General features: G+C 68.7%; 46 protein-coding genes, 2 tRNA genes and 2 pseudogenes (1 of these 50 running past the window's edge). 22 read left to right on the forward strand and 28 right to left on the reverse strand.

The annotated features are described in order from the left end of the window. Positions 1-372: 372 nt before the first annotated feature. On the forward strand, positions 373-714 hold the full coding sequence (locus C1A38_RS30875) for a hypothetical protein (protein ID WP_146017567.1): 342 nt from the start codon (positions 373-375) through the stop codon (positions 712-714). Positions 715-1,030: 316 nt separating this feature from the next. Here the strand turns inward: C1A38_RS30875 and C1A38_RS16585 are convergent, their stop codons facing one another. After that, positions 1,031-1,288 (reverse strand): hypothetical protein, encoded by a 258-nt coding sequence (locus C1A38_RS16585; protein WP_102658731.1) that lies wholly within the window; start codon positions 1,286-1,288, stop codon positions 1,031-1,033. Positions 1,289-1,591: 303 nt separating this feature from the next. On the opposite strand from C1A38_RS16585, the gene C1A38_RS16590 reads away from it, so the two are divergent. Continuing rightward, positions 1,592-2,098, forward strand: coding sequence for a hypothetical protein (locus C1A38_RS16590; RefSeq protein WP_233196867.1), 507 nt, complete (start codon positions 1,592-1,594; stop codon positions 2,096-2,098). Positions 2,099-3,012: 914 nt separating this feature from the next. Next, positions 3,013-3,375, forward strand: coding sequence for a hypothetical protein (locus C1A38_RS30880; protein ID WP_146017569.1), 363 nt, complete (start codon positions 3,013-3,015; stop codon positions 3,373-3,375). Between the two features lie 704 nt (positions 3,376-4,079). On the opposite strand, the gene C1A38_RS16595 is transcribed toward C1A38_RS30880, so the two are convergent. The 6 genes from C1A38_RS16595 to gyrB all read right to left on the reverse strand — a co-directional run bounded on the left by C1A38_RS16595 (position 4,080) and on the right by gyrB (position 11,428). Continuing rightward, positions 4,080-4,155 (reverse strand) — tRNA-Ala (locus tag C1A38_RS16595). A 38-nt stretch (positions 4,156-4,193) separates the two neighbouring features. After that, positions 4,194-4,322, reverse strand: a complete 129-nt coding sequence (locus tag C1A38_RS31865; protein WP_233196868.1) for a DLW-39 family protein — start codon at positions 4,320-4,322, stop codon at positions 4,194-4,196. 45 nt (positions 4,323-4,367) lie between these two features. Then, positions 4,368-4,441: transfer RNA gene (locus tag C1A38_RS16600), tRNA-Ile, on the reverse strand. A gap of 221 nt (positions 4,442-4,662) precedes the next feature. After that, on the reverse strand, positions 4,663-5,568 hold the full coding sequence (locus C1A38_RS16605; protein WP_102658733.1) for a DUF3566 domain-containing protein: 906 nt from the start codon (positions 5,566-5,568) through the stop codon (positions 4,663-4,665). A 4-nt stretch (positions 5,569-5,572) separates the two neighbouring features. After that, on the reverse strand, positions 5,573-9,247 hold the full coding sequence (gene gyrA, locus C1A38_RS16610; protein ID WP_502696941.1) for an intein-containing DNA gyrase subunit A: 3,675 nt from the start codon (positions 9,245-9,247) through the stop codon (positions 5,573-5,575). A gap of 234 nt (positions 9,248-9,481) precedes the next feature. Then, positions 9,482-11,428 carry a DNA topoisomerase (ATP-hydrolyzing) subunit B gene (gyrB, locus tag C1A38_RS16615; RefSeq protein WP_102658735.1) on the reverse strand — a complete coding sequence of 649 codons (1,947 nt, stop codon included), beginning with the start codon at positions 11,426-11,428 and terminating at the stop codon, positions 9,482-9,484. A gap of 541 nt (positions 11,429-11,969) precedes the next feature. Between gyrB and C1A38_RS16620 the strand changes: the two genes are divergently transcribed. Then, positions 11,970-12,551: a hypothetical protein gene (locus C1A38_RS16620; protein WP_102658736.1), complete on the forward strand. Its 582-nt coding sequence runs from the start codon at positions 11,970-11,972 to the stop codon at positions 12,549-12,551. A 14-nt stretch (positions 12,552-12,565) separates the two neighbouring features. Here the strand turns inward: C1A38_RS16620 and C1A38_RS16625 are convergent, their stop codons facing one another. The 6 genes and pseudogenes from C1A38_RS16625 to C1A38_RS32620 all read right to left on the reverse strand — a co-directional run. Continuing rightward, the gene (locus C1A38_RS16625; RefSeq protein WP_102658737.1) at positions 12,566-13,168 is read right to left on the reverse strand and encodes a DciA family protein; all 603 of its coding nucleotides are present in this window, start codon (positions 13,166-13,168) and stop codon (positions 12,566-12,568) included. Beyond that, positions 13,158-14,291: a DNA replication/repair protein RecF gene (recF, locus tag C1A38_RS16630; RefSeq protein ID WP_102658738.1), complete on the reverse strand. Its 1,134-nt coding sequence runs from the start codon at positions 14,289-14,291 to the stop codon at positions 13,158-13,160. Before recF ends, C1A38_RS16625 begins: the two co-directional genes overlap by 11 nt. A gap of 16 nt (positions 14,292-14,307) precedes the next feature. After that, positions 14,308-15,180, reverse strand: coding sequence for a phosphogluconate dehydrogenase (NAD(+)-dependent, decarboxylating) (gene gnd, locus C1A38_RS16635; RefSeq protein ID WP_013736609.1), 873 nt, complete (start codon positions 15,178-15,180; stop codon positions 14,308-14,310). 38 nt (positions 15,181-15,218) lie between these two features. Then, positions 15,219-16,352: a DNA polymerase III subunit beta gene (gene dnaN / locus C1A38_RS16640; RefSeq protein WP_102658739.1), complete on the reverse strand. Its 1,134-nt coding sequence runs from the start codon at positions 16,350-16,352 to the stop codon at positions 15,219-15,221. 775 nt (positions 16,353-17,127) lie between these two features. Then, positions 17,128-18,321, reverse strand: a pseudogene (gene dnaA, locus C1A38_RS32205) (chromosomal replication initiator protein DnaA); the annotation flags it as partial. A 333-nt stretch (positions 18,322-18,654) separates the two neighbouring features. Further along, positions 18,655-18,951: pseudogene (locus C1A38_RS32620) on the reverse strand (chromosomal replication initiator protein DnaA); the annotation flags it as partial. A gap of 644 nt (positions 18,952-19,595) precedes the next feature. On the opposite strand from C1A38_RS32620, the gene rpmH reads away from it, so the two are divergent. The 9 genes from rpmH to C1A38_RS32440 all read left to right on the forward strand — a co-directional run bounded on the left by rpmH (position 19,596) and on the right by C1A38_RS32440 (position 27,829). Further along, complete coding sequence (gene rpmH / locus C1A38_RS16650) at positions 19,596-19,733, forward strand: 50S ribosomal protein L34 (protein WP_007073824.1); 138 nt, start codon at positions 19,596-19,598, stop codon at positions 19,731-19,733. Between the two features lie 34 nt (positions 19,734-19,767). Further along, a complete protein-coding gene (rnpA, locus tag C1A38_RS16655) occupies positions 19,768-20,181 on the forward strand; it encodes a ribonuclease P protein component (protein WP_102658741.1) in 414 nt (137 codons plus the stop codon). A gap of 44 nt (positions 20,182-20,225) precedes the next feature. Beyond that, positions 20,226-20,465, forward strand: coding sequence for a membrane protein insertion efficiency factor YidD (yidD, locus tag C1A38_RS16660; protein WP_204292969.1), 240 nt, complete (start codon positions 20,226-20,228; stop codon positions 20,463-20,465). After that, positions 20,466-21,443, forward strand: coding sequence for a membrane protein insertase YidC (yidC, locus tag C1A38_RS16665; RefSeq protein ID WP_102658743.1), 978 nt, complete (start codon positions 20,466-20,468; stop codon positions 21,441-21,443). A 213-nt stretch (positions 21,444-21,656) separates the two neighbouring features. Then, complete coding sequence (locus C1A38_RS16670) at positions 21,657-22,229, forward strand: Jag family protein (protein ID WP_102658744.1); 573 nt, start codon at positions 21,657-21,659, stop codon at positions 22,227-22,229. A 100-nt stretch (positions 22,230-22,329) separates the two neighbouring features. Further along, the gene (rsmG, locus tag C1A38_RS16675; protein ID WP_102658745.1) at positions 22,330-23,040 is read left to right on the forward strand and encodes a 16S rRNA (guanine(527)-N(7))-methyltransferase RsmG; all 711 of its coding nucleotides are present in this window, start codon (positions 22,330-22,332) and stop codon (positions 23,038-23,040) included. 244 nt (positions 23,041-23,284) lie between these two features. After that, positions 23,285-24,562 (forward strand): ParA family protein, encoded by a 1,278-nt coding sequence (locus C1A38_RS31395; RefSeq protein ID WP_102658746.1) that lies wholly within the window; start codon positions 23,285-23,287, stop codon positions 24,560-24,562. Positions 24,563-24,589: 27 nt separating this feature from the next. After that, on the forward strand, positions 24,590-25,600 hold the full coding sequence (locus tag C1A38_RS16685) for a ParB/RepB/Spo0J family partition protein (protein WP_102658747.1): 1,011 nt from the start codon (positions 24,590-24,592) through the stop codon (positions 25,598-25,600). A 1,296-nt stretch (positions 25,601-26,896) separates the two neighbouring features. Next, on the forward strand, positions 26,897-27,829 hold the full coding sequence (locus tag C1A38_RS32440; RefSeq protein ID WP_102658748.1) for a hypothetical protein: 933 nt from the start codon (positions 26,897-26,899) through the stop codon (positions 27,827-27,829). On the opposite strand, the gene C1A38_RS16695 is transcribed toward C1A38_RS32440, so the two are convergent. Both C1A38_RS16695 and C1A38_RS16700 read right to left on the reverse strand, forming a co-directional pair. Then, positions 27,816-28,808, reverse strand: coding sequence for a D-alanine--D-alanine ligase family protein (locus C1A38_RS16695; RefSeq protein ID WP_102658775.1), 993 nt, complete (start codon positions 28,806-28,808; stop codon positions 27,816-27,818). The genes C1A38_RS32440 and C1A38_RS16695 overlap by 14 nt on opposite strands. Positions 28,809-28,816: 8 nt before the next feature. Then, entirely contained in the window at positions 28,817-30,130 is a 1,314-nt protein-coding gene (locus C1A38_RS16700; protein WP_102658749.1) for an aminotransferase-like domain-containing protein, read from the reverse strand. Between the two features lie 291 nt (positions 30,131-30,421). Here C1A38_RS16700 and C1A38_RS16705 point away from each other — a divergent pair, with 291 nt between their 5' ends. After that, on the forward strand, positions 30,422-31,087 hold the full coding sequence (locus C1A38_RS16705) for a GNAT family N-acetyltransferase (RefSeq protein ID WP_102658776.1): 666 nt from the start codon (positions 30,422-30,424) through the stop codon (positions 31,085-31,087). A gap of 46 nt (positions 31,088-31,133) precedes the next feature. On the opposite strand, the gene C1A38_RS16710 is transcribed toward C1A38_RS16705, so the two are convergent. From C1A38_RS16710 to murJ, 7 genes are all read right to left on the reverse strand, one after another. Beyond that, positions 31,134-32,300 (reverse strand): N-acetylmuramoyl-L-alanine amidase, encoded by a 1,167-nt coding sequence (locus tag C1A38_RS16710; protein ID WP_102658750.1) that lies wholly within the window; start codon positions 32,298-32,300, stop codon positions 31,134-31,136. Positions 32,301-32,478: 178 nt separating this feature from the next. Beyond that, complete coding sequence (trxA, locus tag C1A38_RS16715; RefSeq protein ID WP_013736593.1) at positions 32,479-32,802, reverse strand: thioredoxin; 324 nt, start codon at positions 32,800-32,802, stop codon at positions 32,479-32,481. A 32-nt stretch (positions 32,803-32,834) separates the two neighbouring features. Continuing rightward, on the reverse strand, positions 32,835-33,785 hold the full coding sequence (gene trxB / locus C1A38_RS16720) for a thioredoxin-disulfide reductase (RefSeq protein ID WP_102658751.1): 951 nt from the start codon (positions 33,783-33,785) through the stop codon (positions 32,835-32,837). A 174-nt stretch (positions 33,786-33,959) separates the two neighbouring features. Next, on the reverse strand, positions 33,960-35,033 hold the full coding sequence (locus tag C1A38_RS16725; RefSeq protein ID WP_102658752.1) for an RsmA family anti-sigma factor: 1,074 nt from the start codon (positions 35,031-35,033) through the stop codon (positions 33,960-33,962). After that, positions 35,030-35,767 (reverse strand): RNA polymerase sigma factor SigM, encoded by a 738-nt coding sequence (sigM, locus tag C1A38_RS16730; protein WP_373307053.1) that lies wholly within the window; start codon positions 35,765-35,767, stop codon positions 35,030-35,032. The genes C1A38_RS16725 and sigM overlap by 4 nt, the downstream gene beginning before the upstream one ends. Before the next feature lie 40 nt (positions 35,768-35,807). Continuing rightward, positions 35,808-37,409 (reverse strand): protein kinase family protein, encoded by a 1,602-nt coding sequence (locus C1A38_RS16735; RefSeq protein WP_102658754.1) that lies wholly within the window; start codon positions 37,407-37,409, stop codon positions 35,808-35,810. A gap of 428 nt (positions 37,410-37,837) precedes the next feature. After that, complete coding sequence (murJ, locus tag C1A38_RS16740; protein ID WP_102658755.1) at positions 37,838-39,583, reverse strand: murein biosynthesis integral membrane protein MurJ; 1,746 nt, start codon at positions 39,581-39,583, stop codon at positions 37,838-37,840. 126 nt (positions 39,584-39,709) lie between these two features. On the opposite strand from murJ, the gene C1A38_RS16745 reads away from it, so the two are divergent. The 3 genes from C1A38_RS16745 (at position 39,710) to C1A38_RS16755 (ending at position 44,369) form a co-directional block, all read left to right on the forward strand. After that, complete coding sequence (locus C1A38_RS16745; RefSeq protein WP_102658756.1) at positions 39,710-41,170, forward strand: CCA tRNA nucleotidyltransferase; 1,461 nt, start codon at positions 39,710-39,712, stop codon at positions 41,168-41,170. Between the two features lie 210 nt (positions 41,171-41,380). Then, positions 41,381-43,462 carry a S8 family serine peptidase gene (locus C1A38_RS16750; RefSeq protein ID WP_102658757.1) on the forward strand — a complete coding sequence of 694 codons (2,082 nt, stop codon included), beginning with the start codon at positions 41,381-41,383 and terminating at the stop codon, positions 43,460-43,462. 427 nt (positions 43,463-43,889) lie between these two features. Then, complete coding sequence (locus C1A38_RS16755; RefSeq protein ID WP_102658758.1) at positions 43,890-44,369, forward strand: methylated-DNA--[protein]-cysteine S-methyltransferase; 480 nt, start codon at positions 43,890-43,892, stop codon at positions 44,367-44,369. 495 nt (positions 44,370-44,864) lie between these two features. Here C1A38_RS16755 and C1A38_RS16760 read toward each other — a convergent pair whose 3' ends face one another. Then, a complete protein-coding gene (locus C1A38_RS16760) occupies positions 44,865-45,251 on the reverse strand; it encodes a hypothetical protein (RefSeq protein WP_102658759.1) in 387 nt (128 codons plus the stop codon). Between the two features lie 40 nt (positions 45,252-45,291). Between C1A38_RS16760 and C1A38_RS16765 the strand changes: the two genes are divergently transcribed. Next, positions 45,292-45,645 carry a hypothetical protein gene (locus C1A38_RS16765; protein ID WP_102658760.1) on the forward strand — a complete coding sequence of 118 codons (354 nt, stop codon included), beginning with the start codon at positions 45,292-45,294 and terminating at the stop codon, positions 45,643-45,645. A gap of 251 nt (positions 45,646-45,896) precedes the next feature. Here the strand turns inward: C1A38_RS16765 and C1A38_RS16770 are convergent, their stop codons facing one another. Both C1A38_RS16770 and C1A38_RS16775 read right to left on the reverse strand, forming a co-directional pair. Beyond that, on the reverse strand, positions 45,897-46,976 hold the full coding sequence (locus tag C1A38_RS16770; protein WP_102658761.1) for an inositol-3-phosphate synthase: 1,080 nt from the start codon (positions 46,974-46,976) through the stop codon (positions 45,897-45,899). A gap of 23 nt (positions 46,977-46,999) precedes the next feature. Further along, complete coding sequence (locus tag C1A38_RS16775; RefSeq protein WP_102658762.1) at positions 47,000-47,638, reverse strand: PadR family transcriptional regulator; 639 nt, start codon at positions 47,636-47,638, stop codon at positions 47,000-47,002. A gap of 190 nt (positions 47,639-47,828) precedes the next feature. Here C1A38_RS16775 and C1A38_RS16780 point away from each other — a divergent pair, with 190 nt between their 5' ends. From C1A38_RS16780 to C1A38_RS30885, 3 genes are all read left to right on the forward strand, one after another. After that, on the forward strand, positions 47,829-48,287 hold the full coding sequence (locus C1A38_RS16780; RefSeq protein WP_013736581.1) for a DUF5318 family protein: 459 nt from the start codon (positions 47,829-47,831) through the stop codon (positions 48,285-48,287). Between the two features lie 196 nt (positions 48,288-48,483). Further along, positions 48,484-51,384 (forward strand): transglycosylase domain-containing protein, encoded by a 2,901-nt coding sequence (locus C1A38_RS16790; RefSeq protein WP_502696940.1) that lies wholly within the window; start codon positions 48,484-48,486, stop codon positions 51,382-51,384. Positions 51,385-51,584: 200 nt separating this feature from the next. Next, positions 51,585-52,091, forward strand: a complete 507-nt coding sequence (locus C1A38_RS30885; RefSeq protein ID WP_158244907.1) for a DUF2690 domain-containing protein — start codon at positions 51,585-51,587, stop codon at positions 52,089-52,091. 86 nt (positions 52,092-52,177) lie between these two features. Here the strand turns inward: C1A38_RS30885 and C1A38_RS16800 are convergent, their stop codons facing one another. Then, positions 52,178-52,936: an AfsR/SARP family transcriptional regulator gene (locus tag C1A38_RS16800; protein ID WP_102658765.1), complete on the reverse strand. Its 759-nt coding sequence runs from the start codon at positions 52,934-52,936 to the stop codon at positions 52,178-52,180. A 413-nt stretch (positions 52,937-53,349) separates the two neighbouring features. On the opposite strand from C1A38_RS16800, the gene C1A38_RS16805 reads away from it, so the two are divergent. Continuing rightward, positions 53,350-54,873 (forward strand): glycosyltransferase family 87 protein, encoded by a 1,524-nt coding sequence (locus tag C1A38_RS16805; RefSeq protein WP_102658766.1) that lies wholly within the window; start codon positions 53,350-53,352, stop codon positions 54,871-54,873. A 28-nt stretch (positions 54,874-54,901) separates the two neighbouring features. Here C1A38_RS16805 and C1A38_RS16810 read toward each other — a convergent pair whose 3' ends face one another. Beyond that, positions 54,902-57,217, reverse strand: coding sequence for a putative glycosyltransferase family protein (locus C1A38_RS16810; protein ID WP_233196869.1), 2,316 nt, complete (start codon positions 57,215-57,217; stop codon positions 54,902-54,904). Next, positions 57,214-57,671, reverse strand: partial view of a deoxyribonuclease IV gene (locus C1A38_RS16815; protein WP_102658767.1) — the 3' portion only. 334 nt of this gene lie beyond the right edge of the window; the window shows 458 of its 792 coding nt (coding positions 335-792); its start codon lies off the right edge, out of view; it ends in the stop codon at positions 57,214-57,216. Before C1A38_RS16815 ends, C1A38_RS16810 begins: the two co-directional genes overlap by 4 nt.

The raw sequence follows: 57,671 nt of genomic DNA on the forward strand, positions 1-57,671 counted from the left end.
CTCGGACCGAGATCAACCAAGGAAAGTGCTGGTGGAGCCCAGGGGACTCGAACCCCTAAGCCGCGAGCCTGCGCTACGGCTGACCTGCTCGCCGTGTCGCCTACTGTCGGCCCCGGGCCGTATCCGTCGGCGGGCTTGGCTGTACGGGTGGTTGTACAGCCCACCTTCTGATCGGTAGGACCGTCCGGTATCCACGGACACCTGGCTCGCCTCGCCACCAGGTCGCGGCTGTCGTTCATCCGAGGTACGGCCGTGTCGGCGCGGCTGGGTCAGGCTGAGGTCAGGAGGCAGCCGCTTGCGGGTTGCCGCCGGAGGACGTCTGAACTGGCCACTCTGTCCCCCTGGCTTCTATCTCCAGTACGTTGGTCAACGATGGAATTCATCGCCGCGCTGAAGTCGATCCTTGTGGCCATCGTCATCGTCTCAGGGCTTGGGGTTCTCTTCTTGATGGGTTACCCGTCACGCTTCGGGGTGGCCGATCGAAGCGAAGCTGAGCGCGCGGCAATGATTGAGACCGACCGTCGACATCATCGTCTGGTTAACCGGGGAATGTCAGCAGTCATTTCGATCATCACCGGTGTGCTCGCTGTAGCCATCCTCGCCGGTCCGGCGGACAAGCGATCAAGCGGGCTTGTTCTGGCGGCAATGTCATTGGTCAGCGCTGCTGTGTTCGTGCTGCTCATTCGCCGGGATCGGAGGCGGCCTGGGGGTTAGAAGAAGATCACGGAGGGCTGCTCGGGTGATCCCTTCCATGGTCGGAGTGTCGGCGCTTGTCGGCCCTCACCAAACAAGATCACAGCTGATCTGTACTGACGTTGTACTAGTCGATCAACTCAAGAGAGGAACCGCAGGTAGCGGATGGTACTGGTGGAGCCCAGGGGACTCGAACCCCTAACCCCTGCCTTGCAAAGATCAAGACTTCTGTCGGCTGGCGTCGGTGACCGTGGCTGGCCTGCTCGCTGTGTCGCCTACCGTCGGCCCCTGACCGCGTCCGTCGGTCGTCTTGGCTGTACGGATGGCTGTACAGCCGTCAGGCCTCGCGGTCGCTCCTGGCGTGCTTGCGTCGCTCGTCAAGCCGCCGCAACTTACGGCGGTACTGCCCGGCGTAGGACCGCTGCGCATCGTCCACCGCCTGCGCGTCCGGGTCCGCGAACGCTTCGTAGTACGCGACCTCAGACGGGTCACGGTCGTACTCGATCAGCCGACCGAGCACCTGGGCGTCATGAGCCAGCGGCACTCTCTTCGCCACCTCTTCGCGCCAGATGTGCCCGCTGCTGTCGTCTTGCACATGGCAAATGGTAAGGCCAAGCAGCTCAGCAGTATCAGTTCGGCAGGACGAAGCCGGCCACTTCGTCCCGAACGCCAGCACGGCGCACCCTCGCCTGTCGGCCGCTGCTGCCTGGTGTCGTTGAGCATGTCCGTCATGCCAGCCAACGCCGGTCTTGGTCAGCGGTTGGTGACTGGTTCGCTGCGTCCATGCTGCCTCTACGCCGCAAAGATCAAGACTACTGGCGGCCAGCGTCGGTGACCGAGTTCGCACTTGACCTCTGTCGCCAAGCTCTCTAGGAGGTAGCAGTGAGGGGAGGTAGCGTTGGCCGAATCTACAATTCCAGTCATAGCGTCGAGCATCGTTGCGGTGGTCGGCGTTGTCGTACCGATGGTCACGCAATTCTTGACCAGACGATCGGATCACCGACACCAACTCAAGGTTGAGCAGGCTGCGGCACATGCTGCGCTACAAGACACCCTGTGGGCGCGGCGGGAAGAGCTTTACATCGATTTCTTCGCATTCGGTGTGCCCTTGCTCACTAACTTGACCCATGCGACGCACCCAACCTTCTCCAAGCTGAAACTCGCGCAAGCGAAGGCCGCTGCGCGCACGACCGGGGATCAGGAAGCACGGATGCTGGCCTTCGGGAGTAACGAAGCAGTGGCAGTGACCAGGGAGTTCGTGGAAGCGGTCTATCGGTGGGCTGAGCTGGCAGCGACGTTGGATCGGACTGAAGATTCACTGCGCACGCGAGCAAGCATCGCCCACGAAGCATTCGACCGGGCGTCGAAACAACTCCGCAAGGAGATCGTCGAACACTACCGGTAGCGCTTTCTGCCATCCCGTCTGCCGCCGACCCACACACCGTGGAGCGGGCCAGGGCCAGGGCGACAAGGTGGAGCGCCCCACTGGACGTACGACCTTGTCGCCCTGGCCCTGGTCTGCTCGGCTTGCCTGGGTTGGCGGTAGGCGGGATGGCATCCCTCAACCACTACCACCCACGGCCGCAACCGTTCGGCAACTCCATCCTGGAGTCGTCTGGCCCCCGCCGGAGGCACAAGCCCTAACCCCAACCCCTGTCCCACCCACCGCCCCCTTTTCACCCTCACCTCCTTCCCACCTCGGACCCGTGAGCGGTCGACGTGATTCGTTCGGCAACTCGCCCGGCCCGGCCGTCGACCGGTCCGCGGTTCCCGTCGTGAGGCTGATTGCGTGACGTGAGGTAGGACGTTGTCGTCCTGGTCCCGGTCGACCTCCGGGACTCGTCACCGGTTCCCTTCACGGAACCAGTGGGTGACGCGCGGGGCGGGCGTGGGTTTCGGGCCGGCTGACTTTCCGCCCCGCCGCCGTAGGCGGGCGGGGCGGCGGCTCCGTCAGGAGCCGGTTACCGCGCCCGGCCCGCGCCGCGCGGAGCGCGCTTGATCTAGTACAGGCCAATTCGGCAACAGATCACAGAAGGCTCCGAGTCGACCAAGGCCGCACACGACACCAACCCAACCGACAGGCGCTCTGTCTGGCATCCCGTGACCCACACCGCGTCCGTGCAGCACGGCTGCCCGCCGCGATCGCGGCCTGACTGGTCGCTCGATCGTCTTCCGCTGATCGCCGAGGTGCTCCGCCGGCTATCCGCCTACCCGCCCCACGGCTGTTCAGCATCCTGTCCCGTCTGGTCGAACCCATTCGGCAGCGCATCAGCCCGAGACGGCTTGTCCCGATCGGGACAACAGGCGTACCATCGGGACATGGGTAAGCGCCAGCGCCAGCGCGACCGACAGGTGGTCGCGGAGACGGCTGAGACGCCAACGTTCGCGGACAACCACTCGTTCACCGCCGGACGCTATCGGTTCGAAGTGATCTCGACCCCCGACCTACCTGAGCATGACCGAGCGGCAGCTGTGAGTGCGATTGCAGGTCTTGGAGCCGAACGCCTTCGCCTGCTCGATGAGTTGAACCATGTGGACGGGGCCCTGCGCCCCCGCGTTCAACATGCTGTGGCCGCAGGGGTGCCTTACCGGCGCATCGCCGAACTCACTGGCTACTCCCGATCTGCGATCAGCCGCTGGGGTCAGCCGGCCAATGACGGTCACGAGGTGACACCTAGATAGAGAAGTGGGGCTACGTCCGTTGCAGCGGACGTAGCCCCTGGACCGATTCGAAGGAGTCCAGCCATGCCGAACCGACCCGCAACAAGTCTTGCACCTCAAGACCAAGACGCCACCTGGTGCCGGAACCCGGACAACCCGCGTTGCCTCTGCCCTGCCTGCCGATCAGTCTTCGCTGAGGAGGACGCCCGGTGGATCGTCCAGTACCCCACGCCTGGAAGTCCGTACAGCGGCGCGATGCACCTGTGACGACCGCTCCGCGCCCCGCCAAGGCGTCATAGCGGTCTTGAGAGCCCTCGGTCAGGGTCGATACCTTCGGTATGTGACTACTGACCGAGGGCTACTCATTGAAGTGCACATCCAGCTCGCTCCCGCCGACGAGGAGCAGTGGGAAGCTCAGCGGAGACTGACGAAGAGCACGGGCGCCACGTTCGACGCTCGCTCAAGCGCATGGGGACTGCTCATCGGTGATCCAGACGAGGCGCTCCGAGTCCTAGGCAAGCTCGCGAATGCTCGTGAGACGTACGGCACCGCTGTCGCTCTCCGCCTAGTGGCCGCCCCACCCGCCTGGGCTGGCCCGGTGCTCACGCCAGAGGTCTTGGACGGTGCCCCTGCAACAGTCGTAGTCCAACCGAATCAGGGGACAACGTGACCGGCTTGGCTGTACGGATGGCTGTACTCGGACCGAGATCAACCAAGGAAAGTGCTGGTGGAGCCCAGGGGACTCGAACCCCTAACCCCTGCCTTGCAAAGGCAGTGCTCTGCCAGTTGAGCTAGGGCCCCGTGGCGGACGGTGCCGCCGGGTGGTCGGAGCTACGCGATCAGCGCAGATCCGGCGAGGTGGTCGCCTCGTGCCAGAGCGCGCGCTCGTCGTTGGCGTCCTTCATCTTCTTGGCCACCACAGCGGCCACGCCGACGACACCGACCAGGATCAACAGCTTCTTGAACATCGGGGCTACCCCTCGCGCTCGACGTGGCCGTCGGACCATGTGCGGTGGGGCTAGCTGGAATCGAACCAGCGACCTCAGAGTTATCAGCTCTGCGCTCTAACCGACTGAGCTATAGCCCCGCGTAGCGACGAGCAAGGTTAACCCATCCGCCCACGCCGCCCCAAATCGGGGGTCGGCCTGGACGCCTGCTCAACGCCGTCGCCCCTGAACCTACCGGAGAGCAGCCGGCGAGCCCACCCAGATACCGGCGGACCGCCGGCGCCGGTTCGCCACCCACGGGGCAGAAAGCAGCCGGGCCGACCTGCACGGTCGGCCCGGCGCACGAAACGGGTACGGGCTGTCAGTCGCGCTCGGCGAGAGTCAGCTCGATGCCACCCACCAGGTCGGCGCAGACGTTGTAGACGAACGCACCGAGGGTGGCGAGGGCGGTGAACAGCACGACGTTCACCGCACCGATCAGCATCGAGGTGAAGATCACGCCCGTCGCGGTGATCTGGAAGCCGCTGGTGCCCTGACCACCACCGGCGTTGACCAGGTCGCTCAGGCTGTCGTTCACGCTGGTGAAGACGCCCATCGCGTCCAACGCCAGGTACAGCACCGATGTCGCGACCACGATCACGATGAACAGCACCACGGACACGGCGAACGCGAACTTCATCACGGACCACGGGTCGATCCGCTTGAGGTTCAGCCGGGCCCGGCGCGGTCCGCGCGACGCGGCCGAGCTCACCGAGGTACGCGCAGCGCGTACCGCCTCGCCGACGCGCGCCGCGCCCACGGCGGCTGTGCCGACCCCCGGGGGAAGCCCGCCGCCGTTGGCCGGACGGCCGGTGTTCAGCGGCCGGGCCCCATCCGGCTTCGGAGCCGACCCGGTCACCCGCGGCTGGGTGCCGGTCGTGCCCGTACCGACTGTCGGCAGCACACCCGTGGTGCCCGACCCGGACTGGCCCGCCCGGGTGGCGATCGGCTGGGTGACCGACGGCTTGCCGGCAGCGGCGGCCGAACCAGCGGTCTCGCCGCCGGCCTTCTCCTCCGCAGCCTCCGCAGCCTGGTCTTCGCCGGGCTTTTCAGGCGGTGGAGCCATACCGGGAGCGCGGGTGAACTTCGGGGCAGGCGCGTCGGCGGGGACCGTGGCCCGGCCTACGGCCGCGCGGCCGGTCGTTGGCGTGCCGTTCTGCGCGGCTTCCTCGTCGACCGGTTTGGCCGAGGGTCCCGTGTTCCCCGACTTCGCCTGTGTCTCCGTCATTCAACTAGTCCTGTTCGTCAGGCTCGTCGGCATTGCGAGCAATCGCCACGATAGTCACGCCATCCGGAAGGTCCATCAGCTTGACCCCCATTGTGTTCCGGTCACGCGTACGGCGTACAGGCTTCACCGGAGTCCGGATGACGCCACCGTTGCTGGTGATGGCGAACAGTTCGTCGTCCGGGTCGATCACCACAGCGCCGACCAGACCACCGCGCCGCTCGGTGATCTTCGCAGTCAGCACACCCTTACCTCCCCGGCCCTGCACCGGGTATTCCTCGATCGGGGTACGTTTCGCGTATCCACCGTTCGTGGCCACCAGAACGTCCAGGCCCTCCCGGACGACCTCCATGGCCAGCAACTCGTCCTCATCGCTGAACCGCATGCCGATCACGCCCGAGGTGGCCCGACCCATCGGCCGCAACGCCTCGTCGGTCGCATTGAACCGGATCGCCTGAGCGTTCTTCGACACCAACAGCAGATCATCGGTGGGACCGGCCAGCGCAGCACCGACCAGCTCGTCCTCATCGCGCAGGTTGATCGCGATGATGCCGCCGGACCGGTTGGAGTCGAACTCCTCAAGCCGCGTCTTCTTCACCAGGCCGTTCTTCGTCGCCAGTACCAGATAGGGAGCTACCTGGTAGTTCGGAATCTCGATGATCTGCGCGATCTGCTCGTCCGGTTGGAAGGCGAGCAGATTCGCCACGTGCTGACCCTTGGCCACCCTACTGGCCTCAGGAAGCTCGTACGCCTTGGCCCGGTAGACGCGCCCCTTGTTGGTGAAGAACAGGATCCAGTCGTGCGTCGAGCAGACGAAGAAGTGGCTGACGATGTCGTCCTGCCGCAGCGTCGCACCGCTCACACCCTTGCCGCCACGCCGCTGCGAGCGGTACAGGTCGACCTTCGTCCGCTTGGCGTACCCGGTCCGGGTGATCGTGACCACCACGTCCTCCCGGGCGATGAGGTCCTCCATCGAGACCTCGCCGTCGAACGGAATGATCTTCGTACGCCGCTCGTCGCCCCACTTCGCGACGATCTCGCCCAACTCCTCCGAGACGATCCGCCGCTGCCGCTCCGGCTTGGCCAGGATGTCCTTCAGGTCGGCGATCTCCAGCTCCAGCTTGGCCAGGTCGTCGAGGATCCGCTGCCGCTCCAACGCCGCCAGCCGGCGTAGCTGCATGTCCAGGATCGCGGTCGCCTGGATCTCGTCGATCTCCAACAGCCGGATCAGGCCCTGCCGCGCGTCCTCCACCGTCGGCGAACGCCGGATCAGCGCGATCACCTCGTCCAGGGCGTCCAACGCCTTGGACAGACCGCGCAGGATGTGCGCCCGCTCCTCCGCCTTACGCAGCCGGAACGCCGTCCGCCGCCGGATCACCTCGATCTGGTGCTCGACGTAGTAGCGGATGAACTGCGCCAGGTTCAACGTGCGCGGCACCCCGTCGACAAGCGCCAGCATGTTCGCGCCGAAGGTCTCCTGAAGCTGGGTGTGCTTGTAGAGGTTGTTCAGCACCACCTTCGCGACCGCGTCGCGCTTGAGCACGAGCACGATCCGCATACCCGTACGCCCGGAGGACTCGTCCCGGATGTCGGCGATGCCGGCGAGCTTGCCCTCCTTGATCAGCTCGGCGATCCGCTCGGCCAGGTTGTCCGGGTTCACCTGGTACGGCAGCTCGCTGACCACCAGCGCCGGGCGCCCGCGCTTGTCCTCCTCGACCTCGACCACCGCGCGCATCCGGATCGAACCACGACCGGTCCGGTACGCGTCCTGGATGCCCGACTGGCCGACGATCAGACCGTGGGTGGGGAAGTCCGGGCCCTTGACGATCTCCAGCAGCGCTTCGAGCGTGGTGGCCTCGTCCGCCTCCGGGTTCTCCAGGCACCACTGCACCGCCGCGCCGATCTCCCGCAGGTTGTGCGGCGGGATCTTGGTGGCCATACCGACCGCGATGCCCTCGGAACCGTTGATCAGCAGGTTCGGGATCCGCGACGGCAGGATGGTGGGCTCCTTGGCCCGGCCGTCGTAGTTGTCCTGCAGGTCGACGGTGTCCTCGTCGATGTCCCGCAGCATCTCCATCGCCAGCGGGTCGAGCTTGCACTCTGTGTTGTGGCTGACGAACCCGTCGGAGACGAACGAGTGGTCGTCGGTGTCCACCCGGATGCTGTAGACCGGTTGCACGCCTGCGTCGGCGACCTCGGCGACCTCGGCGTAGTAGAAGCGCCCGTCGACCAACGGCTCGACCACGTCGAGCACCTCGGCGTTGGTGATCCGGGCAGCGATCTCGTCGCGGTCCCGCTCCCAGCGCTCGATCCGGTCCACGTTGTGCCGGCGCAGCCAGTCCCGCTCGGTCCAGCGGCTCGCGCCGTGCTCGCGGATGAAGTCACCGACCAGCGGTACGTGGTCGCTGGAAAGCGCCGTGCTGCTGGCCGGCACCGAGGCCAGCTCCGATTCCAGCTTGGCCTGCTTGCGACCGAGGAAGCCGACCTGGGCGGCGAAGATCCGCGCGTCGCGTCGGTTGGTCACCACGACCTTGATCTCGCCGTCGTCGTACCGGCACTGCCGGCTGACGACACCGAACTCCAGCAGCAACTGCTGCACCTCGCGGGCGAGCCGCTCACTGCGGGTGGAGTACGAGATCTGCATGGTGTTGCGCGGCAGCAGCGAGGACGAGCCGTCGCCCTCGAAGAGGGCTTGGAGGAAGGCCCGCTTGATCGCGGCCGGTCCCTGCCAGACGAACTCCGGCACGAACTTGCCCGCGCTACGCGCCCCGACCAACTCACCGAGGATGCTGGCCCGCAGCGCGGACAGATCCTGGATGTCGATTTCGTGCAGGACACTCCCGGACGCGATGACCCGCTCGGCGACGTATCGGGGGCCACCGACGGCGAGGTCGTAGGCCGCTAGGACGCGAACGAAGAACTCGCGGTCGACGTTGTTGAAGCCGGCTCGGGTCTCGGAGACCCACCCCTCGCTGACGAAGGCACCCGCGAGGACTGCGGCCTCGACGTGTTCGAGCATCGGGTAGCCGATCTCGTCGGGCACGCTGCGCTGGAGGACCACCCGGTCGCCCGGGGAGATCTCGGCGAGCAGCTTCCAGAGCAGGGTCGGCACGCCGGCCACGTCCACCAGGCAGAGCACCGGGTGGTTGTGGGTACCGGTCAGCTCGTACCCCTCGCGGGTGCGCAGCCGAAGCGTCGGGTGCTCGCCGGAGTGGAAGAACTTCGACGCCCGGACCAGGTCACCGTTGCGGTCGCGGACCTTGAGGTCGATGTCGGTCTCGCTGCTCACCGCTGCGCCCGGCACCACGTCCCCGACCCGCACGCTACCGTCAACAGTACGAATACGGACATCTCCGGCCAGACAATAACGCATGGCCGCAGCCGGATCGTTTCCGGGCGAACCGAAGTTGCCGTTGCCGTCGACCAACGGGTAGCGCAGTGACCACGGCTGGGCCATCCGGACCAGGGCGTCGTAGATGGCCGAGTCGCCGTGCGGGTGGAACTGACCCATCACGTCACCGACGACACGGGAGCACTTCACGTAGCCACGGTCGGGCCGGTAGCCCGAGTCGAACATGGCGTAGAGGATCTTGCGGTGGACCGGCTTGAGCCCGTCCCGGACGTCCGGCAGCGCCCGCCCGACGATCACGCTCATCGCGTAGTCGAGGTAGGAACGCTGCATTTCCACCTCGAGCCCGACCGGCTCGATCCGGTCGTGCGAGACGACGGCGGCCAGCGCCTCGGGGACCTCGGGCTCGTTGGGTGTGGACTCGGGGGAATCGGTCACTGTTTACCCTTATCAGACTCAGAGTCGTTTTTGTGCTGTGGATAACAGCTGTGGATAGCGGCCAAGCTGTGGATAACTCTGTGGACCGGCGGCCGGTTCGGATCAGCTCCGCACCGGCCGCCGGGCCCGTCAGATATCCAGGAAGCGGACGTCCTTGGCGTTGCGCTGGATGAACGAGCGACGAGCCTCGACATCCTCACCCATCAGCACGCTGAACAACTCGTCGGCGGTGGCGGCGTCGTCCAGAGTGACCTGGCGCAGGGTACGGGTGGCCGGGTTCATCGTGGTCTCCCACAACTCCGGGTAGTTCATCTCGCCGAGGCCCTTGAACCGCTGGATGTCGTCCGGCTTGGCGTTCGGCTTCTTCTGCTGGCGCAGCGCGATCAGCCCGTCGCGTTCCCGGTCGGAGTACGCGTACTGGGCGTCGTCGCCCTTCTTGTTCCACTTGATCTTGTAGAGCGGCGGGGCGGCGAGGTAGACGTGACCCAACTCGACGAGTGGGCGCATGAACCGGAACAGCAGGGTGAGCAGCAGCGTCTGGATGTGCTGACCGTCGACGTCGGCGTCGGCCATCAGCACCACCTTGTGGTAGCGCAGCTTCTCCATGTCGAAGTCGTCGTGGATGCCGGTGCCCAGCGCGGTGATCAGCGCCTGGACCTCGTTGTTCTTCAGCACCCGGTCGATGCGGGCCTTCTCCACGTTGAGGATCTTGCCGCGGATCGGCAGGATCGCCTGGGTACGCGGGTCGCGGCCCTGCTTGGCCGAGCCGCCGGCCGAGTCGCCCTCGACGATGAAGACCTCGGATTCGCGCGGGTCGGTGGACTGGCAGTCGGCCAGCTTGCCGGGCATCGAGCCGGATTCCAGCAGCGACTTGCGGCGGGCCAGCTTGCGGGCCTGCTGGGCGGCGATGCGGGCGCGGGCGGCCTGGGACGCCTTGGTGATGATGATCTTCGCCTCGGCCGGGTTGCGGTCCAGCCAGTCGACCAGCCGGTCGTTGCAGACCCGCTGGACGAAGCTCTTGACCGGGGTGTTGCCGAGCTTGGTCTTGGTCTGACCCTCGAACTGCGGGTTTGTCAGCTTGACCGAGATGATCGCCGCGAGACCTTCGCGGATGTCTTCACCGGAGAGCTTCTCGTCGCCCTTGAGCAGCTTCTTGTCGGCGCCGTACCGGTTGACGACGCTTGTCAGCGCGGCCCGGAAGCCCTCCTCGTGGGTGCCGCCCTCGTGGGTGTTGATGTTGTTGGCGAAGGTGTAGACCGATTCGCCGTACGACTCGTTCCACTGCATCGCGATCTCTAGCGACATGCCCTCTTCCTCGGCACCGAACTCGATCACCGTCTTGTGCATCGGGCTCTTGGAGGCGTTGAGGTGCCGGACGAAGTCGGCGATGCCGCCGTCGTACTTGAAGGTGACCTCGCGAACCTTGCCGTCCTCGCCCTCGGCGACCCGCTCGTCGAGCAGGTGGATGGTGAGGCCGCGGGTGAGGAAGGCCATCTCCTGCAGGCGCCGGTAGATGGTCTGGAAGTCGAATTCGGTGGTCTCGAAGACGTCCGGGTCGGGCCAGAAGGAGACCGCCGATCCGGTGCGGTCGGTCGGCTCACCCTTCTCCAGCGCGCTCGGCTTGGAGTGGTCGTACTGCTGCCGCCAGACGAAGCCGTCCTTGTGGATCTCGACGGCCATCCTGGTGGAGAGCGCGTTCACCACGGAGACGCCGACGCCGTGCAGGCCGCCGGAGACGGCGTACGCCTTGCCGTCGAACTTGCCGCCCGCGTGCAGCACGGTCAACGCGACCTCGACACCCGGCTTCTTCAGCTTGGGGTGCAGGTCGACGGGGAAGCCACGGCCGTTGTCGGTGACCCGGACTCCGCCGTCGGCGAGCAGCACCACGTCGATGGTGTCGCAGTGTCCGGCCAGGGCTTCGTCCACCGCGTTGTCGACGACCTCCCACACCAGGTGGTGCAGACCGCGCTCGCCGGTGGAGCCGATGTACATACCGGGCCGCTTGCGGACCGCCTCCAGCCCTTCGAGGACGGTGATCGACTCGGCCCCGTACTGCTGATTTTCCTGCGCTGCCACCCTCGGCCACTTTCTCGCACCCGAGCGTGCCGTCAGGCACGTCGAGCGCGGGTTCGGCGGACAGGGCGCGACGTCGGCACGCGGACCGGTACCTGGCACAATTCCGGGGTACGGGCCGAACGCGCCGGTCGCCGCGGTTGCCCGCGGATCGCGATCGGCTCGACCCGAGTCGGACAATGTTCGGGGGCCCGCACCGGGCCCACGAAGCGTCGCTCCGCACCGGGTCTTCGTCTCACACCAATCTTACTGTGCGCGGGCGATAGAACCACCACTCGGCACCCCTTCGCGGCGGCTCAGATTCACGTAGCGGGCCGAACCGCGCCGTCTGCGACTCCCCCTACACGCCAAGGCATGATCAGCCGATCTGCCGCGTGACGGCGATCCAGGCCGGGGGTCCGACGGTCGCCGAGAGTGAGCCGGTACCGTCCACGGCGGGCGTTTTCCGGCACACGGGTCAACGGTCGGCCTTGATCTTTTCCGGTCGGAACCGGACGATCGACCCGATCGACTCGACCTGTGCTTGTGGAGAGGTGGACACCAGATGGGGCTGGACAACGTCGCGGTCCAGTGGCCGCGGACCGGCCGCTTCTACGACCCGGTCGCACCGGCCGAGTTCGTCGACTTCGGCGAAATCGTCGATGTGCCGGGGATCTCGGCCCCGACCGCTGCGCTCGCGGAGCTGATCGCGAAGACCGGCACCGTGCGGGCCACCGCGTACACCGAGGTGGTGGATCTGATTCTCGGTCTGGACGGGGTGCTCTACGCCACCGAGGCGGCGGCGGAGGACGAGGACCCGGTCATCGACCCGGACGGGTGCGCCTGGATCGCCAGCGGCATCGAGCGGTTCGTCGCCGCGCACCGGCCGCACGGTGAGGCTGTCGGTTTCGAGTCGGTCGGTGTGGTGCTTCGTTCGCTGTTGTCCGACGGTCGCCTGGCCGAGCAGCAGCTGCGCTGGCTGGACAGCCGGCTGGAGGCGTTGCGCGACGACAGCGGGGCCGCGCCGCAGTGGACCTTCACCTGTGCGGAGCTGAGTGTGGTGGCGGCCTTCTACCGGCGCTGTGCCGACCGGGGCTTCGCGGTGTACGCCGAGTCGGCGGCACCGCGGCGGGCGGCCCAGTCGTAGTTCGGCGGGCCGGGTCAGCCGTAGGTGTCCCGGGGGCCTCGACCGCGTACCCGGCGGGGCCCCCGGGACCAGGACGGTGCGGCCGGGCCGTGGATGTGCAGTCTGCGGACGACGTTGTGGCCGATCTCACGGCCGATCTGTTGCAGCAGTGAGCCGGCGAGTAGGCGCAGCTGGGTCGCCCAGGCGGTGGATCGGGCTTCCACGGTCAGTTCGCCGTTCTCCAGTTTGACCGGGCGGCTGTGCTGGGCCACCTCCGGCCCGACGACCTTCTCCCAGGCACCGAAGACGGTCGCCTCGGCGGCGGGCTGTTGCCAGCCGCGCGCCTTGACCAGCCGGTTGAGCACCGCGCCGAGTGGTTGCGGGTCGCGGGGGTCGGGTCCGGGGCCGGAGTAGCCGCGGAGACGCCGCTCACCGCCGGTCCCGTCGGTCGCGCGGCGGGGTCGTGCCGTCGAGGCCCGTCTGGCCTTGGCGGCGTCGAGCACCGCGCGGGCCAGTTCCGGCCCGGTGACCCCGTCCGGTACGTCGGGGGTCTTCGCGTCGGCCGGGTTGCCGGACGCCGGACGCCGGGCTGCGGCCCGGTCGCCGTCGTTGCGGGGGTTCGTCGACTCATCCGGCACGTCGCACCGTTCCCTCCGACACCTCGTACCGGGCACCGCGGAGGGCGTCGGGTACATCGTCGGCGACCGCGCAGGTCACCAGGAGTTGGCTCGCCCCGCCGACCAGTTCGGCGAGTCGGTCACGGCGGCCGGCGTCCAACTCGGCGAAGACGTCGTCGAGGACGAGGACGGGTTCGATGCCGTCGTTGCGGAGCAGGTCGTAGCCGGCGAGCCGGAGGGCGAGCGCGTACGACCAGGATTCGCCGTGGCTGGCGTACCCCTTGGCGGGTAGTGGGCCGAGGTTGAGGGTGAGGTCGTCGCGGTGTGGGCCGACCAGTGTGGTGCCGCGTTCGATCTCGGCGGAGCGCTGCTCCTCCAGGGCGGTGGCGAGCACCTTGGCGAGGGTTTCCCGGTCGGTGGTCGGCTCGGTCAGTTCGACCGAGGGCCGGTAGGCGATCGTGGCCGCGCCGCGCCCGGCGGCCACCGCGTCGTACGCCCTGGCCACGTGCGGGGTGAGCGCGGCGACCAGTTCCAGCCGGCCGGCGAGCAGTTCGGCGCCGTGCCGGGCGAGGTGGGTGTCCCAGACGGCCAGCGTCGACAGGTCACCGCCGCGGGTGCCTCCGGTCTTGCGGGCCAGGTACGCGGTACGCAGCAGCGCGTTGCGCTGTTTGATCACCCGGTCGTAGTCGGCCCGTACGCCCGCGTAGCGGGGCTGGCGCAGCACCAGCAGGTCGTCGAGGTAGCGGCGGCGTTCGGCGGGGTCGCCCCGGACGAGTTCGAGGTCCTCCGGGGCGAAGAGCACCAGCCGCAGTGCGCCGAGCACGTCGCGGGCGCGGCGGGCCGGGGATCGGCCGAGTCGGGCCCGGTTGGCCTTGCCGGGCACGATCTCCAACTCGACGAGCAGTTCCCGGCCCTCGTGTACGACCGCGCAACGGATCACCGCTGCGGTGGCACCCATCCGCACCAGCGGGGCGTCGGTGGCGACCCGGTGCGAGTCCAGGGTCGCCACGTAGCCGAGCGCCTCGACCAGGTTGGTCTTGCCGACGCCGTTGGCGCCGATGAGGATGTTCGGCCCCGGTTCGAGGTCGACACCGACCCGCTCGTACGAGCGGAAGTCGACAAGTTCGAGCCGGCGGACGTACACGGGGGCCGGGTGCCGGTCAGCGCTTGCGGACGGCGTGGCCGCCGAACTGCTGGCGCAGCGCGGAGACGGCCTTCAGGGCCGGCGACTCGTCCTGGCGGGAGGCGAACCGGGCGTACAGCGAGGCGGTGATGACGTGCAGCGGTACGGCGAGGCGGACCGCCTCGTCGACCGTCCAGCGGCCTTCGCCGGTGTCCTCGGTGTAGTCGGTCAGCTGAGCCAGCTCCGGGTCCTCGTCGAGCGCGCGGTCGAGCAGGTCCAGCAGCCAGGACCGGACGACGGTGCCTTCCCGCCAGGACTTGATCACGCCGGGCACGTTGGTGACCAGCTCGGAGGCGGTCATCAGCTCGTAGCCCTCGGCGTAGGCGTGCATCAGGCCGTACTCGATGCCGTTGTGCACCATCTTGGCGTAGTGGCCGGCACCGACCGGCCCGGCGTGCACGAAGCCGAAGTCGCCCTCGGGCTTGAGCGCCTCGAAGATCGGCATGAGCCGGTCGACGTGCTCCTGGGAGCCGCCGACCATCAGGCCGTAGCCGTTCTGCCGGCCCCAGACGCCCCCGGAGACACCCACGTCGACGTAGCCGATGCCGCGCTCGTTGAGCCGTTCGGCGCGCGGAGCGTCGTCGCTGAAGCGCGAGTTGCCGCCGTCGATGATGATGTCGCCTTCGCCGAGTACCTCGGCCAGTTCGTCGATGGTGGCGTCGGTGACGGCGGCGGGCACCATCACCCAGACCGCGCGGGGAGCAGCCAGTTTCTCGGCCAGTTCCGACGCGTTCGCGACGTCACTCAGCTCCGCGTTGTGGTCAAGACCGACCACCTCGTGTCCGGCGGCGCGCAGTCGCTCGCGCATGTTGCCGCCCATCCGACCGAGGCCTACCAGGCCGAGCTGCATCTCGTTGTTACCTTTCGTGGGGTGCTGGTTCTCTGCGATCAGCGGGATACGCGGATCGGCATGATGAGGTACCGGTACCCACCGATGAGCTCGCCATCCTCGCCAGCTGGGGAAATGACCGCCGGCTTGAAGGCGTCGACGAACTGGAGTACGGCGAACTGCGCGCCGAGGTTTGCCAGCCCGTCGATGAGGTACTGCGGGTTGAAGCCGATGGTGAGTGGCTCGCCGGTGAAGGTGGCCTCCATCGCCTCGCTGGCCCGTGCCTCCTCGGTGCCGCCGGCCTCGACGACCAGCCCGTCGGCGCTGAAGCTGAGCAGCACGGGGGTGGTGCGCTCGGCGACCAGGGCGACTCGCTTGACGACCTCGATGAGGGTGCTGACCGGCACCCGGGCCTCGGCGTTGTGGCTGGCGGGGAAGAGTGAGCGCACCGGCGGGTAGTTGGCGCCGTCGAGCAGGCGGCTGGTGGTGCGCCGGGTGCCGCCGGAGAATCCGATCATGCCTTCACCGGCTGTGCCCTGGGACAGGGCCATGGTGACCTGGCCGCCGAGCGGGCCAAGCGCCTTGGCGGTGTCGTTGAGGGTGCGGGCCGGCACCAGCGCGTTGATGCTGATCTCCGGGTCGTCGGGGTTCCACTCCATCTCGCGCAGGGCGAGGCGGTAGCGGTCGGTGGCGAGCATCGACAGGGTGCCGCCGGACAGCTCGACGCGTACGCCGGTCATCATCGGCAGCGTCTCGTCCCGGCTGGCCGCGACGGCCACCTGGGAGACGGCGGCGGCGAAAGCGGCCGCGTCGATCGTGCCGGCGCTCTCCGGCATCTCCGGCAGGGCCGGATAGTCCTCCACCGGCATGGTGGGCAGGGTGAACCGGGCGCTGCCGCAGACCAGTTCGAGGTGCGCGCCGACTGCGGCGATGTCCACCGGCTTGCCGGGCAGTGCCTTGGTGATCTCGGCCAGTAGGCGACCGGAGACCAGCGCGGCGCCGTCGGCGTCGCCCTGTACCTCCACCGTCACCTGGCTGGACACCTCGTAGTCGAAGCCGGACACCTGCAGGGTGCCGTCGGTGACACGGAGCATCACGCCGGCCAGCACCGGTACGGACGGCCGGTTGGGCAGGCTTTTTGCGGTCCAGGCCACGGCCTCGGCGAGCGCGTCGCGCTCCACTCGGAACTTCATCAATGCCTCCGCGTCGACGTCGACGTCGTCAACTCTCTCATGCCGGCCGCTGCCCACCGACCCGCCTGGCGTGCGGTACCCCTCGCACCTTAGGGCGCGTGGGTATCGGCTGTGCGTCCGACCCCGTGGTTCGTGTCGGTGCTGACGACTGAGTTCGGCAGCAATCCAACGATCCACAGGAAGTCCAACGGTGATGATTGGTTTTCGTTCTTTTAGAAGAGATAACTCATCGTCTTCATCGCACCTGTGCAAACTGTGGAGAACCCTTATCTGCCCAGGTCAGCGCGTTATCCACCGGTGGTTTTGCTGTGGAGAACCCGGGGTACAACCGAGTCCTCGGTCCACAGGTGGGTCCGGTGTCCCCAGTTGTCCACCGCTGTCCACTGGTTATCCACCGGTTATCCACCGACTTTCTCCCCAGCCCTGTGGATCGGGGTGGCCGTCGCGACGCCGGTTTTCCCCAGAACCTTCAACAGCTTCCCCACAGGTGGGTCGTCCGCGGTGGACAGAGCGAACGGCTGTCCCCAGGCGTCCACAGGCGTCCACAGGCGTCCACAACGTTGTCCCCAGCTTTTCTCCACAGCCTGTGGGTAACCGGCCATATGCAGTGCGTGGTTGTCCACAGCCTGTGGGTGACGAGCTGTGGACAACGAGTGGGAACCTGTGTGGTCACGGCCTCGATGCTGTGGTCTACACCTCGTCGAGAGTCAACTCACCCGGCACCAGAAAGCCCGGCCGGGTGATCCCAGCCGGGCTCGTACGGGCGCTTACGCCCTCAGGTGTTCTGCTTGATCCGGTTGGTCAGCTCGGCGATCTGGTTGTAGAGCGAGCGCCGCTCGGCCATCTGCTGCCGGATCTTCCGGTCGGCGTGCATGACGGTGGTGTGGTCCCGGCCACCGAACGCCTGACCGATGCGGGGCAGCGACAGGTCGGTCAGCTCGCGACACAGGTACATGGCCACCTGACGGGCGTTGACGAGCACCCGGGAGCGGGAGTGGCCGCGCAGGTCCTCCAGGCTGACGCCGAAGTAGTCGGCGGTGGAGACCATGATCTGGTCGGCGGTGATCTCCGGGCCGGCGCCGTCCGGGATGAAGTCCCGCAGCACCTCCTCGGCCAGCGACAGCTCGACGCTGGAGCGGGTCAGGCTGGCGAAGGCGGTGACCCTGATCAGGGCCCCCTCCAACTCCCGGATCGAGTTCGACACCCGGGAGGCGATGAACTCCAACACGTCCGGCGGGGCGTACAGCCGCTCCTGCGCCGCCTTCTTCTGCAGGATCGCGATCCGGGTCTCCAGGTCCGGCGGCTGGATGTCGGCCAGCAGGCCCCACTCGAAGCGGGTCCGCAGCCGGTCCTCCAGCGTGGCGAGCTGCTTCGGCGAGCGGTCCGAGGTGATCACGATCTGCTTGTTGGCGTTGTGCAGCGTGTTGAAGGTGTGGAAGAACTCCTCCTGGGTCCGCTCGCGGTTCTCCAGGAACTGGATGTCGTCGATCAACAGGATGTCGACGTCGCGGTAGCGGCGCTGGAAGGCGCTGGTCTTGTCGTCGCGCAGCGAGTTGATGAAGTCGTTGGTGAACTCTTCGGTGGAGACGTACCGGACCGAGCGGGCGTTGCCCAGCGTGGTGGCGTAGTGCCCGATGGCGTGCAGCAGGTGGGTCTTGCCCAGCCCGGAACTGCCGTAGATGAACAGCGGGTTGTACGCCTTCGCCGGTGACTCGGCCACCGCGACGGAGGCGGCATGGGCGAACCGGTTGGACGAGCCGATGACGAACGTCTCGAACATGTACTTCGGGTTGAGACGGTTGCCGCCGCTGTCCGCGCCGGCGGGCAGCCGCCGGTCGTCCCGGGTGCGATGGTCCGTGCCGCTGCGGCCGGGGCCGCTGTCGGTGCCACCACCGTCGCCGGGCAGCGAGCGGATCACGTGCTGGTCGCGGGGAGAGACTCCGGGATCGTCGCCGTACCGGCCGGCGAACCCGCGCGGGCCGGGGGTCGGCGGATCCAGCTGGCCGGCCCGGTCGGCGAAGCCGAGTCGCTGGGGTTGCCGCCGCGCTTCCCCAGCCGAGCGGCCGGGCTCACCGAACGCCGCGCCGAAGAGGGTCTCCTGGCCGTCGGCCACGGGTGGGCCGGTACGCGGCCCGCCGTCGGCGACGTGGGGAGACTCCGGTACGGGTCGGTCGTACCGGTGGGGGTGGTGCTGTTCGGGAATGAGCGGAAGCTGCTGGCGGTCGTCGGTGGTCGCCCCCGACTCGGCCGGGCCGGAGAAGTCGACCGGGCCGCCGTCGTGAACGGCCGGCCCGGATTCTGCGGCGCTGTGGTAGACAGTGCCCTCGGTACGGCCGTCCTCGGGTAGCCGAACGGTGACAGCTACCTGGATCGGTCGGCCGAGCCGGCGGGTGAGCGCCTCGGTGATGGCCGGTCGCAGTCGCGACTCGATCACGTCTCGGGTGAAGGCGTCGGGCACGGAGAGCAGCGCGGTGTCCTCGACGATGGCCCGTAACCGGGTCAACCGCAGGTACGCCCGCTGCTGTGCAGAGATGATCTCGTCGGCGAGTTCATCCGTGGTCGCCGTCCACACCGCGGCAAGGTCGGTCGTACCGGCCACCGTCGTGCCACCCCCTCGCCTCTGCTCCCGGATGCCGCCGTCCCCCCGGCCATCCGGAGGTCCAGTGCCGGGTAGGTGTGACCGGTAGCCCACCCGTCGTCCCACCCGGTCGTTCTCCACAAGTTATCCACAGCCTGTGTGCCGACCGATTGTGGCCGCCTGCCGGGCATGGGTCGGACCTACCCCTGCCATGGCCGGGTGCTGAAGCGGGGTTCACCGTGCCGAACGATTCACCACCGTGTCCGGTCTTGCCCTGCCGGCGACATCCGGACCTGGAGACGCTGACCGCAATCGGGCACGGTAACAGCGTTGTCGCCGCATCATCAACCGTCGACGCGCCTGGTGCCTGTCGGCATCAGTGAAATCCACCGCTTCGGTCGTACTTCACCGCAGGTAAACCGTACGGGTCGGTCGGTTTGACGGTGATTGCACCCCGACCTACGCTGGAGGGGCTGCTCTCACGCCCTCTGCTAGGGTGATGGGTGCTCGCTGCCTGTGGGGGCTCCCGGTGTTCATGAGATGCCGCGGAGTGTGCGCTCGTCGCACCGTCCGGGCAGCACCGATCGAGGCCGCCAGCGCGGTGGCCTGGACCACCACGACCTCGGCGACTGATGCCGTGGCCGTCCGACAACGGAGAGCCTGACGTGAGCAAGCGCACCTACCAGCCGAACAACCGCCGGCGCGCGAAGACCCACGGCTTCCGGCTGCGTATGCGCACCCGGGCCGGCCGCGCCATCCTTTCGACCCGTCGCGCCAAGGGTCGCGCCCGCCTGTCGGCCTGAGGCCGACCGGGCCCGCTCCCGGGGACTGGCAGTCGTGCTGACAGCCGCGCAGCGACTGCGGCGCAGCAGCGACTTCGCCGCAGCGGTCCGCAGTGGCCGTCGGGCTGGTCGGGGCACGGTGGTCGTGCACCTGACACTGCCGGGCACAACCGGGGGCACCCCAGACGTAACGCCGGAACCGGTGCGGGGCGGCACGGAGGAGAACTCCGCGCCGGAGTCCCGTGCCGGTTTCGTGGTTTCCAAGGCCGTCGGGCCGGCAGTGGTCCGGAACAAGGTCCGCCGTCGGTTGCGGCATCTGGTCCGGGAGCGGCTGTCGGAGCTGCCGGCGGGAAGCACCCTCGTCGTACGGGCCCTGCCGGCCGCCGCCGAGGCCACGTACCAGCGGCTCGGCGCTGACCTGGACGACGCGCTGCGGGCCGCTCGGACCAGCCGGGGACGGCGACGGTGAACACCCAACCGAAAACGGGTCGTCCGGCTACCCTCGGTGCCCGGGTGCTGGCCCTTCCTATTATCGCGTACCGTCGGTGGATAAGTCCGGCGCTGCCGGCCCGCTGTCGGTTCTACCCGTCGTGCAGTGCGTACGCCTTGGAGGCGGTAACCCGACATGGCGCGCTTCGGGGAGCCGGTCTGACGGTCCGGCGGCTGTCGCGCTGCCATCCATTCAATCCTGGTGGATACGACCCGGTGCCGGTGCCGGGCGACCGCCGAGCTGCCGACGTGACTGGAGCCTGAGTGTTTAGTCTCGACTGGATCTACTACGCGATCTCGTGGATCCTGCTGGCCTGGCATTCGGCCTGGGACGCCATCGGGGTCCCGGAGACCGCGTTCCTCGGCACCAACTGGTCGTGGATCCTGGCCATCATCTTCCTGGTGGTCACCGTTCGGGTGATCCTCTTCCCGATCTTCGTCAAGCAGATCAAGTCGCAGCGCGCGATGCAGGCGCTTCAGCCGCAGGTCAAGGCTCTGCAGGAGAAGCACAAGGGTGACCGGGAGACGCTCCAGAAAGAGATGATGGAGCTCTATCGGAAGGAAAAGGCCAACCCGTTGATGGGCTGCCTTCCGATGTTCCTCCAGATCCCGGTGTTCCTCGGCCTGTTCCACGTGCTGCGTCGCCTCAACCCGGACCCGGCGAAGGCCAACAAGGACATCTACGGGTGGACGGTCGAGCAGTTCAACAGCGCCTCCGACGCGACGCTGTTCACCGCCCCGATCGCCAGCAAGTTCGGTTCGACCGCGGCGGAGCTGGCCCAGCTGGGCGCGAACGGCACCACCGTCAAGGTCATGGCCGGCGTCCTGGTGCTGGTGATGATGGGCACCACCTACCTCACCAGCCGCCAGATGATCCTCAAGACGGGCTGGGCCGAGGACCCGCAGCAGCGGATGATCCAGCGCCTGATGCTCTACGGCATCCCGCTGTCGCTGCTGATCTCCGGCGCGATCTTCCCGATCGGTGTGATCATCTACTGGGTCACCAACAACCTCTTCACTCTCGGCCAGCAGCAGTGGGTGCTGCGCAAGTTCCCCCCGCCGGTGACCGCCACCAGCAAGCCGGGCACCGGCGCTCAGCCGGCGAAGACCAGCGGCCTGTTCGGTCGTAGCAAGCCCGCGCCGGCACCGACCAAGCCGGCCGCGCCGAAGGTCGCCGGCCCGAAGCCGGGTGCCAAGCCGGCCAACCCGAAGAAGGGCCGCCCCGCCAAGCGGCAGGGCTGAACCGTCCGGGCCGTCGCCGGGAAGCCGGCGACGGCCCCTCGCATTGGCGTGCAGCCGCCGGAAGGTCGGCGCCGCAAGCGCGAAGCGCCGCGCAGGTCGCGGTGAACGGGCGAAACTGCCCTACAGACGTGCCCGTGGGCACCGGTGACGTCCCGCCGGCCCCGGGGAACCAGCGGACCGCAGGTCCGGCCGAGCGAGTACGGAGATGACACCGTGACCGACACCAGCATCCCCCGCGCCGACCAGTCCTTGGACGACGAGCCGACTGCGGCGGCTCCGGTCGACGGCGAGCCCGAGGAGACCGAGACTGCGCCGGCCAAGGGCGACGGCGACCTGTTCCGGCAGAGTGAGATCGCAGCCGACTACATCGAGGGCCTCCTCGACATCCTCGACTACGACGGCGACATCGACGAGTTGGTGTCGGGCGGTCGCCCGGTGGTCGAGGTGGTCGGTGGCCGCCTGCAGAACCTCGTCGGCCAGCGGGGTGCCACCCTCGAAGCCCTCCAGGAGCTGGCCCGACTGGCCGTGTTCCGGCAGACCGGCTCGCCGAGCCGGCTGCTGCTCGACGTGGGCGGCTACCGGGCCAACCGGCGCAAGGAACTCGCTGCGGTGGCACGTAACGCCGTCGAGAAGGTCAAGGAGCACGGCGAAGCGGTGCGGCTGGAGCCGATGTCCGCGTTCGAGCGCAAGTGCGTGCACGACGTGGTGAACGCGATCGACGGGGTGGAGAGCGAGTCCGAAGGTGTCGAGCCCAACCGGCGGATCGTCGTCCGCCCCGCGGACTGAGCGGGTGTACGGAGACGACCTCAGGGGTGGTGTCCCGACCGGCCCGGGTGGTACGCCGCCCGGGCCGCCGGCTGTCCGTCCCGAGAGCCCCGATCCGGCCGTGGCGCTGTTGCCGCCGGAGTTGGCCGAGGCGGCCGGGCGCATCTTCGGCGCCCGCCTCGACCTGGCTGCCGCGTACGCCGAACTGCTGGCCACCGACGGTGTGGTGCGTGGCCTGATCGGGCCGCGCGAGGCACCTCGGATCTGGGATCGGCATCTGCTGAACTGCGCGGTGGTGGGTGAGTTGATTCCGACCGACGCCACCGTCATCGACGTGGGGTCCGGCGCCGGACTGCCCGGACTGGTGCTCGCCATCGCCCGACCCGATCTGCAGGTGATGCTCCTCGAACCGCTGGCGCGCCGTACCGCTTTTCTGACCGAGGCGGTGGACGCACTGGGCCTGGAGGACTCGGTCCAGGTGCTGCGCGGGCGGGCCGAGGAGGCCGCGGTGGGACCCGACCCGGTACGGGGTGACGTGGTGACCGCCCGCGCGGTGGCGCCACTGGATCGGCTTGCCGCCTGGTGCCTGCCACTGGCGGCACCCGGCGGTCGGCTGCTGGCCCTCAAGGGCGCCTCGGCGGCCGACGAGATCGTCGAGCATGCTGCTGCGGTGCATCGCCTCGGCGGTGCGGAACCGGTGCTGCACCGCTGTGGGGAGGGCATCGTGGAACCGCCCGCCGTCGTGGTGGAGATCGTGCGGGATCGTCTGGTGGGCCCGACGCCTCGTGGATCGGCCAAGAAGTCCCGAGGGGGCAAGTCCCGCCGCCGGTGAGGGTGCGCCTCACGTCTCTGTCCAAACAGTCACGGATGTGGGTGTTGCACCGGCGGGTTACGAACCCAACATGGACCGGCCACGCCCATGGGCCGTAGGCTGACCGCGCGTCGATAGTGTGGAGCGGGCGGCGATGGATCTTCTCCGGGCCTGCCGCTCCTGCCGGGCGAGACCTCTGCGGGACAGCGCGAGTGGCCCGGTTGACGGGTGCGGGCCGACCATCCGAAGCGGGCAGGGATGACAGGTGCATGACGACGGTAGGTATGACGATCCGCGCGTGACAGGGTCGGCGGGCGACCCTGTTTCACGTGAAACCGAATTCCCGGGTTGGCGACCTTCCGAGGGCGGCGCCCAGAGTCCGCCGGTCGCTCGCGGAGAGGCCTCCGAGCCGGACGCCCCGTGGCCTCGCAGCGGTGAGGTGAACCCGGGTGCTCCGGATTCGGCGGCTCGACCGGGCAATGCCAGCCCCGAGGCGCGCGTGATCCCGATCCGTCGAAACAGTTCGGCGTCGGCCCGCTTCGAGGCGGCACCGCCGCACCAGCCGGTGCCGGATCCGCGGCCTGCGTCCGACACGCCCGCCGGGCCCTACGAGCCGGCAACCCCCGAGGCCGCGTACGTTTCACGTGAAACCCCGACGCGCGAAGAGGATGACCCACCGTTGGCTATGGAGGCGATGCGCGCCGTGCAGATCCTGAATCCCAGTGGCGAGGTGACCATGCCTCGGCCGGAGCGGACCCGGGTCATGTGTGTCGCCAATCAGAAAGGCGGCGTGGGGAAGACCACGACCACGGTGAACCTTGCGGTGGCGCTCGCCCTGCACGGCAACCGGGTACTTGTGGTGGACCTCGACCCGCAGGGCAATGCCTCCACCGGGCTCAACGTGCCGCACCACACAGGCGTCCCGGATGTGTACGACTGCCTCATCAACAGCGTGCCCCTGGAAGAGGTGGCCCAGGCGGTCGAGGGCATTCCCAATCTCTGGTGCGTACCGGCCACGATCGACCTGGCTGGTGCCGAGATCGAACTGGTCTCCGTGGTGGCCCGTGAGTCGCGGCTGGCCCGCGCCATTGCCGCCTATCCCGGGCACTTCGACTACGTCTTCATCGACTGCCCGCCGTCGCTGGGCCTGCTGACGGTGAACGCGTTGGTGGCCGCCCAGGAGGTCCTCATCCCCATCCAGTGCGAGTACTACGCGCTGGAAGGGCTGAACCAGCTGATCAACAACATCAACCTGGTCCGCCAGCACCTCAACCCGCGGCTTGAGGTCTCCACGATCCTGCTCACCATGTACGACAGGCGTACCCGGCTCGCCGACGCGGTCGAGCAGGACGTGCGGAACCACTTCGGCGACAAGGTGCTCCAGGCGGTGATTCCGCGTAACGTCCGGGTCTCCGAGGCACCCAGCTACGGCCAGTCGGTGATGACCTACGATCCCGGATCGCGGGGGGCGACGAGCTACTTCGAAGCTGCCCAGGAGATCGCCGAGCGGGGCGTCAAGGAGCCGGTGAGCCGGAATGCGTAGTGCGGATGAGGCGCTGGGAGGGGTGGCATGAAGAACCGTCCTCGGGGCGGTCTGGGACGGGGCCTGGGCGCGTTGATCCCGACCGGACCGGCACCGGATGTCGGTGCCGGCTCCGCCGCGATCCCGACCGCGCCGAGCGTGGCGCCGGCCGTCGACGCACCACCCACCGTGTCAGTGCCGGCGCCGGCGAGCACGCCTGATCCGATCCTGAGCCCGGTACCCGGCGCACGCTTCGCCGAGATTCCGGTCGACTCGATCGTGCCCAACCCGAAGCAGCCTCGGCAGGTCTTCGACGAGGAGGCGCTGGAGGAACTGAAGACATCGATCCGGGAGGTGGGCTTCCTCCAACCGATCGTGGTGCGCCAGCTCGACGACGAGAAGTTCGAACTCGTCATGGGCGAGCGACGCTGGCGAGCTGCCCAGGCGGTCGAACGGGAGACCATCCCGGCGATCGTCCGGGACACCCGCGACGACGCGATGCTCCGCGACGCGCTGCTGGAGAACATCCACCGGGCCAACCTGAACCCGCTGGAAGAGGCGGCGGCCTATCAGCAGTTGCTGGAGGAGTTCGGTGCGACCCACGAGGAGTTGGCTCGCCGGATCGGTCGCAGCCGGCCGCAGATCTCCAACACCATCAGACTGCTGAACCTGCCGGCCCAGGTGCAGCGGCGGGTCGCCGCCGGGGTGCTCTCGGCGGGACACGCCCGGGCGCTCCTGAGCCTGGAAGACCCGCAGGCCCAGGAGCAGCTTGCGCTGCGGATCGTGGCCGAAGGTCTGTCGGTACGAGCGACGGAAGAGATCGTCGCGCTCTCGCTGAGCGAGGGGGCGGGCAAGAAGGAAACGGCGAAGCGCCGCGCCAAGCCGCACGCACCTGGGCTCAACGATCTCGCCGATCGGCTCTCCGACCGCTTCGACACCCGAGTCAAGGTCGACATCGGGCGGAGCAAGGGCAAGATCACCATCGAGTTCGCCACGGTGGACGACCTGGAGCGGATCGTCGACATCATCGGAGTCAACCAGGAGCAGGCGGAGGGCTGACCGCCCGAATTCCAGCCTTCACTGCAACGGCCGCACTCTTCTTCGGAAGGTGCGGCCGTTGCGCTGGGCGCGGGCGTTTCACGTGAAACAGGGACGCGTCCTGACCCTTCACCACCGACACAGTTGATCAAGAGGTTTGCGTCTGGACTCGGCCGGATTCAGACGCAAACCTCTTGATCAACGCGTGGGGGCAACGCGGCGGGCAACGCGGCGGGCGACGCGTGGAGGGTGATCGGTGTCGCACCCGCGTCCGTTCCCGCTTTGCTGCGCACCGCCCCCCGGTGCCTCAGCGGGTATGCCGGGCAGCGGCCTCGGCTCCTGGTGCGGCCGGATGCATTCTTGTTGTTGGCCTACAAGCCCGGCCCTTCGTCTGATAGCGCGCCACCAGACGGGTCTGCCCCTCTGGGCGCCGCTGGGCCCTGGAGAGGCCCAAGGGCACCCTGAGGCTGGGCGGATGATTTTGACGCCGCCGTGTCGACTACAGAGGGCGGGAGGCTATGAAGGGGAGACGCCGGCGGCGCAGGGCGTTCGTGGCCGGCTGGCGTTCAGCGTCAAGGAGGAAACGGCCCGGCGGGCGCGGGCCGAGGCGATGGGACGGCCGCCTGACGACCGGACACCCAGCCTCGGCTGTAGCTCGGCTTCCAGGGCTGCCCAAGTGGAGGTTCAATCAGTCGCTCGTCCGGCTGTCGTCACCGGCCAGGATCCGACCGATGACGATCCCGGCGTCCGCCTCGGCTGGGACACGGAGACACCCACGACTGCCGAGTCGCCGGCCAGTCCCCCACGACAGCGACGGAGTTGGTGGCAGTGGGGAAAGCTGAGCTGACGACCCCACCCCCGACGGTTTTCGTCCTCCTGCTGACGCTTGTCCAATCCAGGCAACTCGGATCAGCGTTCACCGGTGGTCGAAGACTTCGAGCCACAGAGCGGTTCCGAGGTCGGCGGGGACAGCGATGCATCGCGGCCGACCTCGGAACCGAGCCGCGCTGAGCGTGGCTTCGAAGGAGGCACGGTTTCACGTGAAACGTGGCCGCCTCGCCGGCCGAGCCTACCGATGTCCACAGCCACTCGAAGGGCCAAATGTTATCCACACCAGTTATCCACAGCCCTTCGTTGTTTCACGTGGAACATGGACCGAAATCCCTTGTCGAAGCAGGGCTCGCAGGTGTGGCCGGAGCGTCGGAGAGCCTGTGGATATCCCTGGGGACAACCGCTGATTCGGCCTGATCTTCGCCCGCCGAGGCGAACCCGATTCGGGTAGGGACAGCGGTGCCGGACTCGGTTAGGGTCAGCCTCGTGCCCGACACCCCTCCCTCAGTCCCGGACTTCACCCAGTGGCCGTCCTTTCCCTTCGAGGGTGACCTGCGGGTCAAACACCTCGACGACCCGGTCCCGGTCGAGCCGCCCCGCAAGGGCGAAGCGCACCGCGAATGCACCGCCTGTCAGGCGCCGGATGACGCCTACATCTGGGTCGGTGAGCGGTGGCGCGTACGCGCGATGGACCGTCCCACCGGCCTGCCGATGGTTCTCATCCTGGAATCCCGGTCGCACCTGGATCTCGGCGACCTGCCCAATCTGCTCGCCGCCGAGCTGGGCGTGATGACCGTACGACTGGAACGCGCCATCCGGTCGTTGGACGGGGTGGCCCGGGTCCACGTCAACCGTTGGGGCGACGGGTCGGCGCACCTGCACATGTGGTTCCTCGCCCGCCCGTACGGGCGGCTTCAGTTGCGAGGAACCTTCCTCTCCCTGTGGGACTCGATCCTGCCGCCGATCTCCGAGGGGAAGTGGCGGGAGAATCTGGCCCTGGTGGCTGCCTGGCTGGCCGAGTTCGGTGGACGCCCGCTCGCCGAGCCGCCCCGCATCCAGTGGCAGGCCCCGTCCAGCCTTGCCGCGCAGTCAGCGTCGGCCGGGAACGAACCGACCGAGGGCGGGTCGCTGCTGGACGCGATCGGAGAGACGGCCGACCCACCCGACGCGCCGGGCGGCGTTCCCGTGGCCGCTGCCGACGACGAGGCCGAATCCGGGGCGCAGACGACCGCGGAGCCGGCCGAGTCGCCGACACCGCAGGGACGCAGCATTGCCGAGCAGGAGGGCGACCACGCCGACGACTCCCCGGCACCGCAGCAGGAAGAGTCGGGCGGCGAGGCCACTGCGGTGCCCCCGCAGGCGAGCGAGGTAGCTGAAAAGCCGGGAGAGGTGCCGCCTCAGGCGGTCACCGGCGGGTGACGGCGCGGGCGACCAGGGAACCGATCACCCGTCCGAAGTCCAGCCCGGCGGCCTGCACCGCCAGCGGCAGCAGCGAGGTCTCGGTCATGCCCGGGGAGACGTTGACCTCCAGGACATGCGGCTGCCCGGCCGAGTCGACGATGAGGTCGACCCGGCTGAGGTCACGGAGTCCGAGCGCCGTGTGAGCGGCGATCGCGACCTCGCCCACCTTCTCGGCGACCGCAGGTTCCAGGCGTGCCGGCGTATGCCAGGTGGTCCGACCGGCGGTGTAGCGCGCCGCGTAGTCGTAGACGCCGTTGCGGGGCACGATCTCGACCGGCGGCAGCGCCTGGGGGCCGTCGCCCAGGTCGATGACGGAGACCGCGACGTCCATGCCGGAGACGTACCGTTCCACAAGCGCAGTCGGGTCGTACGCGAAACAACCGACCATGGCGGCCGGCAGCGCCGCCGCGTCCCGGACCACGGCGGCGCCGAGGCCCGAACCACCCTGGGCAGGCTTGACCATCAGCGGCAGTCCCAGCCGGTCCACGATGCGATCCAGCACCGCAACCGCGCCCAGCTCGCTGAACCGGTCGTGCGGCAGCGCGACCCAGTCGGGAGTGGCGATGCCCGCTTCCCGAAGCACCGCCTTCGCCGACGGCTTGTCCCAGGCCAGCCGGGAGGCCCGCGCGTCACAGCCGACGTACGGCACACCGCAGAGGTCGAGTACGCCACGCAGCGAGCCGTCCTCCCCGGTGGCACCGTGCAGCGCGATCACCACGGCGTCCGGCGGGTCGGCGGCCAGCGCCGGCAGCAGAGCCACGTCGGCGTCGCGTAGCTCCGCCTCCACCCCGACCGACCGCAGCGCGTCGAGCACCCGGCGGCCCGAGCGCAGCGACACGTCCCGTTCGTACGACAGGCCACCAGCGAGCACGACCACGTGCAGGTCATCGGCGGTGGGACCGGACACAGGCGTTTCTTCGGCAGCGGCAGAACCCATGCCGGGCATCATGCCAAGTCAGGACCGGGGGTGTCCGAGCCGGCCTGGCCGCGCCGGTTGCCCGGCCCGCCGACCGCGCCGAACACCCGCCGCATGGCGATGTCCTGCTCCATCACGCCGGCCAGCCGGCGTACGCCCTCACGGATCCGTTCCGGCGGCGGGAAGGAGAAGTTGAGCCGCATGTTGCCGGCCCCGCCGCCGTCGGCGTAGAAGCCGGTGCCCGGCACGTAGGCGACCCGCGCGGCGATGGCCCGAGGCATCATCGCCTTCGAGTCGAGCCCTTCGGGCAGGGTCGCCCAGACGAAGAGACCGCCGCCCGGGTTGGTCCACCTGGTCCCCGCCGGCATCAGATCCGCCAGCGCGGCGAGCATCGCGTCCCGCCGCTCCCGGTAGACCTCCCGGTAGACCTTCAGCTGCTCACGCCAGGGCATCGTGGTCAGGTACGTGCTGACGGCCGCCTGCGCGTACGCGCTGGGGCAGAGGATCTGCGCCTCGCTGGCGATGACCAACTTGTCGCGTACGGCGTGCGGGGCGAGGATCCAGCCGACGCGCAGGCCGGGGGCGAACGTCTTGGAGAAGGTGCTGAGGTAGAAGACCCCGTGCCGGCGTCGGGCCCGCAGCGGAGCGGGCGCTTCCTTCTCGAAACCCAACTGGCCGTACGGGTCGTCCTCGACCACCAGCAGACCGGCGCGTTCGCAGATGTCCAGCACCCGTTCCCGGCGCTCCTCGGTCAGCGTCACGCCGGCCGGATTCTGGTACGTCGGGATGGTGTAGAGGAACTTCACCCGCCGCCCGGCCCGGGCCTGCTCCGCGATGGCTGTCTCCAGCGCCTCCGGGATCAGGCCGTCCTCGTCCATCGGCACGTGCACGACCTGCGCCTGGGCGGCCTGGAAGACCCCGAGGGCACCGACGTAGGTCGGGCCCTCGGCGAGTACCACGTCACCCGGGTCGAGGAAGAGTCGCGCCACCAGGTCGAGGGCCTGCTGCCCGCCGACGGTCACCACCACGTCGTCAGGTGACGCCCCGCAGGAGGCGTCGATCCCGGAGAGGGACATCACCTCGCAGATCCGCTCGCGTAGTTCCAGGGTGCCCTGGCCGATGCCGTACTGGAGGGTGGTGGTTCCGTGCTCGCTGCTGAGCCGACCGAGCATCTCGCCCACCGCGTCCAGCGGCAGCGCGGCGATGTACGGTGCGCCACCGGCCAGGGAGACGACCTCCGGTCGGCTGGCGACCGCGAACAAGGCCCGGATCTCCGAGGCGGTCATCCCCCGCACCCGGCGGGCGTACCGGTCGGTGTAGTCGTCGAGCGTTGTGCCGGTCATGACATCACCTCGATGCTGCGCGGACGGCTCCGTCCCGGATACCCGGGACACCGGCGACCATGGCGGCACGGCACGCCGAGTGCCGATCCTAGCCGCCGAACGACGCCGACGGCGTGTGCGATTCCGCGCCCGTCCACATACCGGACCGGTCGCTGACCGTCCTGACGTGGGCGTTTGCGCGTCCTCTCCCGCGCCGCCGATCAGCGGCGTACGATCGCTCGTCGGGGCAGGAATGCGGCGGGTGGCGTCCGAGCCGGTCCCACCGCCGAGCCTAGTGTGGAGAAGCACGCGATGTCGCGACGACTGGTCAGTCTGACCCTGGACACCCTGGAGGACCTGCCCCGTCCGTGCCGGCAATGCGTCTACTGGGAGCTTGATCCGGTTTCCGCCGACCGTGCCTGCGCGGCCGGTGACCCCGGTCTCGAGAAGGAGGCGTGGGTCTCGCAGACCCTGCTGGAGTGGGGTTCCTGCGGCAAGCTGATCTACGTCGACGGCATGCCGGCCGGGTTCGTCATGTACGCCCCACCGGCGTACGTGCCCCGCTCGATGGCGTTCCCCACCTCCCCGGTCTCCGCGGACGCCGCGCTGCTGATGACGGCGAACGTGGTACCAGCCTTCGCCGGCGGCGGGCTGGGCCGGATGCTGGTGCAGGGGGTCGCCCGTGACCTCACCAAGCGGGGGATCAAGGCGATCGAGGCGTTCGGTGACGCGAAGTTCGGTGACGCGGCCGACCCGGCGGGCGCCTGTGTCGCACCCGCCGACTTCTTCCTCTCGGTCGGCTTCAAGACCGTCCGCCCGCACCCCCGCTACCCCCGGCTTCGCCTGGAACTACGGACGGCGTTGAGCTGGAAATCGGACGTCGAGTACGCGTTGGAGAAGCTGCTCGGCTCGATGAGCCCGGAGTCGCTGCTGCGTCCGGTGCGTCCCACCCCGGCCACCCGGTCCACCATCGGCTGAGCGCGCAGCCGGTTCGGCGGCTGAGCGCGGACCGGTCCGGCGTCGTTCAGTCGACCACGTTTCCGGCGGCGACGGCGGCCCGCAACTCGCTGACGTCCAGCGAACCGGTCGGCACGTCACGTTCGTCCGGCAGGTACATCCGTTGCACCGCCGCCACGATGGCCTCGACGAGCTTGTCCCGAAACCGGGGCTCGACAAGCCTGCCGCGGTCCGTCGGCGAGGTGAGGTAGCCGACCTCGATGCGTACCGCCGGCATGCGGGTGAGTCTGAGCAGGTCCCACGCCTTGGCGTGGGTACGGCAGTCGCGCAGCCCGGTGCGCGCCACGATCTCCCGTTGGACCAGCCCGGCCAGTCGTTCCCCGGTTGCCGAGGTCACGCCGTTGTCGGTGCCGTAGTGGTACGTCGCGACCCCTTCGGCAGCCGGATTGGCGTGCCCGTCGGTGTGCAGGGAGATGAACACGTCCGCGCCGAGAGAGTTGGCCAGGTGCGCCCGGTCGATGTCGGGCAGGCACGTCTCCGGTGCCGGTCCCCGGGTGAGCTGCACCCGTACGCCCGACGCGGCGAGCCGACCCTCCAAGCGGCTGGCCAGGTCGTGCATCAGATCCGCCTCGGTCCACCGCAGCGGCCCGTCGGGTACGACCACACCGGGCTCGGTGCCACCATGGCCGGGGTCGATGACCACCGTCCGGCCGACCAGGGTGGGACCGGACTGCCGGATGGCGTCGGACTCGCGCAGCCACTGCGGCCTGCCGCCGACCACCTTGCGGCCGAGCCGGCGCAGCGCCCCCATGGTGTGCGGGCCGCAGGTGCCGTCCGGGGTCAGCCCCACCTCACGCTGGAACTGGGCCACCGCCCGAGACGTTCGGACGCCGTAGATCGCGTCGGCTCGACCGGTGTCGTACCCCATCTCCAGGAGCCGTTCCTGCAGCGACCGGACGTCTTCGCCGGTGAGCGGCACCGGCACCGCGTGGTAGAGGGTGCGGGCACCGAGTCGCCAACGGGCGGCGTCGAGCGCCCGCCACGTTTCGGCGCCGACACGGCCGTCGACGCTGAGGCCCCGGGACTGCTGGAAGGCCCGTACCGCCCGCTCGGTGGCGGTGTCGAACTCGTCGTCGTACGGGCCGGTGGCCTTCGAGAGGAGGTCCAGGCTGGTCAGTACCGCACGGATCTCGGCTACCGCAGGTCCGCGGTCACCGGAACGGATCGGACGCACGCACGACCCCCTCTGTACGGTCGATGGCTGGCCAGGCCCGTCGGCGAGGACCAGGTGGTCACCGGCGTCCGGCGGCCCTCGGTTCGAGGTTATGCGCTGGCGATCCGCAGGGATGGAAAACGCCTCGACCCCGTGCCGGCGAGCCGGTCACGGGGTCGAAATGGCGGTACTGCGGGGCTCAGAGAGCCGACTGGATCAGCTTGACCAGCTCACCCTTGGGCTTGGCACCCGCGATCGACTGCACCGGCTCACCGTTCTTGAACACGGTGAGGGTCGGTACGGACATCACCCGGTAGGCGCGGGCCGTCTCCGGGTTCTCGTCGATGTTGAGCTTGACGATGCTGACCTGGTCACCCATCTCGCGGGCGATCTCCTCCAGCAGCGGTGACACCTTGCGGCACGGTCCGCACCACTCAGCCCAGAAATCCACCAGAACCGGCTTGTCGGACTTGAGTACGTCGACGACGAAGCTAGCGTCGGTGACCGACTTGGTTGCTCCCACTGTTTGGTCCCTCCTGCATCGGTGTGTCTCGTTCAGTCCGTTGCCAGCGTGGCGATGAAGCGTTCCGCGTCGAGTGCGGCGGCACAGCCGGTGCCGGAGGCGGTGATGGCCTGCCGGTAGGTGTGGTCGACCAGGTCACCGGCGGCGAACACACCGGGGATGCTGGTCCGGGTGCTGGGGGCCTCGACCTTCACGTACCCCTCGTCGTCGAGCTCCACCTGCCCGCGGAACAGCTCGCTGCGCGGGTCGTGGCCGATCGCCACGAAGACGCCGGTGACGTCGAGCACCTTGGTCTCGCCGGTGTGCACGTTGCGGATCCGCGCCCCGGAGACCTTGCCGTCCGTGCCGAGGATCTCCTCCACCACGGAGTTCCACTCGACCTTGATCTTGTCGTTGCTCAGCGCCCGCTCGGCCATGATCTTGCTCGCCCGGAACGAGTCCCGACGATGGATGATGGTCACCGAGTCGGCGAAGCGGGTCAGGAAGCTGGCCTCCTCCATCGCCGAGTCACCGCCACCGACGACCACGATGTGCTGGTTGCGGAAGAAGAAGCCGTCGCAGGTGGCGCAGGAGGAGACGCCGTGGCCCAGGTACTCCTGCTCACCCGGTACGCCCAGCGGACGCCACGCGGAGCCGGTGGCGAGGATGACGGCCCTGGCCCGGTAGGCGGTCTCGCCGACCCAGACGGTGCTGTACGCGTCGGGGCGGGCGGTGTCGGTCAACTCGACCCGGGTGACGTCATCGGTCAGGAACTCCGCGCCGAACCGCTCGGCCTGCTTGCGCATGTTGTCCATCAGCTCGGGGCCGAGGATGCCGTCGGCGAAGCCGGGGAAGTTTTCTACCTCGGTGGTGGTCATCAGCGCGCCGCCGGACTGTACGCCTTCGATGATCAGGGGCTTGAGGTTGGCGCGGGCCGCGTAGACCGCCGCGGTGTAACCGGCCGGCCCAGAGCCGATGATGATCAGGTTGCGGACCTCGTCCACTGCCGTCTCCCAATCGTGTTGACTTGTCGGCATCGGTGAAGCGCCGATGCCGAACCGAGTGCCGACGCGGCGGCAACTGACTTCCAGAACATCATCGTAGGAACCGGAGATTCCCGAGCCGGTCATCCGGTGGGTCAGGTCACGTGGACGGCCAAACGTCCGGCGCCTGACGACTCACCCTACCCGCGTACGGTGGCGGCTGTCCGAGCCGGATCCGGGGATACCACATTCAGGGCCGCTGACCCACGCCCATCGGGTGCCGGCGGCGTCGGTGAAGCGCACCACCAGCGCCGGGTGTCCCTGGAAGCGGGCGTACTCGATGTCCTCGAAGACCAACGGCTGTGCGCCGTGTTCGGTGCCGATGTCCGCGAGGCAGGCGGTCAGCGCCACCTGGTCGTCGAGCCGGGCCAGGTCCGCGGGGCCGGCCATGCGATCGACGTCGCCACTGGCATCAGGTGTCTCGGTGCTGGAGTAGGCGTTGAACTTGGCTTCCGGCTCCGTCGCCAGTTCCTGCGGGGTGTAGTCCCTCCCGGTGTGGCGCTGCGGGGTGCCTTCGGTGACCGGGAGCCGCTGGGGCGAGGTGTTGACCGCGGCCCGCTCGGGACCGGCCTGGCCTTCCTGTGCGTGCGGCGTGGCGGCCGGATCGCTCAGCGCGGTGCCCGCTGTCGTGTCGCCGCCCTGATTCGGCCGGACCAGCTGCAGGGTCCCCAACCCGACGACAAGCGCGGCAGCGAGGGCGACCGGCCCTGCGACGCGGGCCCAGCGGCGGCTCCGCCGACCGGGCCGGGTGGCGTTGCGGTCGGGACCAGGCCGGGTGGCGTTGCGGTCGGGACCGGCCGGGGGTGCGGCTTGCGGACGGCGGCCACCGAGCGGCTGCGCCGGAACCCGAGACGGTCGCCCGGTGGAAGCCCGATCGTCGCTGTGGTCCGAAGCCGTTGCCGGGATGTCCGAATCCAGATCGGTGTCGTCGCTGTCGGGCAGGACGTCGGAGAGGTCAGCGGTGTCGAGTGCGGCGCGGATCCGGTCGGCGACCTCGGGCGGCATCTCCACCGCGGAGCCGCCCCAGCCGAGCAGATCGGTGCGCACCTCGGCGACGGCCGGGGCGAGCAGCGCGTGCGCCTGTGCCCAGGACGGATCCTGGGCGATCAACCGGGCGACCTCGGCCTGCTCCGGGGTGCCCTCCAGGGCACCGCCGAGGTAGTCGGCGAGCAGGTCGTGGTCGACCTCGCTGAACTCCCCGGCAGTCACGTTTCCTCCTGGTTGACGTCCGGCCTCCAGGACCGTCCCGACCCCGATCGGACGTCCCGCCGGGCACTGGGGTTCCCTGGGGTGACCGCCGGCACTTCCGAAAGTGCCTCGTCACTGCCGGTCCGCAGGTGACCGAGCAGTACGGCGAGCCGGGCTCGACCCCGGGCACACCGGCTCTTGACCGTTCCTTCGGCCACGCCGAGGATCCGGGCGACCTCGGCGACCGGGTAGCCCTGCACGTCGACAAGCACCAGCGCGGCCCGCTGCTCGATCGGCAGGGTGGCAAGCGCCTCCCGGACGACGAGCGCGGTGTCGTGGTCGCGTACCGGTGCGGCGGGCTCGACCCCGCCGGTGCCGTGACCGTCGCCCGGCTCCCGAACCCCGTCGGGCAGTGGCACGGTGGGATGGGCCTGGCGTCGGCGGATCCGGTCGAGGCAGGCGTTCACCACGATCCGGTGCAGCCAGGTGGTGACGGCCGCGTCGCCCCGGAACCGGGCGGCAGCCCGGTGCGCCGACAGCATGGCGTCCTGGAGGGCGTCCGCGGCCTCCTCGCGGTCGCCGAGCGTACGCAGGGCAACCGCCCAGAGCCGGTCCCGGTGCCGCTGGAACAGCTCACCGAAGGCGTGCCGGTCACCGGCAACGTGGGCGTGCAGCAGGTCGAGGTCACTGCCCGTCTCGCTCACCGTTGCTCCACCCGTCCGGCCGGAACCGGCGTCACCCGTCGCTGCCTCCATTGTCAGGCTCGGTCGGGGCACCGGTTCGGCCGGGCCCGGCTCATGACCCCTGGACCGTGATCTCGTTGACCCCGACCTTGTAGCCACTTCCGTTCGGCGGCAGGTCGGTGATCCAGAACAGCAGGTAACGGTACTTCTGGTCGGCGTCGAAGCCGTTGAAGGTCATCGTCGTGCCGTCGTGCGCCTCGAACGGCTGACCGATCGGGTTCTTCTTGTACGCCTTGAGAATCTCGTCGTCGCCCTTGTTGGTCGAGGGCTGGTCGATGGTGCCGGTGAGCAGCTCGGCGGAGGCACCCGTGTCGGAGAGGTTCACCTGCACCGACTTGATGGTGTGCTCGCCACCCAGGTCGATCCAGACGCCCATGCCCCGCTTGTAGTTGCCGAAGTTGCTGGCCCCCCGGTAGGTCTGCGTCGACCAGCCGTCGTCCTTGTCGCCGTCGAAAACCTTCTCGGCGTCGCGGACCTCGGCCCGGTCCCGGCTGTCGGGGTCGATGATCCGGGCGGCGCTGATCTTCAGGTTCCGGACCGCCGGTGCCGCCGGCTCCTCGCTCACCGGCGCGCTGGAGGTGGGCGCGGCGACCGGATTCTTCTGCGGCTCGTCCTCGTCGCCACCGAGGGTGCTGATGCCGATCAGCAGACCGACCAGGGCGAGCGCGAGCAGCCCCGCGATGCCCAGGGCGACCTTGCGGCCACCGGCGGCGGCCAGCGGCGAGGGCTCCTCACCGGTCTCGGCGGCGAAGCGCAGCGGACCGTTGGCGTCGAGGTAGTCGTCCTCGGGCACGTCGAGTCGGGCCAGTTCCGCCGCCAGGACGTCCGAGGAGGGCGGCGCGATGTCGGCGTCGAGCAGGTCCATCGTGAGGTCGTCCAGGTACGCCGGCACACCGGCCCGGACCTGACGGGGTGCCGCCGCCGCACCGTTGGCGTCGCGTACGGCGTCGGGGATGGCCGCCCGGCCGTGCCCTGCGGTGGCGCCGTGCAGTGGGGCCTCGGCGTGCGGCCAGTAGCCGGTCAGCGCGAAGTAGAGGAGGCCGCCGACGGCTCGGACGTCGTTCTCCTGGCTGTCGGCACCGTCGGTACGGGCATCGGCCAGCACCACCCGACCGTCGTCGCTGATCATCACCGTGCCCGGGTGCACGTTGCCGTGCACCATGCCGGTGGCGTGTACGGCCGCCAGAGCGCTGGCGACCGCGTTGCCGACGGCGGTGGCCCGGGCGGCGTCCAGGGGTCCTTCGGAAACCAGTTCCCGCAGCGAATGCCCGTCAACCCACTCGCGCACCACGTAGGCCCGCTCGGCCTCGTCGATGGCGTCGTAGACGCCCACCAGGTTGGGGTGGATGACCCGGCTGGCCGCGACCGCGGCCTGGAGCATCTCGGTGGCGGAGTCGCCACCCGGATAACGCATCACGACCGCTACCGGCCGGCGCAGCACGACATCGACCCCACGCCAGACCAGCCGGCCGGCGCTGTCGTTGTTGATGTGCTCGACCAGTTCGTAACGCTCGGCGAGGACCTCACCGGCCGTCGGAGCACCGAAGGTCATGACCGGCGGAGTGGTCTCGTCCGCGTCCTGACCCTCGCCGACCTGGGTCACCCGTCCTCCCTCGGTGATCTTGTCGATCGATGGACCCGCGCTGCTGGGCATGTGACTTCCCGCTCCGCATTCGTCTGGCACGGGGCGACCGGTTCCGACGCGAGCCGGTGCCTGCCGTACCCGTCGAGAGCGACCTTACCTGGGTTGGCCGTCTCCCCGACATGTCATCTTCCCGCCGTGACCAACAGGGGTGTTCGCACTCGGGCGCACTCGTCCGGTTACGACCGATGTCGGCCACGTTGCTGGTACATGTACCAGCCAATCTAGAGGCCGCCTACAACGAGCTGTCGCCGGGGCGGTGCAGGCTGTACGCGGTGGATCAGGTGTCAGCGGGGTTCCCGTCGATCGGCCGACCACACTCGGCCTTCCGGTTGGTTATCCACAGGCCGATCCGGTAGGTGAGCGGCGACGCGCTGAGTTATCCACAGGCACATCCCCAGCCTGGTGATCCTCGACCACGCTCGGTGAATGCGTGGAGATCAGCGGCCGAGCCGGCGACGGACCATGCCGACCACCTCGGTGATCTCGGAGATCCGGAGCAGCATCGCCAGGCCGAGGTACGTACCACCGATCACCGCCCCGCCGACGACCAGCTGCACGAGGGCCTGCAGCCGGGTGGGCGTGTCGTCGCCGGGTAGCAGGGCCACCACCAGCAGACCGACGAGTGCGGCGCCGAGCGCGGCCACCGCCACCCGGCCCAGCGTGCGCAGGATCGTGCCCAGCCCGATGCGGCCCACCCTCGGGCGCAGCAGCCAGGCGGAGGCGATCGCGGCGGCGAGGTACGAGATCGTGTTGCCGATCATCATTCCGGACGCGGCGAAGCTAGCCGAGAAGGCCGCGAACAGCCCGATCTGCACCAGCGCCCGTAGCGCCACCACCGGGATGTTGATCAGGGCCGGGGTGCGGGTGTCCGGCAGGGCGTAGAAGGCGAAGGTGAACAGTTGGCTGACCGCGAACGGCACCAACGCCACCGCCGCGAACAGCAGCACCGGGGCGGTCGCCTTCGCGCCTTCGTCGGTGAACGCCCCCCAGCGGAACAGCGTGAAGGCGATCGGGGTGGCCAGCACGGCGTAGCAGACGGCGATCGGTGCGAGCACCGCCGAGACGGTGCGGGTGCCTCGGGACAGGTCGGCCGCCAGGTCGGCGTACCGGCCGTCGGCGGCGGCGGCGCTCATCCGGGGCATCAGCGCGGTGATGATCGAGACGGCGATGATGCCGTGCGCCATCATCAGCAGCAGGAACACGTTGTTGTAGATCAACGCACCGGCGGCCTGCCCACTGGTGCGGCTGAGCAGGTTGAAGACCACGATCAGGCCGATCTGGCTGACCGCCACGTAACAGAACATCCAGGCGCCCAGCCGACCCAGCTCGCCAAGACCGAGCGCGCGGAAGTCGAACCGGAACCGCCACCGGAAGCCGACCTTGCGCAGCGCGGGCAGCAGCCCGGCGGCCTGGACGGCCACACCGAGCAGGGTGCCGCCGCCGATCAGCAGGATCCGGCCGGTGGTCATCTCGTCCGGGGCGAGGATGTCGGTGCTGAAGATCGCGATGTACAGGCCGGCGGTGGCGATCACCACGATGTTGTTCAGGATCGGCGCCCACATCGGGGCGGCGAAGTGCCCCCGGGTGTTGAGCACCGCGCTGATCAGCGCGCTCAGGCCGGTGAAGAAGATCATCGGCAGCATCAGCCGGGCCAGCGCGGTGACCAGGGACCGGTAGTCGGCAGGTGCCTCGTCGCTGGCGTACAGCCAGGTGAGCACCGGTGCCATGGCGACCGCGAGCAGCGCCGCCGCGCCGAGCGCGACCACCGCCAGGGTGAGCAACCGCTGGGTGTACGCCTGACCGCCGTCCGGGTCGAACTTGCGCCGCCGCACCAGCACCGGGATCAGCACGCTGGTGAGGATGCCGCCGAGCAGGAACTCGTACACCATTCCGGGCAGGATCTGGGCGGTGGTGTACGCGTCACCGATGGCCGAGCCGAGCGCGGCGGTGATCGCCAAGGTGCGCAGGAAACCCGTACCCCGGCTGACCAGGCTGCCGACGGCCATCACCGCGCTGTTGGTCGCGGCGCTGCCCTCCGCGACCTGCTCCTGCGGTGGGGCGACCGACTCGGCGGCGGGCTGGTTGAGCGGGTCGGCGGAGATGAACGTGGCACCGTCACCGGGCCGGCCGCCGGGCGCGCCGCCCTGCTGGGCGTTCGCGCTGCGGTAGAGCCCGCCGCTCATCTGCGCCTCCAAGGGGATAGGCCGGAACCGGCACCGGCCCGCACGCCACAGACCTTAGTCAACCCCGGCCCGTTACCCGCGCCCGGCGGAGGAGATGCCAGTCAGGACCGATAGGCTGCTGATCCGATGTCCGACGCCGCCGCATCCCACGCCACCGACCGCCGCGAACTGAGCGCCGCGCAGCGCAACGCCGTCGCCGAACTGCTCCGGGTCTCCCCGGTCGCCGACGAGTTGGGCCGCCGATTCGCCGCCGCCGGTCACGAACTGCATCTCGTGGGCGGTTCGGTACGCGATGCGCTGCTCGGTCGGCTCGGCGAGGATCTCGACTTCTGCACCGACGCGCATCCGGATCAGACGCTCGGCATCGTGCGGGGCTGGGCCGAGGCGATCTGGGAGACCGGACGCGAGTTCGGCACCATCGGCTGCCAGCGCGACGGTCTGCGACTGGAGATCACCACCTTCCGCGCCGAGTCGTACGACCAGGTGAGCCGGAACCCGGTGGTCGAGTACGGCACCAACCTGACCGAGGACCTGCGGCGGCGGGACTTCACCATCAACGCGATGGCGGTGAGCCTGCCGGATCATCGCTTCACCGACCCGTACAGCGGCCTGGCCGACCTGGCCGCGAAGGTGGTGCGTACCCCGGGCACCCCCGCCGAGTCGTTCGGCGACGACCCGCTGCGGATGCTGCGGGCCGCCCGCTTCGCCGCGCAACTGCGCTTCGCGGTCCACCCGGACGTGTACGCGGCGATGACCCGGATGGCGGCCGACCTGGACCGGATCACTGCCGAGCGGATCCGGGACGAGTTCACCAAGCTGCTCTGTGCCGCCGACCCGATCACCGGACTGCGGCTGCTGGTCGACACCGGGCTGGCCGAGCGCTTCCTGCCCGAGTTGACCGGCCTCAAGCTGGAGATCGACGAGCACGCCCAGCACAAGGACGTCTACGAGCACACCCTCACCGTGGTGCGCAACGCGATCTCGTACGAGCAGGACGGGCCGGACTTCATCCTGCGGATGGCCGCCCTGATGCACGACGTCGGCAAGCCGGCGACCAAGGCGGTCGGCTCCGACGGGCGGGTCAGCTTCCACCACCACGAGGTGGTCGGTGCCCGGTTGACCAAGGCGCGGATGAAGGCGCTGCGCTACCCGAAGGACATCACCACCAAGGTCACCGCCCTGGTCGCGCTGCACCTCCGCTTCTACGGGTACGGCCGGGGCGAGTGGACCGACTCGGCCGTCCGCCGGTACGTCACCGACGCCGGTGATCTGCTGTCCCGGCTGCACAAGCTGACCCGGTCGGACTGCACCACCCGCAACCGGCGTAAGGCGGCTCAACTGGCGGCGGACTACGACGCCCTGGAGGAGCGGATCGCCCGGATCGCCGCCGAGGAGGACCTGGCCCGGGTCCGTCCCGATCTGGACGGCAACGCGATCATGGAGTTGCTCGGCGTACCGCCCGGGCCCATCGTCGGGCAGGCCTGGAAGTACCTGAAGGACCTACGCCTGGAACGCGGGCCGCTGGACCGTGACACGGCCGAGGCCGAACTGCTGCGCTGGGCCCGCGAGCAGGGCATCGGTAGCTGAGCGTAGCCGGTCTTCACGTTATCCACGAGTGTCCTGCATCGACGGTCGCTACGACGAAACGCCCACGTTCCGACCAAACGGTTGACCCCTGCCTTGCACAGTTCATTCATGATGTTGGGGCGTCCTGCTCGTGTCATCTGCCGCAGTAGGACATTCCATTGCCCGTTCGGCCGCCGCTGGCTGCCGACGACAAAACGGGGAGATCGCCTAGTGAAACGACGTGGCGTACTGCGCCGCACGGCGGTAGCGGGGCTCGCCTTCGCCACCGCCTCGTCCATCCTCACCGTCGCCACCGGCGGCGTCGGGATGGCTGCTCCCGCCGACTCGGCCCGCGCCGAGGTCCGCGGCAGCGAGGGCACCGGCGTCGTGCCGGGCCGTTACATCGTCGTCCTCAAGGACAAGCAGGCCACTTACAGCAGCGTCCGGGCGCTCGCCTCGACCCTTGTCAAGCAGCATGGCGGCACCGTCCGTCAGGTGTTCGACACTGCTCTCGTCGGCTACTCGGCCGCGATGGACCAGCGGCAGGCCGACAAGCTCGCCGCGCATCCCGCCGTCGACTACGTCGAGCCGGTGCGTCGGCTGTCGGCCAACGGCACGCAGAGCAACCCGCCGTGGGGTCTGGACCGGCTCGACCAGTACACGGCGAAGCTGAACAAGACCTACAAGTACCCGAACACCGGTAGCAAGGTCACCGCGTACATCCTGGACACCGGCATCAACGTCAAACACCAGGACTTCGGCGGCCGGGCCACCATGGGGTACGACGCGATCGACCCGCCGCCGCCCACGCCGGACCCGGATCCCACCGATCCGCCGGTGGACGGCGTCAAGGCCAACGCGAACGGGGACTGCAACGGTCACGGCACGCACGTGGCGGGCACCGTCGGCGGCACCAAGTACGGTGTCGCCAAGGGCGTCAAGCTGGTCGGCGTACGGGTGCTCGACTGTGACGGTTACGGCACGACCGAGCAGGTCGTCGCCGGTGTCGACTGGGTGACCGCGAACGCGCAGAAGCCGGCCGTGGCCAACATGAGCCTCGGTGACGTCGTCACCATCCCGTCGCTCGACGAGGCGGTGAAGCGCTCGATCGCCTCGGGCATCACCTACTCGCTCGCCGCCGGTAACTCGATGATGGACGCCTGCAAGACGTCCCCCGCCCGGGTGCCGGACGCGATCACCGTCGGCGCGACGGACCGGGTCGACATGAGGGCCTGGTTCTCGAACTACGGCAAGTGCCTCGACGTGTTCGCACCGGGCGTCAGCATCGTCTCGGCGCGGCACGACAACAACACCGGCAGCGTGGGCTACAGCGGCACGTCCATGGCGGCTCCGCACGTGGCGGGTGCCGCGGCGCTGCTGCTGCACTCCAACCCGACGTGGACGCCGAAGCAGGTCCGCGACCGCATCGTCACCACCGGTGTCGCGGGCGCGGTCTACGACACGAAGGGCTCGATCGACCGGATGTTGACGGTCGGTTCGGTCACCCCCACCCGCAGCGGTTTCGGCTTCAAGGCCAAGTCCAACGGGAAGTTCGTCACCGCCGCCAGCACCAAGAAGGCGCTTGTCAACAACGGCAAGAGCCTGGGCACCGCGCAGCGCTACGACTTCGTCAACGCCGGAAGTGGTCTGATCGCGCTGCGGTCCAAGAGCACCGGCCGGTACGTGGTGGCGCCGAGCAACGGCACCAAGCCGCTGATCGCCAGCCACAAGACGATCGTCAAGTCGGCGAAGTTCCAGATCATCAACCACGCCGACGGTACGGTCAGCCTCAAGTCCAAGATCAACGGCAAGTACGTCACCGCGCCGAAGTCGGGTACCTCGACGTTGAAGGCGAGCAAGACCAGCATCGGCTCGTCGGAGAAGTTCAACATCGAAGCGCCGGCTCCGGTGATCAGCATCAAGTCGAAGGCCAACGGCAAGTACGTCGTGGCCGGCAGCAAGCCGCTGATCGCCAGCAGCAGCAAGGTCACCAAGTCGGCGAAGTTCCAGATCGTCAACATCGGTGACGGCTTCTTCGGCCTCAAGGCCCTCGCCAACGGCAAGTACGTGACCGCCGCGAGCAAGGGCACCAAGCCGCTGATCGCCAGCGCCAAGTCGCGCGGCGTGTGGGAGAGCTTCGACTTCCTCGACTACAACGGCGACGGCACGGTCTTCTTCCGGGCCAGCGACAACCAGGCGGTCTCCGCCGGATCGGCCGGCACCAAGCAGCTGATCTCGAACAAGAACATCAAGTGGTTCGATTTCGAGTTGGGGCTCGGCAAGGGCGAGAAGTTCACCGTCTCGGCCGCGTAACACCCCCCGCACCACCCGACGCCCGTCGGAGCACCCGGACACCCGGGCCGCTCCGGCGGGCGTCGCTCGTTGGGGCACCCGCACACTGGGGTCGCTCCGGTGGATGTCGCTCGTTGGGGCACCCGCACCCTCGGGCCGCTCCAGCTGGGTGTTCGGCGCGCACTGGCGCGGGTCTATGGGCCTCCACCACCGTCCGGTGAAGATCACGCTCGATCTGGGATCGAGTGGCTTCCCCGGCTCGGGATACCACTCGATCCCAGATCGAGTGCCAGTCGAGCGGGGGTGGCGGATTGGCTGGCGGGTGGCAGTCGGGCGGAGGCGGCAGGTTGCCGGCTGAGGGCCAGTTGGGCGGGGTGGTGGATTCGTGGATGGGTATGGCGGGTTCGGGGGCGTGGTTGTGGAGTCGGGCGTCGGGGAGAATGGCGGGATGCGTTGGACGCTGCTCGACTCGCCGATCGGGATCTTCTCCGTGGCCACCGACGATTACAGCGTGTGCGGGGCGCACTTCGGGCTGGTCGAGTCCGCGAGTGAGACGCCGGCCGACCCGATCGCGGCGCGGGCGGTGGCGGAGCTACGGGCCTACTTCGCTGGAGAGCTGACCGAGTTCGGGACTCCGGTGCGGGCGCCGCGCGGCTCCGACTTCGAGCGGGCGGTGTGGCGGGAGATGACCCGTATCCCGTACGGGGAGACGCTCACCTACGGGCAGGTGGCCCGGCTGGTGGGTGATCCCGGTGCGGCACGGGCGGTCGGGGTGGCCTGCAACCGCAACCCGGTCCCGGTCATCGTGCCCTGCCACCGCATCATCGGTGCCGGCGGCAAACTGGTCGGCTTCGGCGGCGGCCTGGACCGCAAGGTCAAGCTGCTGGAGTTGGAAGCCCGGGTCGCCCTGCAACAAGCCTGGTCCTGACCGCCACCCCGCAGACCGCCACCCCGCAGACCGCCACCCCGCAGACCGCCACCCCGCAGGTCGCCGCTGCCGACTGGCTTACCCACTGCCGCGGCCTGCTCGCCCACTGCCGCGACCGGCTCGCCCGGTGTCGCGGCCGGCTTGCCCACTGCCATAAACGGCCTGCCACTGCCGCGGCCAGCTTGCTGACTGCGGCGACCAGCGCGTGATCGACTCCGTTTCGGCGAAACGGCGGTGTCCGACCGCTACAGACACCACCGTTTCGGCGAAACGGCGGTCCCAGCCACGCCGGGCACCTCGCTTGGTACCTCGTTGGGCTGGCGATACGGTGCGGGCCACCCCGTGCCTGCCCGTTACCTGGGTCGAGCCGGATCGGGGGTGTGGGCAGCGGGCTGGCCGGGCGGTCGTCCCGTCTTCGTCGCCCGCTGCGTCCGGCTGGGGCGGCGAAGCAGTTGCGCAGGAGCGCTGGTGGCCAGGAGGTCAGCCTGGGGGAGGTCAGCCTGGGGCGGGGAGGCAGCCGCCGTCGGCGATGCGGGTGCCGAATTCCACGGTGATGTCGTCCTGACGGACGCTGCCGAAGACGCATGCCCGGCCGGTCCATCCGGAGAAGATCAGCCCGTCACCGGGGCCGAGGTCAAGTCGACCCGGCGGGCGGACGACCACATCCAGCAGCCCGGTGCTGGCCACCGCCTGCCGTACCGCTTCCTCCTCGGGCGCGTCCCGACCGCCGACGGTCAGTAGGTTGAGGACGCGCTGCACTTCCACCGCACAGGCGTGGGCACCGTCGGCTGCCGCCGGTTCGAGGTTGCCCCGCTGACGGAAGGCCTTGTTGGCTGCCTGCTGGCGCAGGAATTCCTCCTGGCGCAGCTGCTCATCGGTCATCGGATGTCCGCTGCCGGCAGCCTCCGGCGCAAGCTGGGAGGTGACTGACCCGCCAGGCTTCGCCACCACCTCTGGCGGCGTAGCCGCCGCACCCGCACAGCGGGCCTCGACGATCGGCGTCGCCGAGACCGCCGGTGATGCCGAGACGGCCGGTGATGCCGAGACGGCCGGTGATGCCGAGACGGCCGGTGATGCCGGCCCGGTCGACGGGTTGCTGCCAGGCGGTGCGCAGGCAGTCAGGGCGAACACGAGGACGCCCGCGACTGCGCTGCCCACCCGGTATCGCGACCCGACGATGGCCGTGCCCCGGGTGAGCTGGTCGACGATGTCGGCTGAGGAACTCCACGTGTCCGTTGGACAGGTGGCCGCCATGCAGTTGCCAGGGCGGGAATGACGAAACGATCGGCAGTTGCCAAGGAGGGGAAAAGGAACCGATCGCCTCCGCCTCGGCCCGCCGCTGCACCGCACTCGCCGTCGGGACGACCGACACTCGTCAATGGACAGCACGTCGCTCAGCCTAGCCGCCGCTGGCGGTACGAAATGTCCTTCCGTACCGCGCCCTCTTTGCCTTGCGGTGGGGGTGGACAGCGGTGAGGGCCGGGTCCGTGCGGACCCGGCCCTCGGCGGTGCTGTTACTTCAGCGCGTCAGCGCTCGATCTCGCCGGCGATGAACGCCTCGACGGCGGCGTGCGCGTCGTGGTCGGCGTACTGCACGGGCGGGGACTTCATGAAGTACGACGAGGCCGACAGGATCGGGCCGCCGATCTTCCGGTCCAGAGCGATCTTGGCGGCGCGGACCGCGTCGATGATGACGCCGGCCGAGTTCGGCGAGTCCCACACCTCGAGCTTGAGCTCGGCGTTGAGCGGGGTGTCGCCGAAGGAGCGGCCCTCCAGGCGGATGTAGGCCCACTTGCGGTCGTCCAGCCACGGCACGTGGTCGGACGGGCCGATGTGCACGTCGCTCTTGGCCATCTCGTGGGGCACCTGGGAGGTCACCGACTGGGTCTTCGAGATCTTCTTCGAGACCAGGCGGTTGCGCTCCAGCATGTTCATGAAGTCCATGTTGCCGCCGAAGTTGAGCTGGTACGTGCGCAGCAGCTCGACACCGCGGTCCTCGAAGAGCTTCGCCAGGGCCCGGTGCACGATGGTCGCGCCGACCTGGCTCTTGATGTCGTCACCGACGATCGGCAGACCGGCGTCGGTGAACTTCTGCGCCCACTCCGGGTCGGAGGCGATGAAGACCGGCAGGGCGTTGACGAACGCGCAGCCGGCGTCGATGGCGGCCTGGGCGTAGAACTTGTCGGCCTGCTCCGAGCCCACCGGCAGGTACGAGACGACGACGTCGACCTGGGCGTCACGCAGCGCCTTGACCACGTCGACCGGTGCGGCGTCGGACTCCTCGACGATCTCGCGGTAGTACTGGCCGAGGCCGTCGAAGGTCGGGCCGCGCTGGACGGTCACGCCGGTCGGCGGTACGTCGCAGAGCTTGATGGTGTTGTTCTCGCTGGCGACGATCGCCTCTGCGAGGTCCATGCCCACCTTCTTGGCGTCGACATCGAACGCCGCGACGAACTGCACGTCCGAGACGTGGTAGTCGCCGAAGGTGACGTGCATGAGACCCGGGACGCGGTCGTTCGGGTCAGCGTTCCGGTAGTACTCGACGCCCTGCACGAGGGACGAGGCGCAGTTACCCACACCGACGATGGCGACGCGGACGGAGCCCATCGCGTGTGCCTCCTTCTTTTCTGTCACGGCCGCTCTTTCCTGGACTCTCCAGGCGGAGGCGGGCTGTTGTCTTCTCGTCGGCCGCCGGCCGTCCCGTCGTTCGGGACCGTCGGGGCACGGCCGGAGCGCTCGTTGGCGATGAGCTCCTCCAGCCAGCGGACCTCACGCTCACAGGCCTCCAGGCCGTGGCGTTGCAGCTCCAGCGTGTACGCGTCGAGGCGCTCGGCCGCTCGGCCGAGTATGTCGCGAAGTCCTTCACGACGTTCCTCGATCGTGCGACGGCGACCTTCCAGGATTCGCAGTCGGGTCGCCTGATCGGTTCGGGAAAAGAACGCGAAGTGCACGCCGAAGCCGGTGTCGCCGTACGTCTCCGGCCCGGTCTGCGCGATGAGCTGGGCGAAGCGTTCCTTGCCCTCCGCGGTGATGGTGTAGACCACCCGACCTCGTCGGCTGGTCAGCGCGGGAACCTCCTCGGCGGTCGCGGGTGTGTCGGCGGCCTCGGTGATCCAACCCGCCGCCTGGAGGCGACGCAGGGTCGGGTAGAGAGAGCCGTAGCTGATCGCTGCCCGGATCGCTCCGAGCTTGGCGGTGAGCTCCTTGCGCAGCTCGTAGCCGTGCATCGGAGCCTCCTGCAGCAGGCCGAGGATGGCCAGCTCAAGCATCGGCCAACCTCCCCATTACCCTGTGCGTGGATCGCTAACCACCACGATGTATCGGACCGATACATCGCACCGTAGCGGCTAGCTCCGATCGGGGCAAACCCCCTCCTGTTAAACCCTCGGTCCGAGGTCTGCTCGTTACAGATCGTGACGGTGGTCGCCTCGTCTGGCGAGACCGCGTACCCTTTGCCGCATGCGTACGCAGCGCCAGGTCGTCGACTACTCGCTTCGGAGGCGAGCGCTGCTGCGTGAACTCGTCGCCGGTCGGGTCGGCACCTATGACCTGTGTGACGCGTCTCCGTACCTGAAGAACGCGGCTCGGTTCCACGGCGAGCCCACCGACCAGCGGTGTCCGATCTGCCGGAGCGAAAACCTCACCCACGTCCACTACATTTACGGCGACGAACTCAAGCAGTCCGCCGGCCAGGCCCGTACGGTGGCCGAGTTGTCGATGCTGGCGATGACGCTGCGTGAGTTCCAGGTGTTCGTGGTGGAGGTGTGCCTCGGCTGTGACTGGAACCATCTGGTGGAGCAGTATCTGCTCGGGCGGGACGGACTGACCGAGAGCGAGGCGGAGCATGAAGCGGCCGGCGGGGTAGCCGCCGCTGCTGCGGGAGCCAACGCTCAGCGAAGGCGAGAGGCCCAACGGTGATTCGAGCGCGATCGGCCAGCCCTGGCCGTGACGTACCTGGCCGGGGCGACCGACGGCTCGTAAGTGCGAATAGTCCGAAAGATTCGTATCTGATGCCGGCACCACGGCACCCCCGTGCCGTGCGCGCGGGTGTCGCATCTCACGGCAAACCGGTGGCGGCGCGACAGCGCCCCACCGCGACGGCAGGGTGTGAGGAATGAACTCGTACGGTGATCCCAGCTCCTCGCGCGGCCGGGCCCGGATACCGGGCCAGGACGACCCGGGGCAGGCGGACGACGCGTACCGCAGCCCGAGTGGTGACCCGCGCGGAGTCAACTGGACGACCGGACCTGAGGGCGCGGCCCCGTCGGCTCGTGCCTCGGTCGGTGGGCGGGCCTCGGTCGGTGGTTCGGCGAGCGTGCCGACGCCGGGTCGATCCGCCGGCTCGGCCTCGGTCGGTCGCGCCGGTCCGGGTCGTGCGTCGGTACCGGTCTCCCCGGCACCCGGTGGTCGTGCGTCGGTACCGGTCTCACCTGCCTCCGGCGGTCGGGCCTCGGTGCCGGTGTCGCCCGCAGCCGGCCTTGCCGGTCGTGCGTCGGTGCCGGTCTCCCCGGCTCCCGGCGGACCGGCGGGTCGGGCTACGGTCGGTGCGGCTGCCGTCGGGGCGGCCTCGGCCGGCCGGGCGAGTGTCGGTTCGGCTTCGGTGGGTGGTGCCGGCGGTCGAGCCGCCGTGGCGCGGGCCAGCGTCGGTGGCCCCGGAGGGCCAGGTGGACCGGGTGGTCCCGGTGGCCCGGGCGGACCAGTTGGTCCCGGGCGGGGCGGGCGTGACCCGAAAGCGGTAGCCCGGGCCCGTAGGCGCAAGCGGATGAACCTGCTGATCGCCAGCTTCGCCGTCTTCATCATGCTTGCCGGCATCGGCGTCGTCGGGTTCACCTACTACTCGACGAACGTGGTGCTGCCCAAGGAGATCCCGCTGCCGCTGTCCACCACCGTATACGCCAAGGACGGCAAGACGCTGGTGGCCAAGCTCGGCAACGAGAACCGCACCTTCGTCACCATCGAGAACATCCCCCAGCACGTGCGCGACGCCGTCGCCGCCGCCGAGGACCGCAACTTCTACCGGCACTCGGGTGTGGACTACAAGGGCATCGCCCGGGCCGCCTGGAACAACCTCTCCGGCGGCGACAAGCAGGGTGCCTCGACCATCACCCAGCAGTACGCCCGCAACGCCTACGAGAACCTCCAGGACGTCAGCTACTCCCGGAAGGTGAAGGAGGCGATCCTCGCCTCCAAGCTGAACGACCAGTTCACCAAAGACGAGATCATGGAGAACTACCTCAACGTGATCTACTTCGGTCGCGGGGCGTACGGAATCGAGGCGGCGGCGCAGACGTTCTTCGGCGTCAGTGCCAAGAAGCTGAACGTGGCGCAGGGCGCGGTGCTCGCCGCGATGATCAAGCAGCCGGACGCCAGCGCGACCCACCAGGGGTACGACCCGGAGACCAACCCGACCGAAGCCAAGATCCGTTGGGAGTACGTGATCAACGGCATGGTCGAGGAGGGCTGGCTGGGTGCGCCGGGCAAGCCCGAGCGTCCGACCGAGTACCCGAAGGTCCAGAAGATCAAGAAGGACAACGGCTTCGGCGTGGCCTCCCCGCGCGGCAACGTGATCAACTACGTCCGCAAGGAGATGGCCGATTGGGGCATCTGCACTGAGAGCGGTGAGCCGGGCAAGCCGAGCTGTGTGAACGAGTTGCGCGAAGGCGGCTACCGGATCACCACCACCCTCGATCCGAAGATGCAGAAGGCGCTGGAGGAGATCGCCCAGGTAGGCCGCAAGGGGGTGTTCCTGGCGGACCAGCCGAAGAACCTGATGCCGGCCGTGGTCTCCGTCGAGGCGAAGACCGGCCGCGTACTGGCCTACTACGGCGGCAACAGTGGCGCGGACTTCGACTACGCGGGCCTGAACACCGACCAGAACGGCAACCTCGTGGGCGGCCACCCGCCGGGCTCGACGTTCAAGGTCTACACCCTGGCCGCGGCCATCGACGCCGGCATCTCGGTCAAATCACACTGGGACGCCACACCGTTCACCCCTGAGGGCTACGACAACAAGATCGTGAACGCCGGGCGAAACGCCAGCTGCGCCAAGTCGTGCACCTTGCAGGAATCGACGGTGCAGTCGTACAACGTCCCGTTCTTCCATCTGGCCGAGAAGATCGGCAGTGACAAGGTGGTCGACATGGCCCGCCGGGCCGGCGTTCGCACCATGTGGACCGTCGAGCCGGTGAAGGCGTACGACCTGACCAAGAGCAAGCCCGAGCAGCTCGCGCCGAAGCACTTCGATCGGGTGGTCGGCTTCGGGCAGTACCCGATCACCGTGCTCGACCACGCCAACGGCTTGGCCACCCTCGCCAACGGCGGCAAGTACAACAAGGCGCACTTCGTGCGGACGGTCGAGAAGCTGAACAAGACGACCGGTAAGTGGGACAAGGTTCCCGGCACCGGCGAGAAGCTCAAGCCGCAGCAGGTGATCCGTCCGGAGGTCGCCGACGAGGTGACCGCCGTGCTCAAGGAGATCCCGGGCAAGAACAACGCCAGTGTGGTCAACCGTCCGCTGGCCGGCAAGACCGGTACCTGGCAGCTCGGCGACACCGGTAAGAACCAGGACGCCTGGATGGTCGGCTACGACAAGAACGTCGCCACGGCGGTGTGGATCGGTAGCCGCGACACCGAGAAGCGGGCCATCGTCGACCGGGGCGGCAGCAACATCAGCGGTGGTGGCCTGCCGGCCCAGCTGTGGAAGCGGTACATGGAGCAGGCTCTCAAGGGTTACGACCCCTCCGACCTGCCCAGCGTCGCCGGGGTCGGGGACGCGGAGGCCGGCAACGGCGTACCGCCGCCTCCGCCGCCGCCGGAGCAGCCCGAGTGCGAGCCGACGGACTTCCTCTGCCGGCTGGGCGGCGGTCGCAACGACGGCGGCGACAACCGGGGCGGTGGCCGGGACAACAACGGCGGCACCGTTCCGACAAACCCGCTTCCCCCCGGTCGGGACTCACCGCCGGGCGGCGGTGGCGGTGGCGGACTGCTGCCACCGCGATCAACAGATCAGGAGTAGGCGCAGGCCGATGCCAACAAGGGGGGCCGGACATCTGTCCGGCCCCCCTTGGCTTTCCACAGTTCCGGTCCGTGGATCAGTCGAGCGTTGCCACCTCGTTATGGCATCACCTCGTGCGGCTGTCCGGTGATGGTGCCGCGATGATCAGCCGATGAGCTTTCGACCTAGGCTCCCTTGCACGAGGCAAGAACGAGGAAGAGGTGGAAGACGTGAAGAAGTTGTCCGGTAGGAGAACCCTCGGCAACCTGCTCGCGGCGATCACGTTGGCATTCCCTGTCGTCCTGGCTGTTCCCGCGACGGCGTCGGCCGAAACGGCGATCAGCACCACTGAGGCTGCTGTCGCGTCCGTCGACGAGACCTGCCGCAACAATGGTGGGGGAGGATACGTTTCTTGCAACGGCAAGGACCCGGTTGCGATGAACTGCACCGGCAACTCGACGAAGGCCTCGGTCAAGGCGAAGAACGGCGTGTTCATCGAGCTGAGGTACTCGACGTCCTGCCAGGCATACTGGACCCGCTACACCAACACGCCGGGCTCCACCGGTGAGGCGCGGATCAAGGGCACCAACATGGTGCAGAAAAAGACGTTGGCTGCGTACCCGGGCGAGGAGGGCTGGACGCGGATGCTTTCCGCCGCCCAGAAACCCAAAGCCTGCCTGTTCTTCTGGTACGCCCCGTTCAGCGAGTACCTGGAGTCCTGCGCCTAGTGATCCACAGCAAGGGCAGACGGTCAGCCGGACTCACGGTCAGGCTGGCCGTCTGCCCTTTGTCGCGGGCTCTGGTCCGGCCTCAATCAGCCGAGCATGACGGGCGTCCTGTAGGTACCGTGCAGGAGTCGGTGGTACAGATCCTCCACCGCAGGGCCTGTGCTGATCCCCAGGTCGTGGGCCAGCCGAGTCCTTAGACCATGGATCACGACCAGGGCCTCGGCCGTACGGGAACTGGCCTGCATGGCTTCCGCAAGCCGACAGTGCAGACCTTCATGGTAGGGGTAAAAGCTGGTCCACCGGTGCAGGTCGGGCGTCAGCATCCTGTGCCGGTGGAGACTGAATTCGAGGTCGACAAGCATCTCTATGGCTTTGAGATGGTATTCCTTCCAATGCGCCGATCCGGCCTGAAGTTTGACCGAGTTGATGTCCTCCATAGGTGCGCCCCGCCACAGTTCGAGCCCTGACCTCAAGAGTTCCACTGCTCTTTCTGGGTCGCGATTCTGTGCGGCGACCATTGCTTCCGCCTGGAGGTTCCGGAATTTCAGGCCGTCCACCTGCTCGTCGGCGATTCGCATCGTGTAGTTGTTGCCGCTGCGTACGATCCGCTGGTGGCTTTCTGCGCCTAACCGAGCGCGTAGACTTCCTAGACGGTTCTGTACCTGTTGGCGGGCAGTCGCCGGTGGATCGTCGTCCCACACGGCATCGATGAGCAGTTCAAGGTGAACGGGCTGATTTGAGTTCAGGAGCAGTGCTCCCAAAATCTTACGATCTCGTGTGGCTGGTACTCCGACGTCGATGTTTCCGTTTTTGACCATCAATGGACCGAGAAAGTAGAAGTCCAAAGTTGCTCCCCCGTGTGCTCCCAACCATCAACATCGTGCCGGGCAGGGGATATGTTATCGCAAAATTAACCGATGTCAAGCGCGATATTGACGAAAGCAATTTAGAAAATGGCGCTTATCCGCCTGCGAGTGATAGTGATCAGTGGTCGATAAAGCCGTCACAGCGATGCTGTTTCGGCAGCTTCGAGTTGCCTGCGTCGGCGTTGACTGGTGGCAGTGCGGCACGTACGCATCAGACCTGCGCCACCCCTGGGAACGTCCCGCCCCACCCGAGCAACTCATCCTGCCGATCCCGCCGCACAGCTTGAAGATCAAGTTAGGCGGCGGTGGGGCTGCCTCAAGGTGGCAGTACCTCGGGATGTCGCCGGGTTTCGGTTCCAATGCGGTCGTCTGATACGGCAGGATGCACGGTCATGAGCACGAAGTCGACGTCGGGCATCGATGAATCCGGTGCCATCGACCACCCGTCCCGCTCCGACGGCTTCGTCCGTGGGCTGTCCGGCCTGATCGGTGGCCCCCTCGGCGACCACGCCGTCACCCGCGATCGCCCGAACGACGGGCGAGGACGGTTCTGGACGGCCGTGCGGATCGTCCTGGCGTTGACCTGTCTCACCCTCACCCTGCACTGGGTGCAGAAGTCGCCCTGCCAGGACGGCGCCTGGGTCGACAACCAGCAGTACACCCGGTTCTGCTACACCGACGTGCTGGCGCTCTACTACGCCGAGCGGCTCAACGAGGGCGCCGTGCCGTACCGGGACCATCCGGTGGAGTACCCGGTGCTGACCGGGTACTTCATGGGTGCCCTCGGGCTGCCGGTGCACTCCGCCGGTGAGGGCAACCCCGACATCAACCAGGGACAGTGGTTCTACAACCTCAACGCGCTCGTGCTCGGTGCGTTGGCATTGGCCACGGTGATGGTGCTGCTGGCGCTGCGCCGTCGACGACCCTGGGACGCGGCGATGTTCGCGCTCTCCCCCGCGTTGCTGCTCACCGCCACCGTCAACTGGGACTTCCTCGCCATCGGCCTGGCCGCGCTCGGCCTGCTGGTCTGGGCGCGGACCCGGGACGACCGGAGAGGACTGATACTTGCGACTCTGTCCGGAGTGCTGATCGGGCTCGGCGGCGCGGCCAAGATGTGGCCGCTGTTCATCCTCGGTCCGATCCTGGTGCTCGCCATCCGCGCCAACCGGGTGCGAGCCGCCGTGCTGTCGATCATCGCCGCCGCGGTGACGGTGGTGCTGGTGAACCTTCCGGTGGCGATTCCGTACCGGGAGAACTGGAACCGGTTCTTCGAACTCAACACCGAGCGCCCGATCGACTGGGGAACCCTCTGGTACATCGGCCGCTACCTGGACGGCAAGTTCGGCGACCCGGCCTCCATCGGCCCGTTCCAGTGGCTCGACGCGAACATCCCCACCCTGAACTACCTGTCGTACGCCCTGTTCGGGCTGGCCTGCCTCGCCATCGGCGCGCTCGCGTTGCTCGCGCCGCGCCGTCCGCGCCTCGCGCAACTCGCGTTCCTCGTGGTCGCGGCCTTCCTCATCTTCAGCAAGGTCTGGTCGCAGCAGTTCGTGCTCTGGATGCTGCCGCTGGTGGTGCTCGCCCGACCCAGGTGGGGAGCGTTCCTGGCCTGGCAGATCGCCGAGGTGGGCTACTTCGTAGCCTTCTACGCCGAGCTGCTCGGTGCCGCGACCAGCACCTCGGTCATCCCGGAGGGCGTGTTCGTGCTGGCCGCGAGCCTGCGCCTGGCCACCGTGGTGACGCTCTGCGTGCTGGTCGTCCGGGAGATCCTGCACCCCGAACAGGACGCGGTACGCCGCAACTACGCCGACGACCCCGACGGCGGTCTACTCGACGGCACCCCGGACGCGCCCTGGCTCGACCGCTTCCGCAACCGCCAACCCGCCCCGACGCCGACTCCCGTACCGACCACCTGATTGCCGGGGCACCCCGTGCCCCGGACTCTCAGAGGCGGAAGAGGAACACCGAGCCCATCTCCTCGCGGGTGATGTCCAGGCCGTCAAGCGGTGCGTCGACGCTTACCTCCCACGGGGTGCCGGCGATCTCGTCGCGCAGCACCAGCACGTTGCGCACGCCGAGGGTACGCAGGTAGTCGACGCTTGTCTGGTCGGGGAACGTCATGGTCACCTGACGTACGTCGGCGAGTTGGCGAGGAGTGAATCCACTGCCGCCGTTGACGATGTCCTGGAACCGGGTGGTGGACCAGAGCATCACCGGCTGGTCGTGGTTCTGACCGCTGGGCAGCACCAGCAGCGGACCGCCGACCGTCCGCATGGCGGCCGGCTGTGACGGCACCACCGGATGCGGTGTGGTGTTGGTGCCCTCGACGATGACCAGCAGCAGCGGCAGCAGGGTGGCCAGCCGCAGCCACGGGCTGGGCCAGGACGGGATCCGCTGGGCGGAAACCTCCCGTACCCGCTCCGAGTACGCGCTGATCGCGCCCGCCGCGAGCAGCCCGAGCAGCAGGGTGGCCCAGATCATGAGCCGCCCGGGCGTACGGATGCCGTTCCAACCGGGCAGGTGGTCGAAGAGCGGCACGTAGGTGAAGTCGCCGCCGAAGAACCTGGTGCCCATCGACAGCGTCATCGCCACCAGCACCCCGGCGAGCAGGAACAGCCGTTGACGGATGGTCCAGATCGAGAAGAACAGGCCGCCGAGAGCCAGCGCATAGAGCGCGAAGCCGGGCAGCAGTGTCATCTCCGGATGCCAGGGCAGCACGGAACGGGCACCCTCGTGCAGCCCACCCCAGATCCGGGACTCCGCCGGAGCGGTGACGAAGCTGTTGGCGGGCGGCGAGAACGCGGCGATGTCCCTGATGCTCCGCTCCGCCTGCGGGTGCAGTTGCGCCACGGTGAAGTAGGGGATGGCCATCAGCACACCGACCCCGGCGAAGATCAGCCCGCCGATCAGGTCGGCGACGAACAGCCGCTGACCGAAGGGCCGCTTCACCCGCCAGAAGATCCGCTTCGCGAACCAGATCAGCATGGCCACGACGACCGTGCCGGCCAGGACGTACGCGAACGGCAGGCCGATGCCGAAGCCCAGGCTCAGCTGCCAGGCGGCGACCAGCCAGCCGGTGTAGACCCAGCCCTCGTGTCGACGTTCGGGTCGATAGCCGTGCCGTAGTGACCAACCGTGGCCCCGGGCGAGCATGGCCAGGGCCAGCGGGATGCCCCCGTTGGAGATCACGTGCAGGTGCCCCGCCTGGGACAACAGCCAGGGTGCGTAGGCGTAGCTGACCCCTGCCACCGCGGAGCCGATCCGGCTCGCACCGAGCTGACGCGCCAGCACGTACGCCCCGAAGGTGGCCAGCGCGTGGGCCAGTACGAACATGATGTTGTAACGGAGGAGGGCGTCCTGCGGGCCGCTACCGATCAGGCCGGCCGGCGCGTAGCCGAGCAGCGTGTCGGAGAAGGCGAAGCTCCACCGCTCCGGAAAGAAGGCGTTGGAGTGCCACAGCTGGGCCGGGTCGGTCCGTAGTGCGTGCCCGGACCAGGCCATCTGCCAGGCTTGCAGGCTCGGATCCCAGTAGTCGTGGGGCAGCGTGTGCCGGGGGTAGCGCAGGGCCGGCCAGGTCATCAGCACGGCCAGCACCAGGGACCCGAGAGCGGCCAGGGTCCACTCGTGGATCAGCAGCCGACCGGCTCTGCGGGCGAGTCGGCCGTACCATCGCGGCACCGGCTCGGGTGCGGGCCCGAACGCGGCCCACGGATCCTTCTCCTCGTCGTCGCCCTTGCTCTTGCCGTCGCCGGCTGCGGTCTTCTTGTCCTCACCGGCCGCCGGGGCCTCGGCCTCGTCCCCTGGAGCCTTGGTCCTGGCCTCGTCTGTCGGGGCTTTGGCCTCATCCCCCGTAGTCTTGATCTCGTCCACCGGCGCCTCGGTCCTGCCGGCAGCGTCGGTCGGGACCTCGGTCCTGCCGCCCGTCGGGTCCGTGTCCTTGCCGTCCTTGCTCGCCGGCTCCTTGGCCTGGCCGTCGGTGCCGTCGGTGCCGTCGGTGTCAGGTCGGTCGTTGGAGTCGGCGGGCGGCTGCGCCTTGCTGTCGGTTGCCGCATGGTTGGCACCCGGTTCGATCTTCTCGGCGACCTCGGCCGGACCCTTGCCGGCCGGACCCTTGCCGGCCGCACCCTTGCCGGTCGGGGCCGACGTGCCACCCTCCGGCTCGGCGTCGGCCCGCCCGCCGGCGGCAGCCTGGACTCGGGTGTCCCGGCGGTCGCGTGTGGTCGGTCGGGGGCCGCCCGAGGGGGACTGATCGGTCGTCATCGCACCGCCGTCTCCGCCTCGAGTTGCGCGCGCAGGAAGGCGATGTCGTCACCCTGCCCGGTGGTGCCGCCCGGAGTCTCGACGATGACCGGTGCCCCGGCTGCTCTGATCACCGCCACCAGGAGTTCCGGGTCGATGGTCCCGCCGCGCAGGTTGTCGTGGCGGTCGCGGCCGGACCCGAACGCGTCCTTGGAGTTGTTCGCGTGCACCAGGTCGATCCGCCCGGTGATGGCCTTCACCCGGTCGACCAGGCCGAGTAGTTCCTCGCCGCCGGCGTGCGCGTGGCAGGTGTCGAGGCAGAAGCCGACTTCGTGATCACCGACGGCGTCCCACAGTCGGGCGAGCGCGTCGAGTCGGCGAGCACAGGCGTTCTCGCCGCCGGCGGTGTTCTCGATCAGCACCGGCAGACCGAAGCCGCCCGCCTCCTGTGCGTAGGCCAGGGCCTTACGCCAGT

Source organism: Verrucosispora sp. ts21, from assembly GCF_002879555.1.
Classification (GTDB): domain Bacteria; phylum Actinomycetota; class Actinomycetes; order Mycobacteriales; family Micromonosporaceae; genus Micromonospora; species Micromonospora gifhornensis.

Coding starts and splice junctions, on each gene's coding strand:
- C1A38_RS16705 (WP_102658776.1), top strand. CDS start 30,422: ATGTCGCGACGACTGGTCAGTCTGACCCTGGACACCCTGGAGGACCTG.
- murJ (WP_102658755.1), bottom strand. CDS start 39,583: ATGAGCGGCGGGCTCTACCGCAGCGCGAACGCCCAGCAGGGCGGCGCG.
- C1A38_RS16755 (WP_102658758.1), top strand. CDS start 43,890: ATGCGTTGGACGCTGCTCGACTCGCCGATCGGGATCTTCTCCGTGGCC.
- C1A38_RS16780 (WP_013736581.1), top strand. CDS start 47,829: ATGCGTACGCAGCGCCAGGTCGTCGACTACTCGCTTCGGAGGCGAGCG.
- C1A38_RS16790 (WP_502696940.1), top strand. CDS start 48,484: ATGAACTCGTACGGTGATCCCAGCTCCTCGCGCGGCCGGGCCCGGATA.
- C1A38_RS30875 (WP_146017567.1), top strand. CDS start 373: ATGGAATTCATCGCCGCGCTGAAGTCGATCCTTGTGGCCATCGTCATC.
- C1A38_RS16775 (WP_102658762.1), bottom strand. CDS start 47,638: ATGCTTGAGCTGGCCATCCTCGGCCTGCTGCAGGAGGCTCCGATGCAC.
- C1A38_RS16745 (WP_102658756.1), top strand. CDS start 39,710: ATGTCCGACGCCGCCGCATCCCACGCCACCGACCGCCGCGAACTGAGC.
- C1A38_RS16685 (WP_102658747.1), top strand. CDS start 24,590: ATGAAGAACCGTCCTCGGGGCGGTCTGGGACGGGGCCTGGGCGCGTTG.
- C1A38_RS16605 (WP_102658733.1), bottom strand. CDS start 5,568: ATGACGGAGACACAGGCGAAGTCGGGGAACACGGGACCCTCGGCCAAA.
- gyrA (WP_502696941.1), bottom strand. CDS start 9,247: ATGCAGCGTTCCTACCTCGACTACGCGATGAGCGTGATCGTCGGGCGG.
- C1A38_RS16760 (WP_102658759.1), bottom strand. CDS start 45,251: ATGACCGATGAGCAGCTGCGCCAGGAGGAATTCCTGCGCCAGCAGGCA.
- C1A38_RS16770 (WP_102658761.1), bottom strand. CDS start 46,976: ATGGGCTCCGTCCGCGTCGCCATCGTCGGTGTGGGTAACTGCGCCTCG.
- C1A38_RS31865 (WP_233196868.1), bottom strand. CDS start 4,322: ATGTTCAAGAAGCTGTTGATCCTGGTCGGTGTCGTCGGCGTGGCCGCT.
- C1A38_RS16805 (WP_102658766.1), top strand. CDS start 53,350: ATGAGCACGAAGTCGACGTCGGGCATCGATGAATCCGGTGCCATCGAC.
- gnd (WP_013736609.1), bottom strand. CDS start 15,180: ATGCAGCTCGGCCTGGTAGGCCTCGGTCGGATGGGCGGCAACATGCGC.
- C1A38_RS16735 (WP_102658754.1), bottom strand. CDS start 37,409: ATGCCCAGCAGCGCGGGTCCATCGATCGACAAGATCACCGAGGGAGGA.
- C1A38_RS30880 (WP_146017569.1), top strand. CDS start 3,013: ATGGGTAAGCGCCAGCGCCAGCGCGACCGACAGGTGGTCGCGGAGACG.
- C1A38_RS16810 (WP_233196869.1), bottom strand. CDS start 57,217: ATGACGACCGATCAGTCCCCCTCGGGCGGCCCCCGACCGACCACACGC.
- C1A38_RS16620 (WP_102658736.1), top strand. CDS start 11,970: ATGGGGCTGGACAACGTCGCGGTCCAGTGGCCGCGGACCGGCCGCTTC.
- C1A38_RS16700 (WP_102658749.1), bottom strand. CDS start 30,130: ATGACCGGCACAACGCTCGACGACTACACCGACCGGTACGCCCGCCGG.
- sigM (WP_373307053.1), bottom strand. CDS start 35,767: ATGGAGGCAGCGACGGGTGACGCCGGTTCCGGCCGGACGGGTGGAGCA.
- dnaN (WP_102658739.1), bottom strand. CDS start 16,352: ATGAAGTTCCGAGTGGAGCGCGACGCGCTCGCCGAGGCCGTGGCCTGG.
- C1A38_RS16695 (WP_102658775.1), bottom strand. CDS start 28,808: ATGGGTTCTGCCGCTGCCGAAGAAACGCCTGTGTCCGGTCCCACCGCC.